We start from the raw sequence: 57,671 nt of genomic DNA, 5'->3' as shown, positions 1-57,671 counted from the left end.
GCCAGTACAGGATTGCTGTTTCGCGATCGTTGGTTTGTAGCGCTTTATCAGCCCAGCCGCGCCCATCTTGAATCCGTCTCATAAAAGTTTCAAAGTGGGATCGATTCCAATTCCAAGAAACGTTGTGCCCCAACATGGGATCGGGAAGATTCGGAGTTGCAGTTTTACTCGTCCAAATCAGATGATCGTACTGGCGATAAATAGCATCTAGCAAATCGTGAAACAGAACTCCTAACGATTGCGTCATGTCCAGACTACCTTCCTGAATGTGGTAAATCAACAGAGCACCTAACCAATAACTCTTAGGTTTGCGTGTTGTCATCTGGTAATCGCGGAAATGTTTCAGCAGTTTTCCCAATGGTTTAACTTTTTCATCAAATTTTTCATTTAACTCATTGAGCAAATTAATGTAACCAATTGGATGAGATGGTATCCATTTATTAAAGCCCCGATCTGGAACATACAACATTTCCTCAAACCCATCCGGCGCAATGCAAGGAACGAAATCTAGATGAAAATCCTTGTCCTTAAAATACACATGGATCGAGCGACGTGCTCGCTCAATGTCTAGAGCAGCATAACCTTCATATCCCAATGATTCGGGTAACTTATCCAACAACTTCTTTAAATCCAGGATTAGTTTCTTGGCTTCTGGTTCATTAGCCTCCGGGTCTCCGGGAACTCGCACCAGGGTATCAACATCTTTAACATCGCCTACTGCCATGTGTTGAGCATAGGAACCTGCTAGTCGAGTATGCGGATAGACAGTTGAAAAATCTTTACTGGCTTTGATGTAGTCGCGAATTTTCCAGGGCAACTCTTGGGCTTCTTCGAGCCGTTCTTTGGGTGGCTGAATATTTTTAAGCAGTTCTTCAAAGTAGATGGTAAGAGGAAACATTTATGATTATTACTTGAGTCAATTTATTTCATTAATCTATGATAGCGTACTTTTTTTATATGCCACTGGAAGGACTAAAATACGGTTTTGTTAACCGGGCTCTTGTCACGGACAATTTTATCGATAGCGGTACGTAGGTATGCGTTATTTGAGCGGTTTCAAGATTCCAAACGCTGACAGTTCTATCGAAGCTGCCGCTAAATAAAACTGAATTCTTTTTTGGGTGAAAAGCCACGCAAGTTATAGGATTTGAATGCCCTCTTAGGGCTTTAATTTCTTGCCCGGTTTTTAGGTTCCACAATCTAATGGTTTGATCGGTACTAGCACTCGCCAAAGTTTCGCCGTCTGGGCTAATAGCTACAGAAATTACGCTTGTTGAGTGACCTTTAAGTGTATAAAGTTCTTCTTCCTCGATCGGGTTGCAAAATTGCCTGAGTATCCGCAAAGCGATTCTGAAGGGGCCGCGCCATGAGTTGGTCGATAAAATCTGCAAACACGGGTGAAACGTGGGGTGCTTCATCGCGCCAAGTTTCTATTTCGTCAGTGTAAAGGTCATGTTCGTAGGAATTGTTGAATTCATTAGGATGCTTTCCGGTTAGCAAATAAACAAAAGTACGACCCAAGGCAAAAAAATCGGATTGTGGGGAAGCTTGACCATTAAATTGCTCCAAGGGAGCGTAGCCAGGGGTATGAATAGTCGTGATTTGCTTGGCTGCGTGTTTTCCTTCGTAAGTGTGGGTGATTTCCCGCACGGTTCCAAAATCTACTAATACCAACAATCCGTTCTGAGAAAGCATGATGTTGGACGGCTTAATATCCCGGTGAAACAACTGATTCTGGTGGAGGTCGCTGAGGATATAAACTAACTCCTCCAACCAAAGACGGGCTTTCTTTTCGCCGATCGGTCGATCGTCCCGCTGGGACATCCAATCTTGCAAATTTTCGCCTTCAATTTTTTGCATTACGAAGCAATGCACTTGTTCCTGACTGTTACCAGGAGTAAATATAAAATACTCTTCACCTTTGGGAATTCCTAAAATCTTGAGGCGGCATAGAACTTCGGCTTCTCGCTTGAATAGTTCTACAGCCTTGGGAGTGTTTTTAATCAAAACTTTTAGAACTTTCGGAGGTCGCCCGCGATCGCTAACCTCGTAAGTTTTGCCAAAGCCGCCTTCTCCTAGCAAGCGGGTGGCGCGATAGCGCCCTTCTAGCAACAAATTAGAACTACAGCTAGAGCAGCGCAATACATTATCGGCATTTTTTGGATTGGGGCAATGAGGATTAACGCACAAGCTCATCTTTGTAATCGGTTGGAAATAGAATCTAGTCAAGTGGAGAGGACACTAAGAGCGAGTCGCCTCGCGTACTGGGCTAATCACTCTCATCAGACCTCAATGCTTTCTGTCTTTCGCAGGGCAGGGGTCATTGCCGTAGCTGTCCTTGTCCCGAATCGTCCCGTCTCGCCGATGAATCACCACCTCCGATCGTTGGTTTTGAGCAATCTCTCGTGCTCTTTCAATCGCTTTCTGCTGGGTGGTGAATACCTGCGTGGCTTTGCTAGCGCCTTCTCCCTCCACTGCCCATCCGGTCTTATGGGGGACAACGTGCTGATTTTTCCCTTCAGCCATATAGTTCACCAGGGTTAATTACCTTTACAATTTAACATAACGTTTTAGAAGGTGTACGTTGAGAACCATAAGAAATGTTAAATTTTTCTTAAGACGTTGAAGGAATGGGTGTATGTTACGGGTAAAGGCAATTCCGTCGCAGTGGAGTTGCAGGAGGCTATCGCAGGAGAGCAAGTGCTATGGAAGGCTTTACCCGTCAAGAAACTCTAGCCCTAACTGGGACAACATCGAGTCGCCTTGCCTACTTGGACAGGACAGGGGTAGTAGTGCCTCAAAAATACGGCAATTCCAAGAAGCCGACGGTAATCTATACATGGGAGCAGGTATTAGAGATTCGAGCGATCGGGCATCTCAGGCAAAAAGTTTCCTTGCAGACAGTTAGGAAAATTATTCAGTTCCTTAACGAGACTGGCTTTGATGACAGCCTCAGAAATAAACACTTGGTCGTTGTTAATGATGAAGTGTATTGGGTAAAGCATGACTGGACTGATATGCCCCAGGTTATGAAAGTAGCTGACAAAAAAAATAAAGGCATCGGTCAATTTGTAATGATTGTTATTCCCCAGCTAGCTAACATTATTAAGGATGTGTGGGAAGCGGCTGTTAAGTCTAAAGTTGTAGACTTTGAAAGCTTTAAACAGAGAGCTAAAGCCAAGCCAGATAAAGCAGCTTAGGATAGGGAAGGAGGGTGGAAACCACAATCCAGAAACTTTGCTATCTCATTGAAATTACGCATTCTCAATTCCCTCAAATAGAGAGCGAATCGGTTTTTGTCATAAATATTTATATAAATCATGAATAATAACTCTCAAACAAGTACCTCTCAAGAATCGCTAAGAGCTGCGGTTTTTCAACTTGTTAATGCTGCATATAAAGTGGCTCCTGGTTTAGTAATAGTTGGGATTTTATTAGCAGTATTAATTATCTCAATTACTTTGCTATTTTCTCCTTTAAGACTAGCCTCTTTAATTCTTCTAGTTGTCTTCACCGCCCTATTAATTTTTATCCAAAGAGAGAGCTTTGGAGATGCTACACTATCTTTAGTTGGTGGTCTATTGACTGTTTTAAGAACAGAATGGACAATCAATCTCTACATTACCTTTTGTGTTGCATGGCTTGGCTTTGCCTTGATGGTTTTTCTAATCAGTAGTATTAAACTAGCTACACGGCAAGAAGATATCCTTAAAAGTTCAGCAATTGCACTATCTGAATCGAGTAACAGCGATATTGATACTCTTGAAAAAGAGTTAAATACCTTGGTTAAGTCAAGTGAGAATAAAATACTGAGTCCTATTCAACGTGCTGAGGTAATTCAATTATTAGTTTTTCGGAAAGCTCCCAAAAAAATGTTACCTCAATTGCTTAAGTCTGTAGAAAAAATATTCACAATAACTAAAGTCGATCTGAATTTAATAACTACTTCTTTAGTCGATCTATTTAAAATGAAAAAAGTTGAATCGGAACAAGAATCGATATTTTTATTAGATCGATTATACAAAATCATTAAAGATACTCCAGTAGCACCACAGGATTTTTTTGAAGTTTTTGTTGCTTCACGCCGTCTTTTATTACAGAAGACAGTCTCTCCTATAGAATTTCTCAATAAGCTGAGTGAATACCTAGAGATTGGTGTTGCTCCTAAAGATATGTACAATGAAATTTTGAATTCATCTAATATCAAGTGAAATATTTATAAGCTGAGGCGCTATACTCTTGATTACTACAGTTCCCCCTTAAATGCTTTGTCGAGTATAGATGGCAGCAGGGCATCCAGTTCGACGGCGGTTTCGGCTTGCAGGCGCTTGAGTGCGTCTACTTTGGCTTGAAGGTTATCGAGGTAGGCGACGATGTGGCGCTGTTCGGGAAGAGGAGGAACCGGAATGTTGAGCTTTTCTATGTTCTTAAGATTGATGTTAGGTTGTGTGGTTTGAGTTGCTTCTGAAAGGGCAATTTTCTTTACATACTCTACTGACCAGTAGATAAATTCGGAAATAGTAATATTTGGGTGAGGAGTAATTCCAACAATACTATCTGGAAAACAAGAATCAAAACCTAAAATTCCAGTCACACCTATGGTAGCACCTGTAATGGCTAGCACGACAGTTCCTTTGGGAAACATTCGGCTAATCTTTAGTCCATCTTGATTTAATGTTTGTGAATAGTCTTGAATATATCTATTTGATTTAGATATATCACCAATTTGAATAAACGGGATGTTTCCTCCATAAAATTTTGGCTCATTTCGAGGACGATAGGCAAATTTACCTCTAGATATTTCTGCGCCTTCTCTTAAAGGCTGAAGGTTCCATCCTTGTTTAATAATTTGCTTTTCAAAAATCAAAATTAGAGCAGAATTAATGAGTGCCTCAGCTTCCTCAGCACTCTGCCGGCGCAGCCCCCGCGCCTCTTGCACCTTAGCAGCCAGTTCCTCTATCCGCGCTACAATACGCCGCTGCCCCTCTAGGAGGGGTGGGAGTTCTGGAAGCTGCTTAATGCTTCCATCTTGCCTCTGTCTAACAATTTCTAGAAATTGGCTAATAGCCGATTGAATTTCATTATCAACAATTGGCACTTCGATATTCATTAACTTTTGACCATTAACATTGGGCTGTGCAGACCCTTCTTTTTCTTCAATGATTTGTCTCCAATAAACATCAGATTGAAAAAAATAGTATAAGTAGTCAGAGCGAACCTCTTTCTGGGGACGCACGCGAATTAAGTAAGATGCAAAAACAGCAGCAGGCGCTTCTTTTACCAAATGAGTTTTGCCAGTTGTGGCTCCCGTTCTAGCAAATAAAATGTCATTGGGTTGAAGCAAATATTTCTCCAGTTGTTCGCACTGGCAATAGGGAACTGTATCCCAATTAATTTTTCCATCTTGCAAATCTGTAATCCGAACCAGTTTAATACCTGAATTCTCTTGTGAAGCACTTGCGCCAAAACCATATTGGGGATGTTCGGTAATGCTAGATAATCGACCATTGGGAAATTCTGCTCTTAAAAGTCCATTAAATATAACAGTTGCAGCAGCCCGAACCATCATTTCTGATTGAGTTTGCTTGAAAGTCAGCTCTATCATCAATCTTCCCTTTTTAATATAGTCTTAATTTCACCCAAAATCTCTAAAATCCGCTGTTCTTTCGCCCAGATATCGGCAACTAACTGCTCTGGCGGCAGATGTTCAAAATCATCCCGAGCATTGGGGTTCTTCTTGTCAAGGTTAAAAATGGGCCAGTAAATTGCATCACCCTTAGCCTGAGACTCCTTAGCAATCTGGCGCTGTTGTCGCTCCTCTTCCCGCGCTTCGGCTTGCTCGTTCTTGAGCGTCCGAATCTGGTCTTGAATGACCTTATTTTGTTTAGCCGGCGCGAAGTCCAGAATTGAAGCATTGAGTGTCTGGATTTGCCCGTCTAACTCCTTGACTTTCCTGGTGCACTGGTTAGCGATCGCCTCAGCTTCTCTTGCAGCATCCCAACAGGGCTGCGCTTCAGCTTTAGCTTTGTCGTAAGTTTCTCTAAAACGGTACTTCCAAGTGCTTTGGTTTTCCTCCCGATTGTTCCACCAGGCTAAACACTCATTAAACTCATTATCTTGAATCGGCTTCGTTTTGCTGTAATTCTTGCGACCGTCAGATAACGTTAACTCATAATACCAAATTTCCTCAGTCGGGCCAGAAGCATCAAAAAATAACAGGTTAGTTGGAATGCCCGTATAAGGTGCAAAGACTCCATTCGGCAATCTAACAATAGTATGTAAGTTAAATTCAATCAGTAACTTTTCCTTAACTTTGGCGCAAAGACCATCACCGAACAATGTGCCATTTGGTACGACAATTCCCGCCCGCCCAGGTTTAGGCTGGCGTTTGAGCAAGCGCATAATTAGCTGGATGAAAAGCAGAGTCGTTTCCGATGTTTGCATTTCTGGGGGAAAATTATCCTTGATTTTTGCTTCTTCCTCACCTCCAAACGGCGGGTTAGTCAGAATAATATCAACTTGGTCTTTTACCCCAATCTGGTTAATCGCTCTAGCTAAACTGTTTCTCCGCTCAACATCTGGGTATTCAACGCCGTGCAGTAACAAATTCATTTGAGCCAGCATAAACGGCAAAGGCTTGGCTTCAATTCCAGATAAACTTGATTGCAAAATCTCCCAGTCTTTCGGCTGGCATTGTGTTTTGAGATGTTCGTAAGTTTCCACCAAAAACCCAGCCGTGCCGCAAGCGGGGTCATGGATAGTTTCACCTAATTTCGGGTCAAGCACCTTCACGATGAATCGCACCACCGGCCGTGGCGTGTAGAACTCCCCAGAATCCCCCGCAGCGTCCCGCATCTCCTTGAGCATCGACTCGTAGAGGTTGCTGAGGATGTTCACTTCCTCTGAGTTATCGAAGTGAATGTCATTAACCTTGTTCACCACATCTCGCAGCAGTGCACCGCTAATCATGCGGTTGGTGACATCGTTGAACACTTGGCGGATGACATCTTTGCGATCGCGCCCCGTCGCACTTTGAAGACTCCGCAAATAAGCAAACAAACCGGGGCTTTTTATGCCGTCCCGCAGCGTCACCTCATCATTGTTAATGAATTTCAGCAAGTCATCGCCGCTCATTCCTTCATCATCAGCAGCCCAATCGCGCCAGCGGTAGGGCGATTCAATCAGCGGCTTGTACTTGTCAAGCGTTCCCTCTAAAAAAGCTTCTTCTTCTCTGACTTTCTCCACATCATCTAAAAGCTTGAGGAAAAGAATCCAAGTGAATTGGGGCAAACGGTCTAATTCCCCATTCATCCCCTTATCTTTTCGCATGATGTCACGCGCAGACTTGATCGCGCTACCGAGACGTTGAGCGGTGGCAATGGGTTTATCAGTTTTGGAAGTGGTGCGTTTTGGCATTTCAATAAAAAGTCAACTAATGTTAGTTATATAAGGAGTTCTTGCGTTTCAGCTTACACTGAGTACAACAACTTTTGAAGCTGCCTAACTATATTTGTTAAATTTCGCTCATCTCCAAATAGTTCCAAAATTTTAAATATATCACCATACTGCTCAAATTCACTGTACTTCATTATTGAACTAGGAATTTCCAACGCTGCAACTCCTTCTTCTGCATATTTATCTAACAAGGTTTCTAAAACTGCTCTTGCTTCTTTACTATAATCCTTAAAAAAGTCTTGCTGATCTTTGCGTACTTTCTTGACTCGCTCCTTCCAGTCCAAGTTTGGAAAACGGATAAAATCAACGGGTTCTCTAAAGGTATAGTTAACTTGCTCAATACCTCCCATAGTACCAGAAGCATATACAATGCCTCGTCTACCTGCTTCTCCGCTTGGCTCTACCCAGTAGATTCTTTCAAAATCCATTTTTATATCAGAAATCATTTGATTATCCAATTCATATAAGCAATCTCCTTTAGTTCTCAAAATAGCATCTTTCCTTTCATTAACCCCATTATGTTGTACATCATTGCAATGGTAGTAAAGCTCAAAGCTTAATGCTAATTTTCCCTTCATTTCTGTGAAAAAAGCTGAAACAGATGATACTTTCATTGCAAGCCCAGCTATTTCAAATCCAATTTCGCTAACTAATTCTGGTTTTAATCGTAGATTAATAACGCTATCAATTTTTAGAATAATATCAGAGTAGTTAAGGGGTGGAACATTCTTTTGAAGAACTTTAAGACACGATGCCATATTATTATAAATAGATACCATTCCACCAATTTTTATACAATCATTTAACAAGTTGTCAGCTAGTTCATTAGTTTTACATTCTTTGCCTTTAAAGAAGGCTTTATCACCACTAATAAAATATATAATATATGAGTTTGAAAGTGTTAATATTGCTTCCCAAATAGCAGAATCTTTAAATTGCTGATTACTTTCTCCATTAGGCTGAGATTTTTCATTGATTCTCCTCAGTGCTGATTTGGCGTGTTCAAATGTAAAAGGAATCCTAATAATTAAGTCATTTAAGTCAGTTAATCTTTCTGTAACAGTAGCTTGCAATTGAGCTTCGTCCGGGACTTCATAAAAACACCTACAACCCATAATCACTTCAATAACTTTAAAGCCTTTGTTAATTTTTTCAACCGCCTCAAGTCCTTGTTCGACTGTATTTCTCGTCAGTTCCTCTTCTATAATTTCTGGCAGACCTATTTTTCCACTACTTTGTTTGAGGATGTAACGTAATGCCGAACCCATAGGAGTTCTCAGCAAAAGATTAGAGTCTTGTCTCCATATACTTGTGTCAATTACTACGCAAATCGGTTTTTGTTCTACTGACATTACAACCTCCTTCAGTTTTATTAAGCCGAATACAACAAAGTTTGTAACTGCTCGACTGCCTGTTTCAATTTATCCGCCCCGCCAAATTTAGCAGCAATTTCCCGCACGTTGCCATACTTTTCAACTGGTTTCACCTTCAGAGATGCTGGCATTACCAACTGCTGTGGCCCACCTTGAGCGTAACCGTCAACTAGAATTTCAAGGATTGCCTTAGCATCCGCGCTGTACCGATCGAAAAAGTCTTTATTATGCCGTTTTAGCCGTTCGGCCCGCTGCTTGCAAGTCATCACTGGCGCATTAAACGCAATGTGACACAGTAAATCAAAGGGGTCTGCGTCTGGTTGATTGGTGGCGGCTTTCAAGTCCTCAAAGTCAATTCCTCTGTCTGCTAACTGGTCGATAAGGAGCGATCGCTCTTCTGGATTTACCCACCGCTGCTGAATTTCTAGCACCGAGCGGTAGAGGGTGCGGACTTGCTCTTTGGTATAGTCTACCAGCTTGAAGGAACGAAGCCGGTTGCCATTGGGGTCGAGTTCATAGACCACTTCGCCGATGACTTCGCACTGGCCGCCATCAAAGTAATATTTGCGGGGTGGTGTGTCGTCATCATCAGGTACACCAGTAAAGCCGCGAGGGGCATCACCTTCGGCAGGTTCAACTTCATCCGCTTCTGGCTGTTCTGGTTCTATGACTTGCTGGCTGCCTTCAATTGTTTGCCCTTCATCGTTCATCGCCTCGGTTTCAATCAAAGCCGGTTTGCCGTCAAAGGCTGGATCGGCAAATAAGCGAGTGCTCTGGGTATAGTCGAGGATGTTGAAGAACAGCTTGCCGTTATCTTCATCGACACGGGTGCCACGCCCAACAATTTGTTTGAAGTCAGTCATCGATCGAATGACCCGCACCAGGACAACGTTTTTGCAGGTGGGAATGTCTACACCAGTTGTCAGCAGCCGGGAAGTCACTGCGATCGCCGGGGTCTGGGTGAGTACGTCTTTGAATTTATAAAGCTGCGATTTCCCTGTATCGCCGGCTGCTGCGGTCACGCGGCATACATAATCGGGGTGTTGCCTTGTCAAATCAGCGTTCAGGTTGTTGAGCGCTGCCACCATTTCCAAAACGTGTTCTTCATCCAAACAAAAGACGATCGTTTTGCCAAAGCGGTCAGTTTTTTTGAGGAAGTCGGTAATGTGGCGGGCGATCGCTTGCGTTCTGACTTTGAGAGCCACAGCCCGCTCAAAATCTCCTGTCTGGTATTCTTCATCAGGAATGGCGCGCCCGTAGCGATCGAGGTCATCATAGTTAGGCCGCCACCCCAAAGCATCGAAACTGGTGGTGACGCGATGCACCCGATAAGGCGCTAAAAACCCGTCTTCAATGCCTTGGGCTAAGGAGTAGGTATAAAGCGGATTGCCGAAATATAGGTAAGTATCAATGTTGTCATCGCGCAAGGGTGTAGCAGTTAGCCCTAACTGGTAAGCCGGTTGGAAATATTCAAGAATTTCTCGCCAGTTGCTATCATCCCGCGCACTTCCTCGATGACACTCATCAACCACAATCAAATCAAAGAAACCAGGGCTATATTCTCGATATAAACCAGGATTATTTTTATCTTTAGCAATTGCTTGATAAATCGCAAAATATATCTCGCGACTCTTGACAGCTTCCCCTTGGATTTTGTGAATGATATCTTCTGGAAAAGCTGAGAAATCTTTGAGCATCGGGTCATCAACTAAGATGTTCCGGTCTGCTAAAAATAGAATCCTGGGTTTGCGGTGTTCGCCAGTTGCATTCCATCCCAAATTCCACAACATTTGACAGATTTGAAATGCAACAGTAGTTTTGCCCGTCCCAGTGGCGAGGGTTAGCAGCAAGCGTTTTTGATTGCTGAGGATAGCTTTGATGGCTCGGTGAATGGCGATGCGCTGGTAATAGCGAGGGATTTTCCCGCCCGTCAAATCAAAGGGTGTCAGCAGTTCCCCTGCTACTTCATCGCTCAATCCCTCAGATTGCCTCAACCTTGCCCAAAGCTCATTAGGACTGGGAAACGAGTCCATTTGAGTCATTAATCCAGTCGTGTAATCAAATTCATAAATGCTTTGACCGTTCGTAGAGTAAGCAAACTTTAAACCCAAAACTTCAGCATATTTTTTAGCTTGCTGCAACCCATCCTGAGCGTGTTTGTATTTTCGCTTTGCTTCAACAACAGCTAAAGGAAAATCGCGAGTGTAACAGAGCAGATAATCAGCAAATAGGCGCTTGCGACGGCGAATTTTGCCTCCCGCTATTAAAATTCGACCCGCATCAATGTAATATTGCTCTGTTAGGAAATGAGGTTCTTTATCCCATTCTTGAAGTTTGGGCAGAACGTATTTGCGACAAGTATCAGCTTCATTAAGACCCATAGCCTGCTTACAGTCAAGTTGAATTAGGATAAGGTAGCCCGTTTGCGTTGCTGCTGAGCAGTATCCTAACTCTACTGCATTACTGCATTGCTTTTCAACATTAGTTGCCAGCGGGAGTGCGGTGTGTTTCCCCAACGTACAGCAGCTATCTACTAGCTCAACTTTTCTCCCGTACATCACAGATTTATACGTTAACTGTCAAGGCTGGCATAACGGCTGCGGTACTGCCAATTTCCTTACACTTCTTTTTTAACTTGATTTTTAATTCAATTCAGAGATGGTAACTTGACTATTAAATCAATTCGGATTTTGTTAAAAACGCTCTTAATCGCGCTTTTGTTTTGGAGGGTAAAAGTCTGGCAAATGCCGTATAAAATCAGGCAATAGCTGTACAAAAACAGGTAGAATCCAGGCAAGAGCCAGGACTGCATTATACCTGTTTTTATCCGAAAATGTCCGGCAATAGCCTGAGTTTTTCTGTCCCTTTGCTGCTTTTTTGTGCTGTTCGTGCCACCTGCTTGTTGAGCCAGGTTATGGCTGTTCTCGATTAGTAGCAAGCAATGGTTTTGTCCGTACAAAACCTTATTTATTACTTTTAAATAAAAATAATGCACCCTCCTTTTGCGGAATCCTAACCGCAACGTAGGGTTTAAGACTTTCTTAAGCTTTAATGACAAATGTAGCTAACTGTAATACAAATTAAGCTGAATATTATACAGCTCTAATAAATTAGAGAGGAGAAGGAGTTGACAACGCCGAGCGTGTCGAGCAAACACTTTAAAAAACAAATGGTAGGCTCATCAGTTATTGAGTAGCGATCGCAACCAGTTATCCTCAGATGGCGGGGGTCACTTTACACTCCAATTTTCCTCTTTTGGGTGAAGTTGGAAGTAGTTATATATTTATAAAATGAGATAAACTTAACTATTATCATGGCTATGAAGCTCAAAAAATTGCCTCAAAGTCAGCCAAATCAGTCAAATCAGTCAAATCACAGACTTTCAAGTCGGCTGGAAATAAGATTGTCTGACTCGGATTACAGCCAAATTAAAGCAAGAGCAGAGCAAGTAAATTTAAGCATGAGCGACTTCATGCGCCGTGCAGCATTGAAGAGAGCCATACCACGTCCTATAGCTGCATTTGACTTAAAAGCCTATCAAGTTTTGTGCAAGATTGATGCCCAATTTAGAATTGCAGGAAACAACCTCAATCAGATTGCTAAAGCTTGCAATAGTGCTGTGGCATTGGGAGAACCCGTTGTTGTCAATACAGGACTCTTAGAAAAAGTACAGCAACTCATTCGAGAAAACCAAGATGCAATTAAAGCAATAGTTGCAAACCTCGCCAAATCCACAGTACGCTAATTATTAACAAGCCTGGGCTTTACCGCCTGAGCAATCGATGCTGTGAAACTGACGGTTTTTCGATTATGATCGGCAAACAAATCAAAGGTACAGGCTTTAGGGGCTGTCTGAACTACGTGCTGGGCAAAAAAGACGCTTACCTGATTGGCGGCACTATGTGCGGACAGACTCCTGAAGAACTCGCTGCTGAATTTGCGATCGCCCGACAACTAAGACCTAACCTGAAAGTAGCAGTTTTTCACGCCACTTTATCTGTCGATCGCACCCAAAAACTACAAGACTCTGAAGAAAATGACCAGCGCTGGCTGGCGATCGCAGCCGACTACATGAAAACGATGGGATTTGATAACAACCAGTATACAGTTGTCAAGCACAGCGATACAGAACACGACCACATTCACATCGTCGCCAGTCGCATTCGCCTAGATGGAAGTGTCGTTGACGATAGCTGGGATTATTACAAAAGCCAAGAAACTATTCGCCAGCTCGAACAGGACTACAATCTAGAAATTGTCGCGTCGAGTTGGGAAAAAGACAAGCGAGCTCCGACTACAGGAGAACACAGGCACTTACAAAGCAAGGGAAACAAGAGCGTCAGGGTGCAATTGCAAGACCTAATTGATGAAGTTACCCTAGACAACCCAAGTATGCCAGAATTCGTTGAGCGGTTGCAGCAACAAGGTGTAGAGGTGCAAGTCAGACTAACTCGAACTGGGTTCAGTAAAGGCATTTCTTACAACTTAAATGGAGTCGCTTTCAGTGGCACTCAGTTGGGTAAAGCTTACACTTTTTCTGGATTGCAGAAGCATCGAAGCGTTAGCTATGACAAAGGGCGAGATAACGCCCTAATTGAACCTTTAATGCAGCCACAACACTTAGCTATCGCCCCCAGTGAGGCAGAGGAAAATGAGTTAGAGTCGTCACAATTTGAGCTAGTAGCAGGCGCGGCTGCAACTCCTGCAACAGCAAATGAGTTAGAGTTGTCACAATTTGAGCTAGCAGCAAGCGCACCTGCAACTCTTGCAACAACAGCAAATAAATTAGAGTTGTCACAATCTGAGCTAGAAACAACCGCACCTGCTACTCCTGCAACAGCAAATGAGTTAGAGTTACAACTATCAATCCTGCCTGAAAGGAATGAAACTCAGTGGCAAAAAGTGCGATCGTATCTAGCAGTCGAGTACAGTTTACCTTTAGAATTGCTTGAATTATTGCACTCTCATTCTTGGTTGTATGCCGCCTCCGAAAAGGCTGTCTTTACGGCACGGACGCTTGAGGGGGAAGCCCGGTTTGCTTTTGTTCTCGATGAAAGAGGCAACTTTACTACAACCCATCCCCTGTCATCTGAAGCTGCTTTCTGGGTAGCTACTACCGGAGAAATTGAGCGAGCTGTGATTGCTTGTAACCCAATCGAAGCCCTTTCAATTTTGCTTATTGAACAGGAAAATAACCCGGATAACTCTGCAACTGCACCACCCACCATTTACTTAGGAATTGAACGAGCTTCACAACTGCCTATACAATTCTTACAAGAACTCGATAGCGTTATTATAGCGATCGCAGAAGATTATATGCTCGCTCGAAATGCAAGCGAGCTGCTACCGAATGCAGAACTTGTTAATCCACAGTCAAGTTGGAATGATATCTGGATACAATTAATTGAGCAAGAACAACAAGATATTCAACAAAATAACCAACCTTATAAACAGCGCATCCAAGACATCCAACTGGATTAGTTATTGCCACTTAAAAGTTTTACTTTTATTAAATAAAAGCGCTAGCTAACAAATTTCATGGTTGCGACATAAATTCCTGGGTAGTTCTGCCATATCAGGGTTTTGATAACGGTGGGTCAACCGTTTTATCCCCCCAAGTATCCTTACCAGGTAGGAGTACCAATTACTGATTACTGCCACTAATTATGACAGCTTTCTTAACGTATTTATCAACTATTTTGGCGTAACTATTAAGTAAATTGAGACGGTGCTTGCTCAAATAATTTGTGAGTCAACATGGGTAAAAATAAATTATTTATACATTTTATCGTACTGACTAACATTTACGAAAAAACAAATTTATGAGCGCTGTCGCGCCCAAAAATAAAGCAATAAAGCATCGGACAAAAAAATGGAACTATCACAAACCTACACCTATTACTTCAATAATTTAACCTGCGTCCACCAAACAGAAAACGAACTGTACATCATGGGCAGGGAAACAACACTTGTACTAAATTTTCAACAAACAAGCTATCAAACGCTTGACCAAATAATCCACGCTCTGCGACTTGTGAGGGACAAAAAAATCCAAGACAGAAAGTCAATTATTGAGCAAGAACTGCTGGCATTAAACTTCCAATTCACTGAAGAAAGCAGCAACCGTAGCAACAACGGCAGCAGCAACGGCAGCAGCAACGGCAGCAACAAAAACTGCGAGCTAAAAATCGACTGGTAATTCAATTATGCCGGAGAGACAAGTTTGTTTCTCCGGCAGCCGCAAACATCTTTCACCACATTCAAAAATGGCAAACAAAATGGCAGGATACGTGTATCTTCTGCACTTTGAAAAGCCGATATGTTCAACTCATCCAGCCCAACACTACGTCGGCTGGACAAAAGATTTGGACGAAAGGCTTTGGAAACATAAAAAAGGCAGAGGTGCTAAATTTTGCGCCGCTGCCCGAGAACGCGGAATAAACTTTGTCTTGGCAGAATGCTGGGTTGCAGACAAAAGTTTTGAGAGGAAAATCAAAAGGCAAAAAAACCACAAACGTTTTTGCCCTCTGTGCAAAAATTGAAAGGAAAAATCAGCTTTTTTGTAGGAAATGCAATCCCACTAGGATGAAACATAACAGTTTTCAAACATTGTGAGATACAGTTGACCGATTACCTTTTTCCCATTACCAAGAAGCCAATTTTCCGATATACACCGCTTTCATTAGCTTGCATAAATAGTTGTAACTGGGTGTTAAATTTCGTACTTAAACTCAACACCAAGTTGTTTGTGCGTAATTCCTGTATCTATTAGACATCTCCCATAATGATTGTGGAACAGGCCCAACAGCCTGTTTTGAACTGTCTTTTTGGGAGATATCTATTGCTTTCGCCAACGCGCCTCAACTCCTCGTCCCCGACATTGCAAACGCCCCGCATCCCTTTCCCGGCGCAATAAACGGCGAATCAAATCAATTCCCACTGTTGGACACCGTTCCTGCAATTCCCTAATCGAGAATTCTTGAGGCAAATTGTTAATCGCATCCAATACGATCGCCGTTTTAGTTCCTTTCGCAGAAGTAACATACCCTACCCGCTGCTCAAACTCCCGATAAGCTGACAGCAGCATGACTCCTAAAAAATACTCCCACCAAGGTAATAAGTTATGCTGCCCTTCATGCCATCCTTGGGAAGATTGGTAAAGCGTATCATAATAGCTTTCCTTAGTTCTCTCCACAATCCGTTCCAAACTAATAAATCGCCCCACCTCATAACCGGCTTTGTATAGCAGCAACAAAGTCAGCAACCTTGCCATCCGCCCGTTTCCATCTAAAAATGGATGAATGCACAAGAAATCCAAAATGTAAGTTGGAATCAGCAATAAAGGTTCTATCTCGCCCGATTCCCAGAGACGATTAAACCGTTCTTGCAGGCGTTCCATTGCCGCAGGAGTAGCATAAGCGGGAGTAGGTTGAAACCTCACCACTTTAGTCCCGTCAGGATAAGTAGCGCTAATTTCATTATCCACTGTTTTCCAGCGCCCGCCTGTATTAACAGCAAATTGGTAAAGGTCGCGGTGCAGTTGTAAAATGACACCTGTACTAAAAGGAATGTGGGTATAATTGGTGTGAATTGTAGTTAGCACGTCCCGATAACCCGCAATTTCTTGTTCTGAACGATCGCGCGGCGTTGTTTTTTCTGTTACTAATTTCTTAATCCGTTCTAGTGGCACAGTAATGCCTTCAATGCGGTTAGAAGATTCGGTACTCTGAATAACCGCAGCTTGGCGCAAAGTGCCTAAAACTTGTGGGGCTTGTTGCTTGAATAACTCCTGCTTTCCCTTGTATTCTCCAATCAAGCGAATCGTTTGCAGGAGTCTTTGGTTGAGCTGTTGACTTTCAATGAACCCCTCTTCAAATGACAGCATATCTATTTTATCTCCTTTGTATTAAAAATAAACATTTATTGCCGGCAATAACTCGGATATTGCGTGCAATAAATCAAAACTTTGAAAGCCGATCGCAAGCAGAAGCGACACCAAATCCAGGTAAATAAGTAAGGCGATAGTTGCTTTTAGCCATAGCCCTTGCCTCTCTTGTTGTCCAAGGTTTGACGCTCAGCAAATCGGGTTGAGTTTCCAGTTGCCTTAAATAAGAGCGATCGCCCGTTACAAAGGCGATCGCCTGAGCCAGGAACTTGCAACAGCTCAAAGGAGCCTGAACCACCTGCTTTTCAGTAAACCTAACCACAATCCAATTCCACTCTAAGAATAATTGATTGCGGCGCATATCGCTGTCAGCATCGCAGCAGTGAGTGGGCTTCTTAGATTTGCCAGCATAAGGTTCATCAATCTCGACATCAATTCCGAGTCCAGATGGAGTGTGAATTACAGTAAAATCTGCTGAATAGCTCCTCTGAGATGACGGAATTTTAAACTCTGCTGCTTGGACAACTTCCTCGAAATATCGCTGCAAATATTGCAAAAAGCGCTCTTCGCTCACTCCTTGCTGAGCTTGAGATATGCCATTAGAATTAACCCGAAGTGACATCAAATCCTTGAGCGATCGATTTCTGGAATCTAACTCAATTTTTGCGGTTTTTAAAACAGTCTGCACCCCTTCTTTTTCTAGCTTAAAACTAGAAAATTCCTGCTGTTTGTTGGATAACGTCTCTTGTTGGAATAATCTTTTTTGTTGGGATAATATCTCTTGTTGGGATAATATCTCTTGTTGGGATAATATCTCTTGTTGTTTGTACTCAAGAACTTGGTGCTTATACCTAGATAGCAGTTTTTGACGGCAGCCAAACACATAACTATAAGCAGCCGCAATTAAACATGAATAAGCAGCTACTACCAACAGCATTTCCCACCACAGCCAACCCCAAGAAATAGCTAATAGCGGAAGTGCGATCGCACCATAGAGCCAAAACACCCAAATTAACCACAGCAACTTGACAGGTAACACCACAGGTGGTTGAGGCGGAGTCAGCAAAACAACAGGTTGCTCGCATTGTTGAGTTTCTTGAAGTTGGGATGAGGTGGCACAACTAGAAGTTGCCTCTGGCAAAGGATATTGATGGCAGAACTGCATTACCACTTTTGGGTAAAAAACTATAGGATAATTCATATCTTTAAATACTCCTTTTTTTAAGAGCGCGGTCGCGCTATTTTTAAGAAATTTTTTTGAATTGTATGCAAAAAATTACCCAGTCAAACTCACAAAATTTAACTCATTCTCAACCAGGTAGCAAGATTCAAAAGGACAAACAAATCTCTCTTAAATCCGACGCAGCAACAATGGCTGCGCTTACTCAACTCGAAGAACGCCGCGATTATTATCACACCTGCATCAACGGAGGATACTAAGCATGAATTTAGCCACAGCAACGCTTGCTCAAAGTTCAATAACTGCGGCTCAACTTTGGCATCAACTAGAGTCAGCAGAAAGCTCAGAAGAAATTGACCAACTGCTGCAATCCCTTTGGCAAACCCAAGAAACCCAGGAACTTGCTGTTGATGCCCATGCCGACTTAGCCGACCAAATTGATGCCGAAATTGCAGGAATTACAGCCAGGATGCAGTATTTGATAGAACTGCATTCAAAAGCTCTCAACAAACTCCAGGGGTGGAGAGAGCGCTTAGACAAAACCGTGCTCTACTTCAACGAGTGCGGCGTGTTAACTTCCGAAATTATTGGCAAACACCGTCGCATTACTGTTAAGGAAAATCCGCCTACCTGTGAAGTTTTGATTGACCCATCTCAACTACCAGAACCCTATCGTCGAGTCGAAACCAAAACCGTAATTTCTGCCGACAAAAAGGCGATTTCAGACGCTTGGAAACAAGGAATGCCTGTAGATGGCACTAGGGTTTTCCGCAAGCGTAAAGTGGTCTACAGCTTGCTTCCAGGTAACAATTTGCACTCTCTTCAAGCCAACCAGACGCTTGAGAGTCGTTCTTCGGATAAAACGCAGTCCAAAAAACGGCGTTAGCCATCTTTTCAGGTGTCAGGAATGCCTTGATTTGCCACCTAAATTATTAGACATATCCGAATTAGATACCTCCGAATTATACCATTTCTGAAAAGTCATGCAATAGTAGCAACAGTAAGTTGATTTCGTGAAATAAACCCAACGATGCAGATTTGAGCAAGATTTTTTAGAAATGGTATTAGAATGTAAATCGCTTGTTTTGTAAGAGCGACAACTTAATTTGGGTCGGTATTTCTTACAAATCAATCCAGTATTGAGGGTTTTCAACTTGTTCTTCGGTGACGTTGAATAAGTTTGACGCTCTACCTTTAATAACCTCGTTAGCATCGAGGTTCAAACCTCCGAATTGCTGAGTGTTTTCACCTTCTCCTAAAGCAACGCGAGCAAGTGCATCGCTATCGCTATCAGAGAAATAATCCCGTTGGCTTTCCATAGCCGTAGTTGTGCGAACTACTTTCACTTTTTTTCTCCACATTGGGATTGTCATTCTGATTGTAACACGCTACTTCTTTCTTCTAAACCCCTCCAATTGGAGGGGGTGAATATCACTCAGTAGCAGGAATTTGTGAAGGAACAACCTTGTCAAAATCTGGACTATTACTGTGCGTAAGTCCTAAAAATGTAAAAACTAGGATTCAGGAGCTAATCAATGAGCAGAAGAAAACTTACTCCAGAATATCGCTCCACAGAATGGGTAGCTGGGGAAGGACTAAAAATCCCAGTCTTTGATATGTCCTTGGCTGACGGTAGAGCAAAAGGGCGGTACCAAGCTGAATCAGAAGTGCTGCGTAACTCCCTGCTTGAACTGCTTTTTGAACCTGAAGAATTAGCATCCCTAACCATCGTTAAACCTGACCAAAATGATAGCAGATTCGACCCTCTCAAAAACATCGACTTCGGAGATGGCATGGGCAGAAGAGTTGCTTTCAGCTCAGGCAAAAATGTGTATTTTGCAGACAAAGAACTCTCAACCAAACTGTTGAGCGTATTCAAAACTCAACCCGACCACGCCTGTCGCTACGGCTCACTGCTAGTTAGCAGTTGCAACCAAGGAGCCAAATTGTTAGATAGCTCCCAAGAAGGCGAAACCTTGCGACTCAAAATTGTGGATTCTCAAAGCGATGACCAGAGTGAAAAAGCGAAAGCTCATAAGTGGCAAACCGGAGACTGTCACGGTAAAATTTCACCGGCACTAGCCCAACAATTAGGAGGAAATTATAACCGACCTTTTCAATTCAGATTTGCCTGGATGCAGGAATGGGGACAAGAAGACTACCACACTCCAGAAATTAGCTTTCTTGCCAAAGGAACGCTGTTGCCTGATGCTAATTTAACCTCGGACTTGGGTTATGATATCATTATGGATCGCTCCTCTATCAAAGGAGTTGCTAAAGAGCAATTAGCTGAACTTATCCCCTGTGGTGACTACGAATTTCCCAAAGCTATACTGGGAAATCGAGGCAACGCCAAAGTAACTGAATACGAAAATTCCTGGCAATTTTCGATTTGGTATTCCGAAGCAGCTATTGGGGCTGACATCGCCACACCGACTAAAGTTGAAGCCCAAAAGCTAGCTGACTTGCAAAATAACCGGCTGCAACTTGCCAAATACTTAGTAGAGCAACACGACAAAAAAGCTGCTTTTCAATCTAGCCTTCACGAAGACAGCAGCGGATTAGAAGACGAAACCGATGAAAAAGCCCAACGCAACGAATCCCGGCTAATTTCAATTTTGAGGAACGACAAACTCGGTCAACTCCTCGACTTTCCCAAAGTCGTCGATTTCATGCAAGAACAACTGGCTAAAAAGTGGAAAGACTTAGCAATTAAGGGAGCAATTCATCACGGTTCAGCAATGGCTCAACCTTGTGAAAACCTCCAACCCGGTACAATTGTTGCGCCTCACTTGCGACACGGCACAGAAGTTATCGTTACCCGATACCCAATTGTCAGTAAAGATAACATCCGTCGCTACACAGTAGACAACAAAAGCCATCCTGAATTAACGCAGTACAAAGGGTGCGTTTTCATTCGCTCTGACCAAGCCATGCAGCACCACCAGTGCGATTTTGACGGCGACCAACTGGTAGTTACGCCTGCTTCTCGGATGCCGAATATTGCCTCTGAAACCAGGCACGCTAATCAAGAGAATGAGTACGATGCAGTTGAGAAGCGAGAGAAAGTTGACTACACTAAAGCTACCGATAGTGATGGCGATCGCAAGTATACCAAATTGCGGCAAATTGCCGTAGCGATCGCCCAAAATAAAATCGGCTGGGTGGCTACCTTAATCGGGAGAGTGCAATCATCAGCAGCAGAACCGGGACAGCCAGAAAGTTTATTCAATCAACAGAAGCGGCAGCTTCTTGGAAAGCTATTTGATGCCCTGCAAATTGAAGTGGACAGTCCCAAAAGTGCTACTCGCACCGAAGACCACCACCCCACCCTGCTGTCCAAGGCTAAGCAGTGGTCAGAACAGCACCCAAGCTACTTATTTGACTACAAAGACGACCCCAGGCTTTACAAAACGGTGCCATTACCTATAGGAGACGGCACCGCTATCAATTGCATCGCTAAGGAGGCTGTTAATCCAGAGTGGGAACCGACTCGTCTAAAAAGCCGCCACCGCGACGAGTTTCGCTACCTGTTCGAGTCTCCTTCTGACTTAGATGAGCGAGAAAAATGGGAGAAACATTATGTCAGGTGGGCGCAAGATATTAAGGAACGCTATCGAGAAAGGATGGGTGAAATTCACTTGGAGTGCGGCGGCGATTCTAAGGCAATTAAAGAAGCAGTCAGCAAGTTATACGAGAGCTTAAGAGCCGATGTGACCGAAGCTTGGACTGACCCTGAAGAACGGTTTTTAGCTGCTAGTGCGATGTGGCACGTCGAAACCGCAAATCCCAACTTAGAAGTTCCTCGCAAAGCTTGTAAGGAACTTTCTCGCCAACTGCTGATTGAATTCAACCTTGAACCTGAGTACGAGCGACTGCACGAAGCAATGCCAAAAGACACTTACGTTCTGAGCGTCCCTTTCGAGGAATTTGAACTCGACGGCAGCAATAAGACTGTCAGGGATAAGAAGCGACAGCCAGTTGGCAAAGACTTAGCTGGACATTGGAAAGAATTGTTAGACAGCAAAGGCATTAAATATGAAGCAACTTTGCATCCGAGCCTGCCAATGGTCAATTTTGCCTTAATTGAACCCAGCGACAAACTGGTGGGAATTCTTGAGAAGAAGTTTTGCGAAAATGTCAACGACATCGACAGTTTAGACTTAACTTACCGCGATGGTCTTGGTCGCACCAAAGATGTCAGTTCACGTATTGTAGCTCCTGCTGATTATACTTGGCTTGAGTCCCAAAACCAAACACCTAAAGCAGCATTGGTTCTCAATTTGTTTACGGATGAAATTTGCCAGCAATTGCAAACCTTTCAGTTTGACAGAGCTGAACTGATTGGGCAGAAGTACAATGACTTGAAAGATGTTGACTTTAGCAGTCCCAAATGGAGGCAGAAAACATTGACTTTTGAGGTGGGTTCTGTTAGCGGTAGCGGTTCGAGGCGCGACGGCAGCCCTATTGTCCTTCTTGACGGACAAGAGCTAGCCATGTTCTCTGCTAATTCACCTAAATTGCCGATCGGCACTACCTTTGAGGCCACTATTGAACCCTCGCCTAAAGGCAGCGCTCTGATCTTAAACATCAACCCTAGCTCTGTGCAACTAATTGAATCAGTTGAGGAACTTTCAGAAGTCGCGCCAACTCCTTGTCAAGGGCGATCGCTATCCGTACCGGCAACTCCTTGTCAAGAGCGATCGCCATCCGTATCGCCAACTCCTTGTCAAGAGAGATCGCCATCCGTATCGCCAACCCCTACTCAAAAGCGATCGCCGTCTCAACCCCAAGACATTGCTGCCAGCCCCGCCCACCTCTCACAATTGCTGAAAGATGCCATTTGTGAAGCATATAACCAAACTGGAGAAACTACAATTCCTGTGGGAAATTGGACAGCTTTTATTAGCAAATCTCGCAACAATGTTAGGTGTTTAGTCAGAGATGAAGCTGATAATCCAGTCTTAGCTGCTGACTTGAAAACAGGTCAAGTTATTAAGAAGCTTTCGGAAAATAGCAGCGCTCACTTTCTCAAATATCTCTTAAAAGTCGATGCTGAATTAGCTTCGGAATCTTCAAAGTTTAGAGTTGCCGACGCACAACTTTAACGTAATTCCGGAAGTTATATTATGTCCGCTAACTAGACCGTAATTGCAATTCTATTACTTTGCTGTGGCGAATTTACAAATACCTGCTCATGCAAATCATAGAAAAAGCGCAAACCTTTTCAATGCGTGTTGCCTAAATGTGTTTTGCTTGTCGAAGGTGAAAGTCGAATGACGCAAGAAAAGACACATTCGACTTTCACCTCCCTTGAGGACATTTGTACAACACACATTGAAGCCTGTGGTTTTATAGGTGTTTTGACGGACATGATATGACACTTCTTTTGCTCCCGCTTAACCTTCCCCCTCCGATTGGAGGGGGTCACTTTAATTCCCCAAAACCGCTCTTTCGAGTGAAGTCACTAGCCACACTGCTCGAATTTCATGGGAAATATCCACTCACCCCGCCACAAAGATTATGCCCACAAAAACAGCATCCCGAAGCCGAAGCCAGGGAAATTACATCACCCCTAACACAGCCGAGGGCAAGAAAATCCTCAACTACCTAAGAAATCGCTGCGAGAAAGCTTTAGATTACTGCCTGGAAAATGGACTCACCAGCGTAGAAGATTTTGCCGATGCAATTGAAGAACTAACAGAAGCAGACGGCAAACCTGGCATTAGCGTGGAGGTCAAGCACAACGGACTCGTCCTCAGTTTGAGCGATCGACCTGAGTACGGCTCTACCACAGGAAAATACATGATGGAACACTTGGGAGAGCCAGACGACAACCGATTTACTAAAACAGGAATTGAAGCATTACTCGATTCGCCTCGAACTAAAACAAGGTCTAAAAAAGACGATTTACTAGATGAATTGGATGATGAGCAACCCTCCCTCAAGTCTAAATCTAAAGTTGCAACTAAGTCTAAAAAAGACGATGTACTAGATGAATTAGAGGATGAGCAACCCTCGCGTCGATCGAAATTTCAAACGGCAAACAAGTCTAAAAAAAACGATTTGCTAGATGACTTAGAAGATGATGAACCATCGCACAGATCGAAATCTAAAGCCAATATCAAATCGAAAAAAGATGAAATAGAAAATTCGGATGACGACGAGCCATCACCCAACTCTCAAACCAAAAGAAGACCCCGAAAAGATGACGTAGAGGAGTTGGAGTCGGAAGAACCACTGCTTAAATCTAAAGCCTTAAGCCGCTCTCCGAGAGATGAGCTAAGTGAGTTAGATGAGTTTGAAGTCAAAAAACCTCAACCTAAAGCTAAGCCTCAAACTAAAAGCCACCTTCAAAACTCTGAGCGAGAAGATTTGGAAGAAGAAGAATTATCAGCTAAATCCCAAGCCAAAAGAAAACTTCAGACAGATGAAGCGGTAGAAGTTGCTGAATCCTTAGCAGTCACACCTTCCAAAACCAGAACTAGCCAACAGCGACCTCAAGGCAAAAAATCAAACGACCAGAACATCGATAGTATCCTCGATGCTGCTGTACAAGTCAGTGGTAGAACAGCCATTTCTGGAAGTGAGGTAGAAGGTACAACTGTCAGCGGCATGAGTGCTCAAGTTGCGGTTCTCGCTACTCTGATTGGCAAAAAAGCAGCTTCTCAAATTATAGAAGCTGCTCTTGGAGCTGGAAAAGAGCGCCAAGTTGCCGATATTGTCAAAAGGCTCAAAGCTCAAAGCCAGCGAGCTGACTTGCTCTCCCAGCGGGTTACCAACTTGGTTGAAACGGATTCAGTTGCAGATGCAATGGTCGAATCCGAAGCTTTACCCATAGCTGAACCGGAGCCAGAACCGGAACAAAACATCTTACCTGAACCGGATGCCGAATTTGTCTCAACACCCGCTATGCTCTTAGCTAAAGCTGTTAGCAAAGTCCACGGAAAAGTTGATAAAATTTCCGGTCGTGTGACAGACAACAATTCTGAAAAGACGGCTTCTATTAAAATTGACACAGAGGCGAGTTTTGAAGAACAACTCGTACAAATAAATGAAGCACTCAACCGACTTGAAAAGCGACTCGATACCCTAGAAGAGCGAATAGAAGCTTTAGAGAACAAACTTTCTCTTCAAAGCGAGACAGGCGTTCAAGCTGCGGATACAAAAGTAGAACCGCCCGACAGCTCGACTCCATCTCTCAGCGACCAATTCGTACAAAACGCAACAGAAATAGATGAAAAAATTTCATTAGAATCAACAATCCCAGCTAGCAACAGCGCTAGCGCTACTGCTAAAAAAATCACTGTGACAGCCCAAAATCTTACTCAGGATGCCCAACTTGCAGCAACACTGGCAAAAATTTACAGCCTAGCTGAAGAAGAAGCAAATGCGGAAGGCATTGCATTAGAAGACGGCGTAGATTTTGGACAAGCCAAACTTTATGTAACAAATTTTGACTTCTCTACCGCTGTCAGCTTAAAAACTAAGGAAGGCGAGGAACTGTTTTCAGCAGTACAGGATAAAACTGGAGAATGGGAAGTTACAAACGACTTCCTGAAACCTGAAGAAAAAGAAGAACTCGACCGCTTAAAGATTTTTCAACAAGCTCTCAACCAAGAGCGGCTAGCTGAAATGGTAAAGAGAAGCAATCAAGATGAAGTCAGCTTTACCGATTCCCAAGGCTCGCGCCTCGACTTTGAAGTCGAATTCAGCGATAAATCCAAGTCGAAGGGTACTGTCAAAGGCTTTAACTCTCACAGCGAGATAGTTTTTGAGGCTAGCCTCCAAAAAGGTAATCTTGAGGTACTTCTGTGCGACATTCCACCAGAAGTAGTTGAAAATCTCCTCTCCCAACAGCAACTTGCTCCAAACCAGAACTCCAACAAGCAGGAAGCGAGAAAAACTGAGGTGGAAATGGAAATTTGAAATAATTTTTTTCACTTGTACCCTCCATTTGGAGGGGGTCACTCTCACTGTATAGAATCACCTTTTTTGGCGATTTTGCAGGGATTAGATGCAACTTAAATTAGCATTAAAGCACTAAATTAATCGAGATAGTGACATGGCTACTTACTTAGACCAAACAAGAAATGAACGAAACCGCAACTCATTATCACGCTGGTTAAAACAACAGAAAATCAAACTGGGCGACCTTCCATTCCTCGGCATTTGCCTAGCCTCGCTCATCTACTTCAGCATTCACGACCCGCTCTTAATTGCGACTTTAGGCTGCTCCAGCATTGTGTTTTTGAGTTTATGGCACACCGCTAAAGCAATCCCAATTGTAGAGCGATATATCGGCTGCAAAATTCGCTTTTGGCACATTACCACTGCCATCATCACCTCTACTGCACTCTGCTCCGTACTCGATTCCCCCGCCAACGCCATCTTCCTCTCCGGCTTAGAAGAATTTATGAAAGAGCTAGCAGAAGGAGCCTCTTCAGCGGGAGGCGAAGCCATTGATGCCGAGGTCATCGAACTGATTTTTAACCTCATTCGCGGAGCATTTCTTTTATTAGTAGCATCCGCGTCTCTTTTTGCTTACAACCAAGCGCAACAAGGCAATGACTGGCGACCAATTGTCACCCAAGTCGCCTTAGCTTTTGCCATTGTAATTGCCATTGATGTAATAACTTTCCTCTTCGTTGGCAATGGCGGTGGCGGAGGTGGAGCTTAGGGAAGAGGGAGAGAGGGGGAGAGTGGGAGAGGGGGAGAAGTTTGAAAACTTGCAACAACCCGATAAAAACTAGAGGGCTTCAACATCTAACATATACTCACCCAGTTGAACAGAACGCGAAGACCGACGAATTTGATCGGTCAATGAATATCGTTCCTCAACAGGAAACTTTTTAGAGAGTTCAAAAATCTGCATAGCCACATCTAATGCAAGTTGATACACTTCTAAATTTCGGTGGGATTGAATTGGTTTTCTGTTCATTTCAAACTCTAATTTCTTAACTCCACTTTCTATTATCCCCTCTCCCAATCACCCCCTCTCCCAATCACCCCCTCTCCCTCTCCCCCACTCTCCCCCTCCCCTATTACCATGCTTAAAGACCCAGATAAAGACTTTATTTCCGTCAATAAAATTCTTGGCAAACAAGCCAGCATCGGCATTATTCCAGCGGAACAGCTAATTCCGTGGATGCTAATCACCGTAATTTCCTACATCCTCACCAACGGCTTATTCAGTTTAGGAATGCCTTGGTTTTTCACCACTACTTTCTGGCTAATTGTAAGCTGGTGGCTCCTGACAGGTAACAAACCTCACCTTTTTGTAGACAGGTTTAGACCTCCGCCGGGGAATGAGTGGTACAACGGCAATCTTTTATACCTTTCTCCCCTTCCCCAACACCGACCAAACCCGATTCGCCACCGAATCAGCGATTCACAAGTCCGAGTCAAACTTAAACCCAAACTTGCTCCCAATCAACAAGGAGGTAACAGCCGACTTATGCCCTTCCAAAACTACCAAAACCTCCTGTGTTTAGTCACTATTAAAAAGGATGGTCGAGAAGTTTCTGGTTACTTACTGAATGAAGGCAGTCAATACCAAATTGTATTCGGATTCGAGACGGCTGGCTTTCACAACATTCTGTACCGCCAGGAAGTAAACAACGCAGCTACCGCCTTAGAAGAGGGGCTAAAAGACATTCCCCCAGGCGAAAAAATGACCTTTCACACCGGCTGCTACAGCAGCGATTGCGTTCGCCAGCAACAGTTAACTGAATTGGCTGACAACTGTCACCTCAAACCCATTTCTGTACTCGTTCGTAACGAACAGAAACGCATTCAAGAACTCAACTTAGCAGGCACCAGACAACTGTGGAACCAAACTATTTTCTGCACTTGGACATTCAACGCTCAATCTGGCTCCAAATCCAACGACCCTCTGAGTAAATTCATCAATGGAATTGTCAACACAGCCAACAGCGTTGCTGCACAATTTACAGGCAACCAACGCATCTACTCTGAACGCTTTTACAAACAACTGCTGCTCGACGCTTTCGAGCAAGGCTATATCCGGTGGGAACTCTTGCTAAACACCAAAATCGGACTGGAAATTCAACCCATGAATGCCCAAGCATTGTGGGGATGGCTGTGGCAAAAATTTAACAGCGCACCCGTACCCCCTATTCCCCAACTTCTCACCTTAAAAGAAACCGCGTCGGACTACAAACTAACCGAAACCATCAACAGTCACAAACACGCCTGCACCATTTTAATTGAAGGTATGAGCGGCCGTTCGAGCTGCCCGGAACACAGAAAAGCTAGCTCACGCATTTTGCTTCCCGGCAGAAACGCAGAATGCGGCGTGCTAACAATGGAAGAGGGCCCCGGCGGCTGGCTCAATACTAGAGAGCAACTGCAATGGCTCTGGAAAATTATGAGTAACAGCTACGTCCGCGACACTGAAGCCGTTGTCGAAATTAGCGCCGCTCCCAACTTTATTATTCAAGACAACTTAGCAAGGCAAGCTAAACAATCTAAAACTGCCAAAAAACGCGCTTTAGAAAAAGGTCAAGGTCGCGATGTAGGAGCAGAAGTCAAACAGGAAGAATCCTTTGAAGCCCAGAAAAAAATGTACAAAGGTGCAAGAGCAATTCACGCTGCTGTCACCTTCTTAGTCTACCGACCAACCCCGGAGCAACTAACACACGCTTGCCAAATGCTCTCCCACAGCTTCGGCTCTGCCAAGGTATTAAGAGAGCGCAACATTGCTTGGCAACTGTGGCTAGAAACTTTGCCCATTACTGTAAGCTGGCTGTTGCACAGCAGTTCGCTAATTAACGAACGCCGCCTCACCTTAGACACCGAAACTGTCCCCGGTATTTTGCCCTTAACTGCTGTTAGAGATATCGACTCAAAAGGAGTTGAATTCATCACCAAAAGCGGCAAACCCGTGTACGTTGACCTCATGCACAACCAAACCAGCCGCGCCGTTATAACAGGTGAATCCGGTTGCGGTAAAAGCGTTGTAGGATGGCGATTTGCGGTCGATGCTTTAGCCGCTAATATTCCAGTAGTCGGTATGGACATCTCAGCAGGAAGCGGCAGCACCTTTGAGACAGCAGTGAAACTGTTAGGCGACGACGGTGCGTACTACGACATCACCTCTGGTAGCTCAAATCTACTCGAAATACCCGATTTGAGGCGTTTTGACAGAGAAGAGCGATCGCGCCGACTAGACCAATGGAGAGAGTTTATCAGAAAAGCGCTAACTATTATCAGCATGGGCAAAGTTCACGACCCAAAACTAGCGCAGCGAGTCGATGCCATTTTGCTGCTAACTCTGAAAAAATTTCTGGAAGATCCAGAAATTATCGAGCGCTACAATACGGCTTTTGAAAAAGGCTGGAAATCGACCGCTTGGCAAGAAATGCCAACCCTCACAAACCTCCTGAAATTCTGCACAAAAGAGCAACTAAACCTACAAAACTTTACCGACTTCGACCGCATTGCCATCAACCAAATTATCACTCAATGCAACGCATTACTAGCCTCACCTTTAGGGAAAGCAATTGGCAGACCGAGTACATTTTCACCCGAACCCGCTGTTAAGTTTTTTGCCCTTAGCGGTCTGGGCAACGAACAAGACCAGTATTTAATGGCCATTAACGCCCACGCTGCTTGCATCCGTAACGCACTTTCTCACCCTAAAAGCCTATTTATCGGAGACGAACTTTCGATTTTGTTTAAGAAAGACGGATTTGCTGAAGTAGTAGGCGAACTCTGTGCAGTGGGTAGAAAAAATGGCATTTCAGTGCTCTTGCTAGCCCAAGATATCGACAGTATTTGCGATTGTAGTGCGGGAACTATGATTATGCAAAACATGGTGTATCGAATTACCGGAAGATTGACATCAAACGGAGCCACTTCTTGGATCAAAAATTTGGGATATCCGGGTGAAATTATTAGCCAGAATGCCACAGAAGCTTTCCTTCCCAGAGCTGCCGACCTTTATTCCAATTGGCTAATTGAAAAAGGAGGTCGTTTCTGGCAAAGCCGATACTATCCAGGCGAAATGATATTAGCCAGTGTGGCTAACAATCAAGCTGAATTGATGGCTCGTGCGCGAGTTATGGCTCAATATCCCAATACGTTAAAAGGGCAATTGCTAGCACTCAAACAATTTGCCTCTGAATATGTACAAGCCGTTAAAGAAGGGCGTTCATTAACCAATATTGGCAAGAATGCAGTCACTGATATCAATGGACACAAATCCCCTCAAGACCTTATTGCTAGCTAGACGGAGAAAAGCCGATGAAATCACCGAAATTTCTTGTCAAACTTGCCCTCAGTATTCCTGCAATTTGGCTGAGCTTAATACTAAATTCTGTTGAAGCAAAAGCTCAAACCTATGACAGCAATCCGACTGCAACACAGCTTCCCAGTTTAAACAATCCATCGGGCAGCACTTTCAACCGCTCCAGCTTCACAGTTCCCAATCAACAAATAGAAAGCCAAATCCAACAATCAGCTAATAACTTCTTGAGTAACCCGAAAGAAATAGGAGGTATAGAAAACACAATTAACGGCATAACAGGCGAAATTTCCGATACCATCTCCACCATCTCCGACAGCATCTCAGGCATCTGGGACAATTTGTTAAATAAAGTCGAAAAATTCAGCAGTGAAATAGAGTCAACCCTCTCTTCATTCCTGGGAGAACTGAAAGTTCCAGACCTAAAAGAAGCAGTTAAAAGCATAATGGACGGCAACACCTCCGAAAGTGAAGGGACAAAACTATCCGCTGCTTTAGAGAAGAGACCGCAAGATTCTTACAGCCTCAAAGAGAACATCGCAGAACTCGCAGAAAGAGAAAGTGCTGTTAGTGAAGCCAATAAAGCCACTCTCAGTAAAGAAGCTCAACAAAAGCAAGCTCAGATGAAAGAAATTGTCCAACAAAACGTAGAGAAAACTAATCGCGAAAGCCAAAATTCAATGGAATTGGGTGCTGATTCAGAAGGTCAAGATGTCACACAGAACATTATGAGAAACATATCTCAACAAAGTGCGATCGCAGCTAAGCAAGCAGCCTTATTAGCAGAAAATCAAAGTGCCTTAGTCATGCAGGGCCAGCAAGCTCAAATCGATCGCAGTTTTGCCAACATTCTCAATGCTCAACAAGCTGAAGAACTCAACGAAATTAACACAGCCCAGAGACGGCAGGATGCTGCGGCGGCTACCGCTTCTTCTACTCAAGCCGGACTCTTTCAAATGCCGGGAGGCATCACCCTGGGGGCAAGCGAAGACTAAAATCACAACAAGGAGACACCGCGATGCTAATACAATTTATTGCCCAAACTAGCACAGCAGGACAAGCCCTGGACACTCTTTCTGATGCCATAGAAGTCTCTCAAAAAACCATCGAATCCTGGAATTTAGTTTGGTTTAACACCTTCAACACTCAAGAATCCTCTCTCTGGATTGCTTTAGTTAAGCTCGGACTAATTCTGGCGGGAATATCTGTTACTTACCTCGCTGTCACCAGTGGCAAAGAAATCATCGAAAAACAGTCTTGGTCAGAGCTAGTAGCCATGTTTATCTGGCCGCTTGTGATTGTAGTATTTCTCAGTAACAACGGTAAAGTCTTAGCTGAGAGCATCAAATTCATCAAAGCTGTAGGCAGCACTCAAGTGCAAGAAATTATGAAGATTCAAGTCGGAGAAATGACCTTCAGAACTGCCCTGAGCGACGTTAACCTTACCAGTGCTGGCAAAGAAGAGATTGAAAAACTCTACAGCGAATGTCAGGGCAAAGTTGGATCAGCTTTAGTGGAATGTTGGAACAGCAAAAAACAGCCAGCTCAACAAATCCTTCAGGCAGCCGAACAGCAAAATGGAGGGCCTCTCAAAAGCTTGCAGCGATTTGTCGAAAACTTAGGCAATGTTGCCAATCTTCAGGATATAGGAAATGGCGATTTTGCAGGACAAGTTTTTAGGTCTACTGTCTTGCCCATCATTCGCTTAATTCTTAGATCGGTACAGTGGGCATTTGTCAACATTTTAGAAGCAGCATTGTTGCTAACAGCTCTATTCGGACCTCTGGCAATGGGCTTGTCACTATTGCCACTGCAAGGAAAACCAATCTGGGCTTGGCTAATAGGATTTATGTCCTTATTTGGAGTCCAATTAGGCTACAACATCGTCGTTGGCTTAGTCGCTGTAGTGATTGTCAAATCCGATGCAGAGTTAGTTACAGATATTGCCTTTTTATTCTTTTTAGCTGTGTTTTCTCCCATTCTTGCTGTATTAATTGCCAAGGGTGGAGGAACCGCTTTGTATAGTGCGATCGCTAATAGCACTAAACAGCTTACAGACATTGCCAGTAACGCGATTGGTCTTGTTGCCGGAAAACTCCTTTAGGACTGAATTCGTCCACCAAAATTTGTTCAAATTCACCACTACTCAACATTAGAATTTATGAATGTCAAACTTAAGCAATCTCAACCCTTACTTCCCGAATCTAAAAACACCTTAGCCTTGTGTTTTATCCTGCTAACCAGCTTTGTTTTTTTACTAACAATTGCTGTTTTAGTTAACACAGTTAGTTTGAGAGCTTTATCTCAAAAAAAAGTTACATTTGTTCAGCTCAAAGACGGAACCGCAGCCCGAATTGCAGAACAAGATGAGTTTTACAGAGAGCCTAAAACTATCCAAACTTTCGTGTCAAGTTGGGTGAATTTAACCTGGGCTTGGTCAGGCAAAATACCCGGCACAAATGACCCCGACCCCGGCATTAAAGTTAAAGGCAGTACGAAAGTTCCTACAACTGCTTGGATGGGTTCATTGATGATGGAGTCAGAGTTTGGCAAAGCTTCCCTTGTCGAACTTGCCCAACTCGTTCCTAACACCATCTATTCAGGAAAAACCCGCTCTGGAGTCTATATCTCTCACATTTCAGAACCCAGAGAAATAAAAAGAGGAGTTTGGGAAATAGATGTAATTGCTACTCGCGTAGTGCTAGAGCAAGGCATTGGAGAAAGCCGAGAACAGTTTAATCGAACCTTCACCATCAAAGCCGTAGAAATTCCCAAATCCCCTCTCCAAGAAAACGCTAATGAATTAGAGAAAACTATTCACTCTTTGAGAGCAGCCGGATTAGAAATTTCCCGAATTGTTGAATTTAAACCTTAGAGGGGGAAGGGGAAGGAGTACCGCCCCTACAGAAACCGATTTGTTTGTATTTCACTTACCTGACAAGTGCTGTATATGAACTTCAAGCGGTTGTATTTAACAACAAAGAAGTCGTGATTTTCTGCTCTTTCCCACTCACAGAAAAGCCAATCATTTGTTAATTAACCATCGTAATAAGCAACAACCGAGGTAGCCATGAGTAATAGACAAGAATCTTCAAACAATTCTCATCCAACAAAGTTGACAGCAGCAGAATTTGAGCAAAAGAATTCACTCCCTCTTGATAGCGAAAGTATCCTTAATAACGATAGTAGCAAGATGTCAGAAGATAACTTTTCCCCTTCCCCTTCCCCCTCGCAAGATGATATTGACGAGAACTTCATTGCTAACTTTGACCCCAATGCACCCCTAACATTGGAAACTCAATATCAACTTGCTCAAGATGAGGAAAGACCACTGCCGCCGCCTGTTTCCGAAAGAGGCGTTCCTAGAGCAGTGACAATGCTGCTATTGACTGGTGGAATACTATTGCTAGGACTGCTGATTTGGCAATTTATCAAGCCTAAATCACCTCGCGAACCTATCGCACAATCAACACCAAAAGAAAGCTCTTCTCCCACCATTAAAGATGAAAAACCGGAATTGCTGGCTAAATTAGCTTACCAAGACCAACAAAAACTGTTAGCCGAAAAACCGCAAAAAACCGCAAAACCCAAAACAGAACCGTCGCCCAAACCGTCAAGAGCCCCGCGAACTCCGCGAACTCCGCGTCTAGTCGCTACCCGGAGCTCCGCACCGCCACCTACTCCTCTACGCGAACCCCTACCCCCACCCAGAACAGTAGTGCGGACGGTAACACTACCCGCACCCATACCTCAAAGAGTACCCTCAAGAACACCTGCACCGGGCCCCATACTCAAACCGTTAATACCCCCACCTTTAATTCCAACTCCAACAGAAGAAAAAATCGATCCGTTTGAGCGGTGGAACCAACTCGCCCAACTCGGACAAACCAGGGGAAATTTTGACCCTAACCGAATAGCGAATGCCGTGAGTGCAACACCAAGCACTCCAGCGACAACAAGTGCTACCGCCCCCGCTAGTACGAACCCAACTCCAACAAGTGAATTCCTAACAGTCAATATCGGCAACCAAAAGTCGCAACCCTCATACGTTTCTTTCGAGCAAATCCCACAAGAATTTTATAACCGCCCAAATAACGCCACCGGGGAAAGGCTACACCCGGAGTTTCCCGCAGGAGAGGACAGCCTCGAAACCACCGACAACTCCCAAAACTCGACTAACCAATTAACTCCGGCTGCCCTTTCCCCCCAAACAAGTTCCGATTCTACCGATAGCCCAATCGAGACTGCGGCTCGACTGAGCGCTCGCCGAACGTCCTTGCCTGATACAGAATTTCAAACCCTTTCCCCAGAAACTGCTCCAGAGGCTTCTGCTTTAACAAATTCCCCAACTCTGGAACAAGTAAACTCCCCAGGGGCAAAAGGCATTCTCAACCGCACGCCCCAAAGTTCCTCAACCTCCCAAACAGCTCAGGTTTCCCTTGGAACCACAGCATCCGGCGTAGTTTCGGTTCCCCTGCTGTGGGATGAAGGCTCAGGCAAACAGCTTTACGACAAATTTGCCGTCACTCTCACAGCCGACGTAACGGCAACTGACGGCTCTATTGCTTTTCCTCCGGGCACGGTTGTCATTGCCAAAGCCAGCACCGTCAGCAAAACCAATCGCATGGTACAAGCTACTGCTGTGGCGCTCGTCTACTCTGATAGAAACGGTCAGATTAAACAGCAGCCCATTCCAGAAGGCGCAATTTTGATTGCAGGAGAGGGTGGAGGGCCGCTCATTGCTTCAGGCTACTTCGACCCAGGTTCCGATATTGCCGGACAAGATATCCTCACCGCAGTGCTGTCGGGAGTTGGACGAGTCGGTCAAGTGTTCGCAGAGCCTAAAGTCAGGAGCTCTAGCAGTATTAGCGGTGGGTTTGGAAGCAGTACAACCACCGTTGAAAGTCGAGAGCCCCAAATTTGGTCCGCCGTCCTCGATGGCTTCTTCAGCCCCCTGGCAAAACGGATGGAAAGCCGCTCAGATAGAGCAACTGAAGAACTTTTAAACCGCCCCAATGTAGCTGTGGTTAATAAAGGAACCCCGGTTTCTATTACTGTTAACAGCTTTCTCAACATTTACCGATAACGGAGCCGTCGGTAAACTGTTAAGTCGCCCCAACGCGACTGCGATTAGTAAAGAAAATCCCCGTTTCTACTGTCAACAATTTTCTCAGCATCAACCGATAACTGCCATGACGAATCGCATCCAATCTCCAATAATGCTTTCCCTCGGAGGGCTTTTGTTCACAGCAGTGTTCGCCGCTGCAAGCTACCGCGACTGTGCTTTTGCTCAATCCCCAGTAACAGGCTATCAAACTGTGGGTCGAGATATTGCCGTCAATAGTGCGATCGATATTTTAGTCTATCCCGGTCGCGCAAGTGCGATCGACTTCAGCTCAACCGATGAAGCTCTCGCCTACATTTTAATTGCCGACCCCTCAAAAATAGTTTTCAGCACCGATGCACAGTTGGCAAGCGGCCAAGCCAAAACTGTTTTCTTGCGTCCCATTCAAGCGCTCAATTTTCCGGGAGCTACCACAGCTACCATCACTAACCTTTCAATCAAAACTGTAGATTCAAAAGGGAAACAGCGACTTTACAACTTCAACATCGTTCCTACCAACAAAGAACCAGAACACTTAGGAATTCGCATCGCTCCCGTCACCCCAAGAATGTCGCCGACTGTGAACGTTGATAGAGGTCGCGCCCCCGCAGCATCAGATGTTGAAAAAGGATTGCTGATTGCCATTCAAAAAGGCTACACAGCAGCCAGCGACCCAGTAGTCTACAGCGTGCGACAATTTTTAGCTCTGGTAAGAAATCAGAATCTATCGGCGGCCGATGCTGCTGCACGAGCCGGAGTAGACTTGTCTGTGATTGTCGAGCTAGCCAAAATAGCTTTTGAATCAAACTACCGCTCACACATACCTACTCATATCTAACCAATATTAGACAGAGTTAGGCAAGTCCATTCGTTCCGGGGTCAACCACAGAGCGGGATAAAGGGCAATCCATCAATTTAAAATCTCAAACCTCAAATCTCAACTTGTTCCAATTACCCATTACCAGTCAAGAGCGGCTTTAAGTACGCAACTTGGGTTAGTTGAGATGCAAATCCTCTCCTCAATACTGCCAAGCTGAGTCAGGCGGGAGCCAGTGTCGCTAACCGCTCGCTCTGAGAACTTATGGCTTTTGACTGATTTTGATTGGTTTGAAGCTGCGCTATTAATAATAGCAATTAGTCAAACAGCATAATGAAAGTGAGCAGGGATAGTGAGTGAGGATGGGAGAACTTTTCTACTTCCTACTCAACGCGAAGCTGAGTTATCAGTTTTGAATAGACATCTTAAATAGATATTTTTTGAACGGTTCGGCAGTAATACTTTCTCGGAAGAACGTTTTTTTCCTCATTCCCACTCCCTTTTTTTAACCAATGTTCCGCCCAAAAAGCTCAGTTCAAAAAAAGTCTGCCCTCCCGCTGCGCGTTGTCCTTACAGTCCCCAACGCTCTTTTGATTTCAACCTTACTAGCTCTAACGGGATGGCTTTCTTTTCAAACAGGGCGGCAGACAATGAATGACTTAGTTGCACAGCTATTGTCCGAAGCAACGAGCCGCATATCTGACCGCCTTGACAGCTACTTAAAAGAAGGGGTTGGGGTTGGGAAAGGAGAAGGGACTTATAAAAAAATGCAAACTGGTTCGGTAAACCAACTTCCCCCAAGTCAAACAGCCGGAGTCACAATCAAACCAAATGGGAAAAGAAATGGGTCAGACTCTCCAAAAACAATATTCCGTCAACAAAAAACAAATCCTGCTTTTCCCACCCCAACCTCAACATTCAACTTGCACGATTTCCACATCAGCCCTAACTGTCAAGCCTTTATCTTAGACCGTTCGGGACATTTAGTTGCTCGGAACGAGGTAACTGAACCAAAACCGTCTATTTCTGTTGACGGACTGCAGCGAGAAAGCACCCAAGCTCTGCAACAAAAAGTAATCCGGCTTTCAACAGAGTATTTGCTTAAACATTATGGCAGCCTCGCTGCTATTAACAGCAGCCAAAATCTTAACTTTACTGCCAGCAACTCACTATACTTACTGCAAGTCAGACCTTTTAAAAACCCGAAAGGCTTAAATTGGCTGATTGTGGCAGTTGTACCCGAAACCGACTTCACCCAAAAAGTTCAGGCCAACACCCGCAACACTATTTGGCTCGTCCTAGTGGCTTTGGTTCTTTCTATCTGCCTTTTGCTGTCCATTTCCCTAAGAATAGAACAGCGGCTGCTGCGGTTAATAAAGGCAACAGAGGCGATAGCTGGTGGCGACTTCGACTCAACAGTTTCAGGTAGCGGCGTTGCCGAACTCGAAGCCCTAGCCTGTGCTTTCGAGCGCATGAATTGCCAGTTAAAGACATCTCGCCAGCGGTTAAAAGAATATTCTGGCGATTTAAAGCGGCAAGTTGCACAGAAAACAAAGGAACTAAAACAAGCTAAAATTGCAGCCGAAAGTGCTAATCGCGCTAAAAGTACCTTTCTGGCTAATATGAGCCACGAATTGAGAACGCCTCTCAATGCGATTATCGGCTTTGCTCACCTCCTTGTGCACTCTAAAAAAACTGCACCGGAACAGCAGTCGAGTTTAGATATTATCAATCGCAGTGGCGAGCATTTGTTGAAACTAATCAACGATATTTTGTCGCTGTCTAAGATTGAAGCTGGTCAAATTACCCTCGAATCAAATGCTTTTGACCTGTACAGTTTGCTCAATGATATAGAAGGGATGTTCCAACTCAAAACTCAATCTAAAGGATTGCAACTTGTTTTTGAACGCAGTTCAGATGTACCGCAATACGTCCGAACTGATGAAAGCAAGCTGCGTCAAGTTTTGATTAATCTGTTGGATAATGCTGTTAAATTTACTGAGGCGGGTAGGGTGAAGCTGACTGTAAAATGCCTTCAGTCTATGGCTAAAAAACCTTTACCCAAATTCTTTCTCCAATTCTCTGTGAAGGATACAGGTCCAGGCATTGCGCCTGATGAGGTTAGCCGTTTGTTTAAGCCGTTCGTGCAAACTGAAGCTGGCAGGAAATCGCAAACGGGAACCGGCTTGGGATTGCCAATCAGTAACTCTTTCGTCAAGCTGATGGGTGGCGAGATTAAGGTCAAAAGTTCTGTGGGGAAAGGAACGGTTTTTAGTTTTTACATTAAAGTCAGTCATGCAACTGAGAGCGAAATTTATGACAGACAGCCACAAAAACGAGTCAAGGGGTTGGCATCCAACCAACAAATATATCGCATTCTGGTAGCAGACGATGAGTCGGCAAATCGTTTGCTGCTAACTCAGATATTGAAGTCGGCTGGTTTTGTTGTGTGGTTTGCAAATAACGGAATTGAGGCTGTTAAGTTGTGGCGAAAGTACAAGCCGGATTTAATTTGGATGGATTTGAGGATGCCTGTTCTGGACGGCTTTCAAGCTGCTCAAAAAATTCGAGCTCTGCCTGACGGTTCTAATACTAAGATTATTGCTTTGAGCGCTAATGCTTTTGTTAAAACCCAGGAACTCGCCATGTCGAAAGGCTTCGATGACTTTGTTGCCAAACCGTTCCGAGAGGCAGTAATTTTTGAGAAGATGGCGCTTCATTTGGGTGTTCGCTATATCTATGAAGAGGAGTCGCCGAGGAAGTCCGAACAGGATGAGCCTGTTATGCAACTGACTCCTGAGTCGCTGTCTGTGTTGCCGAGGGAGTCGATTGAGAAGCTTTATAAAGCAGCCGCTTGTGGAGACGAGCAAGCGGTAAGGCTATTGATTGAGCGAATTCCGCTGTCGCAGAAGCAAATTGCTGCGGCTCTGACTAAATTAGTTGACAATATGAGCTTAGATATTATCAGCGATTTGAGTCAACACTACCTTTGAATGAATCCCACCCAAATCCAAGTTATGGCTATGGGCTACGCTCAACATCGGGAGCATCCCGATTTTGCAAAAACACCGCTGATATCCCTCGAAAGCCCTATACTGCCGTTGTCTTTTGAGACAACTTGCTTGCATCGGGATGCTCCCCTCAACATCTCTGTTCAATGCTAACTGCGATCGCAGTTAGTTATCAGACGCGGTTCTCAAAGTTCTTTCAAAGATTAGCCTACAATAAGCCGCAGTCCACTAATATTGTTTAATCAACACGTTTCAGAGCGTGCTTAAAAATAAATGAGCAAAATTATTGCGCTGTTCAACCAGTCAGGCGGCGTCTCCAAAACCAGTTTGACAATGAATTTAGGCTACCATTTAGCCAAGCGGAAGCAAAAAGTCTTGTTAGTAGATATGGACCCCCAAGCCTCACTTACCGCCTTCATGGGCTTGGAGCCATCTGAGTTACAGGAGACTGTCTACGAGTCCATTATGAACGGTTCTGAAGCGGTGCTCTGCAAAAACCTTCACAACATGGACTTGCTCCCTTCCAATATTAATTTGAGCGGAGCAGAGCTGGAACTGGTAGTGGCTGATATGAGAGATAGCCGGCTCAAAGAAGTCATTGACCCCCTGAGCTCGCACTATGACTTCATATTGATAGACTGCCCTCCTTCGCTAGGCATCCTATCCTATATCAGTCTAGTTGCCTCCACTCACGTCTTAATTCCGATTCAGACTGAATATAAAGCTCTCAAAGGAACCGAATTGCTGTTGCAAACCATTGCTCGCGTCAGGAAACGCGCTAATCGGAAATTGCAGATTGCAGGAGTGATTCCGACGCTGTACGATACCCGTACTGTACAGGCCTTTCAAAGTTTGCAGTCAATTACTACTTCTTTGGAGAAGATTGGTGCGATTTACCCCGCCGTCCCTCGGACTGTGGCTTTTGCCGATGCGTCACAGCAACACGTACCTCTGGCCGTGTACAATCCAAAACATCCAGCCGTCGCCGTACTCGATACTATTGCACAAGGACTCTTAGCTCTGCGATGAATCAAAAGCGCGACAATCAGCCTTATCAAATCAAAGGGGTTGAGGCTCTATTAGGAACCAGCGACAGTGCAGATGCCGCATCCGAATTTGTCTCAATACACAAAATTGTCTTGCCCCAGCAGCAGCCACGCCGCTATTTCGAGCCGACAGCTATGCAAGAACTGGTGGAGTCAGTCAAGCAGCTAGGGATTCTGCAACCGCTCCTGGTACGCCCCATAGATGGCAACAAGTACGAATTGGTAGCGGGAGAACGGCGCTATCGAGCCGCGTCGTCGTTAGGCTTGACTGAAGTTCCTGTTGTGATTCGGGAACTGACAGACACAGAGGCTCTGCAAATTGCACTGCTGGAGAACTTGCAGCGGGAAGATTTGAATGCGATTGAGGAAACCGAGGGGATTCTGCAATTGCTGGCAATGAAATTGAACTCTACCTCCTCGTCAGTTATTGCTTTGCTCGGAGCGGCCGCGCACCCGGAACGCGGAGCTGTGGATAACGTTATCCACAGCTCGGACTGGCAAATAGTAATCGATATATTTGCACTCGTCGGGAAGTACACTCCAGAGAGTTTCCGAACCAATCGCCTCCCCTTGCTGAATCTGCCAGATGATGTGATTGGAGCGCTGCGGAAAGGACGGATTGAGTATACCAAAGCCAGAGCGATTGCCCGAGTTAAGGATAGCTCGGAGCGCTCCCAATTACTAGAGGAGGCGATCGATCTCGACCTCTCTTTGACCCAAATCAAACAGCGCATTGCCGATTTAAAAGCCCAAAATACAGGGGAGGCTACTGCACAGGATCGATCGCTTAAAAGTCGCGTAGATGCAGCTTTGCAGCGAGTGAAAAAGTCCAAGGTTTGGGATGATCCCAAAAAGCAAAAGAAACTAGAGAAGCTGTTAGCTGAACTGGAAGCATTGGTGGGTGAGGGATTGGAAAATTGAAGCTGATTTTAAAGTAAAGCTACATGAACTACCTACACTGTGCTTTGCGGGTACAATGTAGGCTTCTGTTGTTTTAGGAAAACTTCAAAAACGCTCTAAATTCCTTGGGCTGAACACGCCTTTGAGGCGGTTTTTATGGGTTTAAAGCGAACGACCTCAAAAAAGAGCTTTTGGAGGCGTAAGGTTGCTGCAATCCGATCGACCGATCCAGATCGCTACAATATGTCAAATGAGTTCTATAGCAGTCGTCATACTACTTAGCACAAGGTAGGGTTCATGAATGACCCCTACCGGACTTTGTGTTCTAACCGACGAAAGCGGTTGCTATATTTGTCAACTGCGAGTACGGCGAAAGAAATAGGTTCTCCAATTTATGTCCGATGAATTCCCCATCATTATTGTCACCCCTCAAGCTTACGAACTCTCCAATCAGGAAGCAATGGGGAGCAAGTATAAGTTTTGGTTTGAACACCCAGAACTCGGCCGCTGCCTGTACAAACAAGCAAGACTTGATTTAGGCGAAGATTGGGCAGAGAAAGTGGCCTCCGAATTGTGCAAATTACTGGGAATTCCTCATGCTAATTATGAACTGGCTGCCACGAGTGAGGGGAATCTTGGTGTAGTCTCTTCTTACTTTTTACCCAACGGTGGCACCCTCGTTCACGGTAACGAACTTCTTACTCCCATCGTGCCAAATTACCCCACCTTTGCAACCTACAACCTGTCACAACATACAATCGATCTAGTGCTGAGAGTTATCTCTGATGAATCTGTGAACTTACCCATTGGTTGGACAGTGCCGAATGGCATCCAAAAAGCTGTAGAAGTGTTTGTCGGCTATCTTCTGTTAGATGCGTGGATTGGCAATGGCGATCGCCACCACGAAAACTGGGGTGTCGTCCGAAATAAGGCAGTGCCTACTACATCCGAAACAGCACACCTAGCACCCACTGCATCTGAAACAGTAAATCTAGCGTCCCCTACATCCAAAACAGCACACCTAGCACCCAGTTACGATCATGCTTCCAGTCTGGGGCGCGACCTCTCAGATGAACAAAGGCAAAAACGCTCAGTAGACGCTTATGCTAACAAATGTTTCTCAGCGTTTTATGGCAACGTTGATGACAAAAAGCCCCTCAAAACTCTTGATGTATTTGACTGCGCTGCACGTTGTTATCCAAATGCAGCGCATATATGGATTGAGCGACTTGAAAGTATCTCAAAGGTGAATCTACTAGATATTTTTAATCGAATTCCTAACACTCGTATCTCACCGATTGCAGCCGAGTTTGCTCAAAAAATTCTTGAATTCAATCAACACAGACTGCTTAACTTGAGGAAAACGCTACCGTGAAAACACACTCAACGCTTTTTTTGGCTTGGCAAGATCCAAACAGCCGTTCCTGGTTTCCCATTGGCAGGCTAACATTTGACGGAACGAACTACCAATTTACCTACACGCAAGGCGTTTTAGAAGCTCAACAGAAGTGCGGTTTTGAACCCTTGCCCTCGTTTCCGCGCTTAGGTGAAGTATATACATCAACCTACTTATTTTCCGTATTTGTTAATCGGCTGATGCCGAAAAATCGCCCCGATTACCCAAGTTTTATTCACTGGCTAAATCTTCCTCAAGATGAAAGCGATCCAATTGCCATGCTAGCCCGCAGCGGTGGGCGACGAGAAACAGATACTCTAACTGTTTTTCTCATTCCTGAACCAGATTCAGAAGGGCGGTATCGCCTTCACTTTTTCTTGCAGGGACTGCGGTATTTGCCACCCTGTGCAATTGAGCGAATTAACCGCTTAGAGACAGGAGAAAATTTGTGGTTAGCTCACGAATTTCAAAATCATTATGATTCTAAAGCATTGACTTTAAATACAGAAGACCACCATATTGTCGGGTATTGTCCGCGATATTTGAATAGTGAGATTTTTGAAGTTCTATTGAGGAATCCCAGTTTGGTAGAGGTGCGCGTAGAGCAAGTCAATCTACCGCCGACACCACTCCAGTTTCGCCTGCTGTGTAATATAACTGCTCAATGCTATAATGACTTTCGCCCCTTTTCAAGTTATGAATATCAGCCCCTCAGCAGCTCTTGGGTTTAATAACTGCATCTAAATAACTAGACAATACTGTATATAACTCGACAAAACATAGCGAAAAGGTCAACAAGATAGCTTCACATTAGAAGGAACAATCAAGATTGACCATCGAAAGATTCAACTACCCAAAATAGGACTACTGAAAACCTATGAAGATCTACCAACCGGATTAACTCCCAAGACAGCAATAATTAGTCGAACTGCCCAGCGCTGGTTTGTATCATTAACTTGCTCTTGCTGTGGACATATTCAAGAAATGCCGCTCAAAGAACGTGTGTTTAACTGCTCGGGGTGCAGCATCAGCATCGATCGCGATCTGAATGCCGCACTGAATCTCGAACATCAAGCTTTTATACTAGCTTAAAAGTATACCGGGTGCAGCTTGCGCCTGGAAGCCTGCAAAGAGTGTTAACCGTTCCCATGCCCGCGCCCGCGCAGGAAGTAGACTTCAATCTAGCTTGTCTAGATTTGTGTAGGTTCTATCGAGCGGTTTAAAGTGTACTCTAGTGGGGACTTACGGCGTAATAATTAAAAATCTGGCTTTGGGAAAAAATCTGTGCAACCTAAAAATAGCGGCAAAAAGCTAGTCTCATTGGTATCGTTTCTAGTCTCGCTGTTCATCCCTTCTTTTATGAGTGCAGTTGGATTATTTCTCAGCCTCTGGGTCATCGTACCAGCGCCCACACTGTCCCTGTTTCCTTTGGCAGTGGGAGCCCCAGAAATTAGCCCTTGGCTTGTGGGTATTAATGTGATCGCCCTTTTGCTAACCATCTTCAGACGACAACAAGGCTGGCTCTACAACACCTCCCTGGTCTGTAGCCTGCTTGCCCTGATCCTCAGCCTAATCCCCCTGCTACAGTTCCCCGCAGCCAATGCACGGATCGCGGCCGAAGTCCAAGCTGTTTTGGGGACAAACTATTTAGCAACGGTTCCTCAAGTTGAACAGGCCGGGCGACGACAACAACCGTTTATCCTAGCAGATGCCTTCCGGGGAATTCCCCTTCGGGAAGTTCGCATTTCTGAAGGCGTTGTATTTGCCAACCCCGATGGAGTGAAACTGCAACTAAATGTTTACCGGCCGATGCAAATTGGTAGATATCCGGCGATCGTCATCCTCTACGGAGGAGCTTGGCAAAGAGGCAGTCCAAATAGCAATGAGGAATTTAGCCGCTACATGGCAGCGAGGGGCTATTGCGTAGTAGCTATTGATTACCGCCACGCTCCCCAGTATCGGTTTCCAGCTCAGTTGGAGGACGTAGAAGCCGCTCTGTCGTATATCAAAACTCATGCCGATGAGTGGGAAATTGATATAGACAGAATTGCTCTGATGGGAAGGTCAGCCGGTGCCCATTTAGCATCGCTTTATGCTTATCGTTCAACTACAGTTCCAGTTCGGGCAGTAGTGAATTACTACGGGCCAAATAACCTGCTCCGGGGATATTATGACCCACCTTTTCCCGACCCCCTAAACGTCCGAGCCATTCTGCGTGACTTTCTGGGAGGAACCCCCGACCAATTAAGAGAGCTTTACCTTGAAGCTTCTCCCATCAATTATGTTAAACCCAACCTTCCCCCTTCTCTACTGGTTTATGCAGGTCGCGACCATATAGTTGAAGCCAAGTTTGGACGCTCTCTCTACGAACAATTACGAGCGACTGGCAATCGTGCGGTAATGCTCGAAATTCCTTGGGCTGAGCACGCCTTTGATGCGGTTTTTAATGGTGTGAGCAATCAACTGGCTTTGTATTACACAGAACGCTTTTTGGCTTGGGCACTGAAATCTTCTGATTATACCACATCCGGGTCAGCTACCCCCTTTATGATGGGGAGAAAGAAACTCACTCGAGCAATCGCAGGAGAATCTGCGCGATCGTTATTTTTCCCTCAGCAGGATTGTCAGCTTCCGGCTATCAAGGCAACAAGCCTTGACTTCCGGCTCATAAAATATGCAAAAAAGTCATAATTTCAGTTGCGAGAGTGAAAATAACGATCGCAATTATGAAGTTACCCGCCTCGAAAAATTATTAGTTATACTGTGGTGACAATTTCTGACGACGACCACAAATGATAAAACGACCTCAAAAAAGAGCTTTTGGGGGCGCTCGACTGCTTGCTTGCGAGCGAGCGATCGCCCTCAAGATCTCAAAGCGGTTCTATACTGGGCTTTTTTCTTGTTGGTGCAAAGATTCGGCAAATTCACGAAGTTGGGCAAGCGCTTCTTCGGATAAGTTTTCAAGGATTGAATTTAGCTGCTTTTTATTACCATTTTTGGGGTGGCTGGTGGCGAGAGATTGTGTCGGCATCCCAGAGGATTCGCGCTGTAAAAAATTTTCAAATAGCTGAAAAAATGTATCAAGCGCTTGGGATTCATCTTCTGAATAAAAAAGGATAATTCGCGCCCAAGACCGGGTAGATTGCTGGTTAAATTGGTTTTCTATCCAGTCTTGAAATTCGGCAAATTCTTGTTCCTGTTCAGTAACAGGAATTCCGAGTTGGCGACAGGCACAAGTGTAACCATCTAAAAAAGCTTGCAGACTAAAGATAGAACGCTTGCCAAGATAAAGGGCGGGTCTACTTTTGATTTTATCTAAAAGCTGATAAAAATTGTTGTCTGCTGTAATTGAGGGTGTAGCTTGAGGATTTTTCCAGACATATTCTTTGAGGGAGGGGGGTTCTGAGGGCTTTTCTCCTTGGTTAAATTCTGCAAGTAGTTCAAAAAAGTAATTGAAGGCTTCTCTATCATTGATGCAGAAAAGTTGAATGATGTTTGCCCAAGAGTTAACGGTTTTGACTTTTAATTTTTTCTGAATCCAAGGTTGAAAGTCTCGATAAAAATCCTGTTCTTCTGAAGTGATTGAGATGCGTAAATCTCGCTTTGCTATTTTGTAGCCATTTAAAAACATGAACAGATGAGGCAGGGAAGTTTGTCTTAAATATTTCGTGGGTTGATTTTTGATTTCTGCTAGAATGTCATAGAGTTGACTCATTTGATTGACCTTCATTTTGGTTAAAAGTTGTACTATCAAATTCTGTAATAATGAATTCTTCGCTAATGAATTGAAAGTCGTTTAGCCAATCTTCGCGGGTTATTCCTACTTAAACACTTTGAACTGAGGCGAAAATTTGGTCAGCAGATTCAGCACTTCATCTTTCAATTTGGTTCCCTTCACCGCCATCCGGCTCCTCAATTAAATCTAAACTTAGCTGCTAGGCGGGAAGCCCCGCGCTCTACCTGTACAAGGAGTGAGCGTCGGGATGAAAGCCGGGTCAATCGATGGGGTTCAATACCCCGGAGATTGACAATTTTTTCAGCAACTCACGAATGACATCATTCTGCGTTCGCCCAGCTAACTAACAATATTTCTGCAATGCTCTTTTTCCCTGTCTGGCAATCTGATACTGATTTGATTCATGACAGCAATTTGGTAGCAATATGCTAGAATTATACAATGAGACTAGCATACCAATACAAGCTACTTCCAACAACTGAGCAAAAAGCCGAACTGAACCGTTGGCTAGATATGCTTCGCCATCAATATAACTGGCTGTTGCAAGATAGATTTGATTGGTGGGAACGGAATCGTTGCGATATCAATGCTTGTCCATTGATATGTCACTTACCATCCTTGCGCGCTCATCCCGATTATTACAGTCAAAAACGCAGTCTTGTACAACTGAAGAAAGATAGACCCTGGTACAAAGACATATATTCTCAGGTATTACAAAACTGCGTAGACCGAGTTAAGCTTGCTTTTGACAGATTTATTAAAGGGGATTGTAACGGCAATCGTTCTGGAAAACCTCGTTTCAAGGGCAAAGGACGTTATCGGTCGTTTACCTACACCCAAATGGATATGGATTGCCTTAAGGGTAATAGAATTACCTTGCCTAAGTTTGGCGATGTTAAGTTGATTCTGCATAGGCTAATTCCTGATGGTTTTGACGTAAAAACAGCAATAATTTCCAAGAAAGCTGATGGGTGGTACGTGACGCTGACTATACAAAGCCATGCGGTGCCAGATATAGCTATTGATATTATCCCAACCTGGGAAAACAGCATTGGCATCGATCTGGGTCTAGAAAAGTTTCTTGCAGATTCCGAGAAAGAATTTGAACCAATACCGCAGCATTTCAGGAAATCGGAAAAAAAACTTGCTTTTTTACAACGCAAGGCTGCTGCTCGAAAGAAAAAAAGCAGAGCGAAAAATAGGCAGTACCGCAAAGTTGCTCGTTTACACCAAAAGGTTGCAAGACAACGCAAACAGTTTCATTTTGAGACTGCCAAAAAGCTTCTCAACAAAGCTGATGTTGTTTTTGTTGAGGCTCTCAAAGTCAAGAATATGTCCAGACGCGCTAAACCCAAGCAAGACGAAACTGGAAAGTTTCTTCCTAATCGGCAATCAGCAAAGTCTGGACTGAATAAAAGCATTGCTGATGCAGGGTGGAGTCAATTCAATGAAATACTGAGCTTCAAGGCTGAAAGAGCTGGCTGCTTGGTGATCGAGGTTGACCCACGTGGAACTTCTCAGCATTGCTCAGAATGTTTGAACCGCGTCCCAAAAGAACTGCGCGACCGTTGGCATAGCTGCCCACACTGCGGTCTAGAATTGGATAGGGACACGAATTCGGCAATACTAATTAAAAAAGTGGGGCTGGGTGTCTCCCTCACTATAAAACGCTCTAAGAGGACTTCCTCTGAGAGAAGCCCGCGCTGTACCGCCTAGCGGTCAACGTCGGGAGTACATCACCGCACCAAACTAGCCAGCAGCACCGACGCTTCTCGCTGCAAGCTCTGCCGATTGTCATCGTAGCAATTAAGGACGTTCGAGCTGGTATGGCGGCTCAACTTCTGCGCCATTCGCGTATTGCCGTTGCTTGCATCTAACAGAGTCGTAATTGCAGCGTGGCGTATTCTGTGCGGGCTGATTCTTTTAGGAATTCCCGCAGCGGAGCAAGTTGAGAAAACAAGCTTGTAAATAGCATACCCACTCAACCTCAATCCGTATTCCCGCTTTGTCAAAGCGATAAATAAAGGCTCTTGGGGCATTGCAGCTCCCCGGACGCTCAGCCAATCAGAAATCGCATCTGCCGTCGCGTTGTGCAAGTCAATTAGCTGCGCTTGAGTTCCCCTACCTTTGCCGTAAATGTTCAGAGTTCGGGCCAGCGGGTCAAAGTCGCCTATATTGGCTCCGCCGATCTCCCCCCGGCGCAGCGCATTGTCCCACAGCAGCCGGAGAACTGCATAGTCGCGCTTTCCCTGGGGTGTACTCCGGTCAGGAATGGACAACACCGACTGCATCGCCGCCACATTCTCAGAAGCAACTCGACCAAACCCTGTAGTATCCCGGTAAGGAACCACCTTCTCTCCTTCAACATCTACCAAACTCCACTCGCACTCGCCCACCTTCCGAGCAAAATTCACCAAACTTTTGATAGCCGCCAGCCGCCGATTAATCGTCGCTTCCTTAAGTCCCTTGTCGATTAGTTTGGCTTTATATTTGAGAACCACCGCGACAGCGGCGAAGCGGTTCAGCCGTAGGAACTCGCGCACCAATGCCGGGTGCGGTTCCTGCTCCGTCATTGTCGCAAAGAAATCGTACAAGTCTTTCTCATAAGCACGCCTAGTGTTGACAGAGCGCTTGGCAGCTAACAGCTCTGCCACTAGGTCGCGCGTCGAAGCTATTTCTCCAAAGGAATTAGTAGCGTGTTCTAAGTCCATAGCCGGCCTCATAATGTGGCTTTCCAGACCAGATTACCCTCATTAGGGGTGCAAATTGACGGTGGAATTGCTTGCTCTGTCAAAGAAGAGGAGAGTCGTCAATTACAAATTTTCTTTGACGATTTGACGATTCTCCTAAACTCTTCTATTTATAAGGCTTTCAGCTTCTAACTTTCATTGACGATTATTGACATTGTTTTTGACGATTCTCCCCAAACGCTTGTTTGGCATGGATTTTGGGGATGTACTGCAAGTTTTTGACGATTTTGACGATTGCTTGACGCCCGTCACCCTATCAAGCTGGTAGGGAAGCGGATTGTCCTTGTTGTCACCGCCGCTCCGCACGTCTGCGGGCGATCGTGAATTTATTGGGATGTGGCTGGGGAATCGTCAATGACGGGGGAACTGCTTGCTGTGTAAGAGTTTCAAACTATCGTCAAATCGTCAATGCAATTTTTAAACTAGCGGTAAATTTAGATGCCGGATAGTCCGTCGCGATCGTCCACAACCAACTTGCACCCCAGCATTTTCCGCTTTTCTCCTAACACAGCTTCTACAAAGGTTGGGATTCAGTGTCAAGCTGTTAACCAGAGCGCGACTAAAAAAAGAAATTTTCTTTGACGATTTGACGATTTTCCTAAACTCTCCTATTTATAAAGCTTTCAGCTTCTAACTTTCATTGACGATTATTGACATTAATTTTGACGATTCTCGATAAACGCTTTCTCTGCAAGGGCTGTGGGAATGTACTGCGAGTTTTTGACGATTCTGACGATTGCTTGACAACTTTTTGTAAGTCCCGCGAGTAATGTCAACAATGAATCGTCAATGACGATTCAGAATCGTCAAAGCTATTACTGACGATTGAAATGCTTACGGGGCAAGAGTTTTAGGGAATCGTCAAATCGTCAACACAAAATTTGGTGTTCTGCGAGTTTTCTACGATTCTGACGATTTTGACAAGTCCGGCTTGGCGAACTAGCAGTTTGTAGGTTGCCACTGTTACCAGTACGCTCACCTGCGGGCGATCGTAAATCTCTTGGGATGTGCTGAGGAATCGTCAATGACGATTTTCAATCGTCGAAGCTGCTATTGACGAGGGAACAGCTTGTTCTGCGGGAGTTTCAAACTATCGTCAAATCGTCAACGCAATTTTTAAACTAGCGGTAATTAGGTATCCGGTGACAATTGCGATCGCCCACAACCGACTGGGCTTTATTGTCTTCCGCTCTTCTCTCAACACAGCTTCTTTCTGGAGGCAACAGACGAAGGTTTCAATGCTCAGCTTTAGCCCTGGCTGCCAACAGTTACAAATTTCGCCCAACGTGCAAGACGATTATAGTGAACTGTTCTCTCTGTAAAGGTTTTAGCTTTTAAGAATCATTGGTGATTTTTTACAAAATTTTTGACCACGACTCACTCCGCGACAAAAAATGTGGTGGTTTGATGCGTTACGCTATCACTTCGCACCTTACATATAGAGGTTTTGCGTAAGTCTGGTTGACGATTCTCGCGATCGAGTTCACGACCTATAAGGCAAGAGGGATGCGCTACCTGGTTTTGACGATTGAAGTGCAAATACCCGCTAAGGTCAGATTTCTATCATGCGGTTTGAGGAATGCCCTACCTGGTTTTGACGATTCTGACTCCGGTGCGAGCAGCCCCACCGTGTAGAGCGCTCCAGGCGGGAAGCGCGATCGTCAATGATGGTTGAGAATCGTCACAACTGTCATTATTGATAACGTAATCGCTTACTCTGGAAGACTTTGGAAGAATCGCTGCTGTCGGAGGACGGCATTTTTTGCAAGTTGCCACAAATACCCTGGACTGCACTTGCAACTCGGTTCGCGCGATCGCTCTGCGGGCTTGCAACTAATACCATTTCCGAAAAATTCTGCAACAGTAGCAACTTTTTTGTTGGCTTTGACTTGCGAATCAACCCAACGCTCGTGTTTGTAGCAGGGTTTTTATGAAATGAGATAACCGCCAAAACGTGGCCGAGCAACAATTATCTTAGAATCCGCCACTTGAAAGACTTGCCGACCTTTTTTGTTTCACCGAGGTTCATCGAAACCATTTGGTTGAAGACCGCAGCCGTAAAGTCGGTGTTCGACATCTGGCGGAGTTTAGCTCCTGCAACGAGTTCGCGACAGTTGCGGTATGCTTCGCGGGTGCTGATCCAACCTTCAGCAACCGTGTCCCGCAACTCTTCTGATTTCTGAATCAGTTTCTGGATGACCGGGACTGTATCGTCCTCATCTTGCTGCTGCCCTTTGTAAAGCACTTCAGCCTGGTTGATGTAGAAGTAGCTGGTGGCGATCGCCTTTTGAATGATGTCGGCCCCAATCAAGGTAGGGATTTCAATCTCAAAAGGCTTGTCGGAATGTTCCCTGCCTGAGAGCTTCCACTCTTCTTTCAACTGCAAGTAAGTTTTGAGGGTGCCGTCCAGGTTTTTCAACTTGCAGATTTCGTGCAAGCAATGCAGGATGAGGGCAATCCGCAGGCAGTACCCACTCCACTTGGACATGGCTAGCTGGAAGCCTTCATTCAGTTCAGCTTCTTCGCGCTCGACCATCGGGTTGAAAAAGTGCTGTTCGTAGTAGTCGGCAGCCGAGTCGCTGAGGTGGTAAGTGATCGGAAAACCCTGGTAAACAGTGCGGTTCGTTTCATCTTTGAGCACTTCGCCTGTTTCCTCATTTTGAACGGGACGATAGTGCATTTTGAGGACGGAAAGTTTGTGGTAGATGTCTTTGAGAAAGGCGTCAATGTCGGGGTAGGGCAGTCGCGTCCGCCGCCGTTTGGGCATCTGGGCCAAGCAGATTACCCACCGGGCCATCCAGCCGCTGGAAATTTTGCGGGGCGTCATCTCTTCGTCGAGCGTCTTGCGCTGGATGGTGCCGGTGATGGGGACGCACGACCTCTCCACCTCGACTCGGCGATCGCGGTCAATGAGGATGACTTTGGGACCGCCGCCGTTGTTGAGGGTGAGGTAAAAGGCTTCGTCATCCCCCTTGCCAGCCCGATATTTGTTGAGGGCTTTGAAGAAGCCGTCGATTTCATCACGATGGACGAGGAAGCCGCGCGGATTTTCGTTGATGGTGCGGATTAGGGCTTCTACGGTGATGTGTTCGACCCAATACTCGCGGGGAACGGGTGGGGGCGGGAGTTCTTCTGGCGGCCCAATGGGGTCTCGATTTTGCTGGGAGGCTTTTTGTGCTTCTTTGTAGCTTTTGAGGGCAATGCAGTATTCGCTGTTGGCGTCCTGCTGCAAGAGCCGGATGGGGTTGACCATAACTTCTTGAGTTTGACTTTTGAGCTTCCCCGACCGGGCGGTGCTGATCGTCCACAGCACGCAGGACTTTTGTCTGAATCCAGGCCAAGCAACAATTTCAGCGGCCGTGCCGATCGCGCAGCCGAAGGTTGACCAACCTACTGTCATCAGGTGTTCGGCGCTGGTGGGCATTGCAGCAGCGATTTGTGCCAGGATGCAGGCAATTTCAGGCGGTAAAATTTGGTGCAAGTCGAGACTCTGCTTGCGCTTGCTAACTAAATCTTCAATAACGGTTTTTTCGCTTTCGACTTCTGCGAACTGCCATTCTTGCAGCCGGGTTAAAACGATTTGTTCGACGTATTTGGGGTCGAGTTCCAAAGCTTGAGCGATTTGGGCACACTCGGATCTTCGTTCTGACAGGGGAATGTTGCCCCGTTCCAGGAGCCGATCGATATATTTGAGGAGCAGGTTTTCTTTCTGTTTGCTGTCAGAATCCGGCGGGTAAAAATTATCTGTAACCTCACCGTTGTTTGGCGGGATGCTCTCTGGCGCATCTGCTTGTAACTTTTGAGAATTGAGCTGCTGCTGGCTCGCGGTCGGTGATGCCTTAGGGCGCTTGTCGATACCCCATTCTCCTAAAATCCTGTCTTTAATATGAGGGGGGCATGAAGCCTGGAAGGTTTCTCGATCCAGCCGGTAAATCTTTTTCCAGCAATTTTCAGAGTCTCCGCTGTGATATTCGGCGGCGGTTTGGCAAGCGGAGGGGCTAATGGTTTTGAGTATGCGCTGCCATTTGTAGGGATCTTGGCTGCTGTCTTCCATTTGCCCCCAGGCGTACTCGGCTAAGATTTCAGTGGTGCCGGAGTAGGAGATACTGTAGCGGTGGCAGAACTCTTCCCAGCCGTAGCATTCGGAGGCGAGAGCGGTCAGGGCGTCGGAGCGATCGCCTGTTTTGGCACCACCTGTCAGAATTTCAAGGGTGCGGGGGGAGATGAGGTCTTCTAGGCGAATTGCGCCGGGGCTGTAAGTGGTTGCAGGGCGCGGGTTGGCAGGAACAGGCGGGTGCTGTTGCCGTGTCGGGTAAATACCAACATCTTCGGGTTTGGCAACTGTAGGCGGATATGCAACAAAATATTCCCAGCGGTATGGGATGCCGTTCGCGCCGACAGTAGGGGGCAGCAGGGTGTGACCGCCGTTTCGGGCAAGCAGTTCGCCCATTCGGGATCTGTCTCTATCTAGGCTGAAGGCTGTCCAATCTGGTTCTTCTGTGAAGGCGAGGATGACTCGGTATCCGCCGGAAGGGGTGCGAAATCGAGGGGCGACATTCAGGAGGGGGTAGTCGTTGAACCACTGTTCAAGGCGCGCCTCAAAAGCTTGTGGCGAGGAGAAAACTTTTTCTTTGCGATCTAGATCGACAAAGGCGATGTAGTGACCCTGTGCATTAGGTCCGCCGCCGAGAGTGCCGATGCCAGTAGTGCGGGCGAACCACTTCGCTAAGTTTGCCTGAGTTGGCAATTGGTTTTGATAGGGTTTCCAACTGACTTTGACTGCTTTTCCTTTCTGGTTTATCCAAGCAGGCGCTTTGCCTCCGGGAACGTCGCAGTCCCTTTCGCATTCCTTGGGACATTCCGGCAGGGCTGGTCGGCCCAAGCAATTGTGGAGCCAGTCGATTGTCTGGGCGATCGTCTGGGGAGCCTGATTAATGTCGCTCATCGGTGCACCTCCAAGCGATATGAGAGGAATTGGGCGATGCCTGTTTTGACATCTTCCAAGTCCCTGCGAGGGTTACCGAGAAGTTTTTGCTAAAAATTCGGCAATTTGTATTGTCAAATCTCCTAATTTTGCTAGAGTTAAGTAGCACTTACTCTTACCTCCCCAGCCAAAAAGCTTTATTTTGCTGCTGGCGCAGGTTATCTCTCATTAACAAACCTCCTTTTTTACCTCAACTATTCACCCAGAGTAAATCTAGATTCACCTAGAGTAAATTAAAGTAACAAATCTTAATGCTGATCTACGAAGCCTTCAACGATACTTTGAAACGCTATAACATCAGTGGCAAAGCTTTAGCTCAAGTTGCTGGAGTCAGCGAGAGTCTCGTGTCGCAGTTTCGATGGGGCAAAAAGGGCATAACGGACGAGATGCTCGACAACCTGCTCTTGGCGATACAGAAGATTGCGCCTGGGTCGCGCAGGTATTTTTGTTCGCTTGTAGCTGGGGAGCCAATAGAGACAGCAGGCTGGGAGAATGTGCTTTCTGAGATTTCTGCTGAGGAGATTCCTGAATTGTTGATGGCGATCGCGCGTTGCTGGAAATCAGTCGATCATCGATCGATTTATGTAACAAGTGCGTTGATGCAGATCCCTCGCTAGGATGGTACCAATCTAAGATAGATGTAGCGCCAAACTTTTAATAATTTTATACCTGCAAAATTCATATTTAATGAAAATTAATATTTAATGTGATATGGAATTAATTTAACTACTTATTTAACCCAAATATAGTAACAAAAAGTAGTCATTTATCAACTACAACTACCATTTATTTACTAGATTTGTGCCGAGTTGTACCTGCTTAATTGATATTGAACGCATTCGTAAAGATTTTCCCTACCAGCAGATAGCCGAAAGTTTTTTTTGCCTTTTGAAAACGCCGCATTGCGATCGCTCCCCGAACATCAACAACTGAAAGTTTTTTTGACCTACTGGACTCGCAAAGAAGCCTATATCAAAGCAGTAAGGAAAAGACTTTCTATTCCCCTGGATAGGTTTGATGTTACGCTAACTCCGGGAGAACCACTTGTTGGACTGCGCTCTGATAAGTGTTTCAAATGCGGGAATTGCGGAGGTCGTGGTGACGCTGATTTGAATGGAGCAAAAATTATTGCTGCTATTGGGGCTGTCGTAAACCAGCCTGGAGACTCGAACAGTTTGTGTTGCAATATCAGCACTGACAGTTCAGGGCTACTAAAAGCCCACACTGTAGCCGCTTCGGGTCAGTGTGGGTAGTTTACCACTATCCTGGTTTCTGGGGAGAAGATTTTGGTTGTGGGGGAGGGATACTCTCTCGAACTGTATTTTCGATCGCATCCTTAGCCTCTTTACCCGTCAGGGGAGTATTGCGACCACCTGCTGCTCGAAGACTGTCTAATTCTTCAACAGGTAGGTCAAAAATGGCATCTAGGATGTGAGGACGGGTGTCGCACCAAAGGGCGATCGCATTGGAAATTTCTTCCAAATCATCAGGGAGTGTTGCCACCAATTGGGCAAAATCGGCGCGGTCTTCTGCTGTGAATAATTCGGGTTGCTTTTGGGCGACATAGATAAAATCTAGGATAGTTTCTTCGTAAGGGGACTGTGCCATTTTTTCACTCCTATTAAGGTACAATATCGAGTTTTTCTGAGAACCTGAAAGTAGGGGATTCAGTTCTTGTAATAGACCGGATAAAGTTTGATAAAGAGGCTTAATCGGGTCTATCTGGTCTTTTAATAAACGTAGCAGTATTAGTAATACATTCTCTTGAGAATCGCTGCGTTTTTGATCGACTAGAAAGCCAATTACTCTTTCCGCTCGCTCTGCTCGATTATTAATAACTTCCGGTAAATCATCGCGCCACGGTTTAAGTGGCTCATTGGCATCAAAGAAATTGAATAGTCTGTCGTGACTCTGAAATTGAGCGCAATCTGACAAAGCTTGTCGCAGTCGGGGATAGATTTTAGGCAGTTGGGGATAGATTTCAGACGGAGGTTCGCTAGCAATAGGTTCAGTAGCAATACTTTCCCCGACTGTAGCTTTTAGACTTTGCAGGCGATCGCCCCCTGTCCCCAGAGACTCCCGATCGACTTGAATTTGCCGTTGCAATTTTTTGCCGAACCGCAAAAACTCTTGACAAAAGCTCAATTTAGTGAATGAGAAATTCTCTAGCTTTTCCAAGTAGGTTTTGTAATTGGTTTCGTTCATAGCGATCGTCTTTTCGTGTTCTTCCAAATCATCGAGGTAATTCGTATAATCTAGCTCCAACTGTTGTAACTTAGCGTGCAAGTTTATTAGATTCGATCGCCGATTGGGTGTTGCAGAAATTTGATGAAAATTGCTTTGATACTCATCGTAGTTGCCAGATATTTTTTGAGCTTGTTTTACACACCAGCGCGACTGTTGATAAACATAGAGAATTTTATGGCGAAACCACAGCAGATGAAGTAGGATTTCAGCTACTCTATCCATGTTGTTTGCATTCATATCTTGGCATTTAAACCAAACTAGAATATGAAGTTTATTGTCTGGATTAGCTATTCCACTTTCATACTCAAAAATTGGATTGCCCAACAAGCTTCCTGTATCGACTAAATCGATTGAATTTTCACCTGGAAATAATTGGGCGACGCAAGCATCTGCCAAAGCCTGATAGTTATCTTCTTGTATTTCTAAAGGTTGACAAAACAGCAAAAGTGTTTGTCCCAAGGAAGCATGAATATTTTGTAATATCGCGTTTTGGGGATTGAGATAATTTAATTGTGGTAGAGTCAAAGCATCTTGAGAAAATAGAGTTAGATCGATCGCATAAGTATCGTGCAAGCGAAAAGGACAGAGCAAACCCTGAAGTTCCAATCCGCCTGGTTGAGGAGGGACTTGGAAGTGTAGGCTGGGTTCGTTATTTTGTAATAAGGTTAAGTATTCGGCTCCCCAAAAATCTTCGGCTTCTGGGAAATAGCGATCGCCTTCATAACATATCAGTTTTTGTCGTAGAGTTTGTAGTTCCAGAATGTTGAGTGCATTCCCCAAATCGACTAACTGTTCCCACAACCGGGGTGCTGCTGGTACGGTTGGCTGTAGTCCCTGATTGATGCTGTTGCGGAGATGGAACGCATAGACTGTAAGACTCGAATTACCTTGTCCGAATTTAGAAAGATAAACTCGATTGAGAAGCGGTACATTGACTCCATTAATTTCGATGTATCGCTTTTGACCTGGCAACCTTCTAAATAGTTCTTCGGCACTGATTTTATCGCCACAAGTTAACCTTTCTATTCCACGAACGTAAGTAATCAATAACGGAGAAAATTTTTGCAAAGGTTCGGCAAAAGTTTCTATTAATGAGGACAAGCGAAATAGCTCTTTCCAGTTTTTTTCTTGCAACCTAAAGTTAATGGCTTCTAATAGTTCGCGGCTAAGTTGCTCTGGTTTAGTATAAGCAAGAGCTGTCCAATACTGTCCCTGTGCTAAATTTTTTGTATGAGGATTGTCCCCAGCAAACTGTTGTTTTACATAGCTTGTCAAAAAATCTGCCAATTCCTCTAATCTGGGCTTATCTTGATTAAAATCCTCATTATCCTTGAGTTCTGTTAACAGCAAATTGCGGACAGCAATATCCATCTCGTAAAGCTCATAACCTACCTCGCGACATAAACGAGATAAAAGTACACGAGCAACTGCTGTCCAAGGTGCTTTTGGTACGAAGCGCAGCCATATTTGGTAAAGTAAGTCTGGCGTGATTACCAGTGGAAATGCGGCATGACAAGCT

At 44.8% G+C, this 57,671-nt stretch carries 44 protein-coding genes (2 of these 44 cut by a window edge); 27 read left to right on the top strand and 17 right to left on the bottom strand.

The annotated features are described in order from the left end of the window. The 4 genes from AAFP14_RS08560 to AAFP14_RS08550 all read right to left on the bottom strand — a co-directional run. A protein-coding gene (locus AAFP14_RS08560; protein WP_341731861.1) for a nucleotidyltransferase domain-containing protein crosses the window boundary here: on the bottom strand, nt 1–898 show its 5' portion. Its footprint begins 185 nt before the window's first position; 898 of the gene's 1,083 nt are visible here — the first part of the coding sequence; it begins with the start codon at nt 896–898; its stop codon lies off the left edge, out of view. A 55-nt stretch (nt 899–953) separates the two neighbouring features. After that, nucleotides 954–1,343: a WD40 repeat domain-containing protein gene (locus AAFP14_RS26665; protein WP_472851034.1), complete on the bottom strand. Its 390-nt coding sequence runs from the start codon at nt 1,341–1,343 to the stop codon at nt 954–956. Beyond that, the gene (locus AAFP14_RS08555) at nt 1,285–2,196 is read right to left on the bottom strand and encodes a serine/threonine protein kinase (RefSeq protein ID WP_341731860.1); all 912 of its coding nucleotides are present in this window, start codon (nt 2,194–2,196) and stop codon (nt 1,285–1,287) included. The genes AAFP14_RS26665 and AAFP14_RS08555 overlap by 59 nt, the downstream gene beginning before the upstream one ends. A 93-nt stretch (nt 2,197–2,289) precedes the next feature. Beyond that, nucleotides 2,290–2,526 (bottom strand): DUF2188 domain-containing protein, encoded by a 237-nt coding sequence (locus AAFP14_RS08550; RefSeq protein ID WP_193976242.1) that lies wholly within the window; start codon nt 2,524–2,526, stop codon nt 2,290–2,292. Nucleotides 2,527–2,705: 179 nt separating this feature from the next. On the opposite strand from AAFP14_RS08550, the gene AAFP14_RS08545 reads away from it, so the two are divergent. Continuing rightward, nucleotides 2,706–3,200: a MerR family transcriptional regulator gene (locus tag AAFP14_RS08545; protein ID WP_193976240.1), complete on the top strand. Its 495-nt coding sequence runs from the start codon at nt 2,706–2,708 to the stop codon at nt 3,198–3,200. Nucleotides 3,201–3,320: 120 nt separating this feature from the next. Further along, nucleotides 3,321–4,211 carry a hypothetical protein gene (locus AAFP14_RS08540; protein ID WP_341731859.1) on the top strand — a complete coding sequence of 297 codons (891 nt, stop codon included), beginning with the start codon at nt 3,321–3,323 and terminating at the stop codon, nt 4,209–4,211. 35 nt (nt 4,212–4,246) lie between these two features. On the opposite strand, the gene AAFP14_RS08535 is transcribed toward AAFP14_RS08540, so the two are convergent. From AAFP14_RS08535 to hsdR, 4 genes are read right to left on the bottom strand one after another with little or no spacing between them, the layout of a single operon-like run. Further along, nucleotides 4,247–5,605: a restriction endonuclease subunit S gene (locus tag AAFP14_RS08535; RefSeq protein WP_341731858.1), complete on the bottom strand. Its 1,359-nt coding sequence runs from the start codon at nt 5,603–5,605 to the stop codon at nt 4,247–4,249. Then, nucleotides 5,605–7,416, bottom strand: a complete 1,812-nt coding sequence (locus AAFP14_RS08530) for a type I restriction-modification system subunit M (RefSeq protein ID WP_341731857.1) — start codon at nt 7,414–7,416, stop codon at nt 5,605–5,607. The genes AAFP14_RS08535 and AAFP14_RS08530 overlap by 1 nt, the downstream gene beginning before the upstream one ends. 53 nt (nt 7,417–7,469) lie before the next feature. Further along, nucleotides 7,470–8,807, bottom strand: a complete 1,338-nt coding sequence (locus AAFP14_RS08525) for a PIN domain-containing protein (protein ID WP_341731856.1) — start codon at nt 8,805–8,807, stop codon at nt 7,470–7,472. 20 nt (nt 8,808–8,827) lie between these two features. Next, nucleotides 8,828–11,209 carry an EcoAI/FtnUII family type I restriction enzme subunit R gene (gene hsdR / locus AAFP14_RS08520; protein ID WP_341731855.1) on the bottom strand — a complete coding sequence of 794 codons (2,382 nt, stop codon included), beginning with the start codon at nt 11,207–11,209 and terminating at the stop codon, nt 8,828–8,830. A gap of 932 nt (nt 11,210–12,141) precedes the next feature. On the opposite strand from hsdR, the gene AAFP14_RS08515 reads away from it, so the two are divergent. The 4 genes from AAFP14_RS08515 (at nt 12,142) to AAFP14_RS26660 (ending at nt 15,370) form a co-directional block, all read left to right on the top strand. Beyond that, nucleotides 12,142–12,573, top strand: a complete 432-nt coding sequence (locus tag AAFP14_RS08515; RefSeq protein ID WP_341731854.1) for a plasmid mobilization protein — start codon at nt 12,142–12,144, stop codon at nt 12,571–12,573. A gap of 65 nt (nt 12,574–12,638) precedes the next feature. Continuing rightward, nucleotides 12,639–14,309 (top strand): relaxase/mobilization nuclease domain-containing protein, encoded by a 1,671-nt coding sequence (locus AAFP14_RS08510; RefSeq protein WP_341731853.1) that lies wholly within the window; start codon nt 12,639–12,641, stop codon nt 14,307–14,309. A 391-nt stretch (nt 14,310–14,700) separates the two neighbouring features. After that, nucleotides 14,701–15,027 (top strand): hypothetical protein, encoded by a 327-nt coding sequence (locus AAFP14_RS08505; protein WP_341731852.1) that lies wholly within the window; start codon nt 14,701–14,703, stop codon nt 15,025–15,027. Between the two features lie 7 nt (nt 15,028–15,034). Next, nucleotides 15,035–15,370, top strand: a complete 336-nt coding sequence (locus tag AAFP14_RS26660) for a GIY-YIG nuclease family protein (protein WP_472851033.1) — start codon at nt 15,035–15,037, stop codon at nt 15,368–15,370. 296 nt (nt 15,371–15,666) lie between these two features. Here AAFP14_RS26660 and AAFP14_RS08500 read toward each other — a convergent pair whose 3' ends face one another. Together AAFP14_RS08500 and AAFP14_RS08495 are read right to left on the bottom strand one after the other, a co-directional pair. Beyond that, nucleotides 15,667–16,713, bottom strand: coding sequence for a Fic family protein (locus AAFP14_RS08500; RefSeq protein WP_341731851.1), 1,047 nt, complete (start codon nt 16,711–16,713; stop codon nt 15,667–15,669). Nucleotides 16,714–16,786: 73 nt separating this feature from the next. After that, the gene (locus AAFP14_RS08495) at nt 16,787–17,914 is read right to left on the bottom strand and encodes a hypothetical protein (RefSeq protein ID WP_341731850.1); all 1,128 of its coding nucleotides are present in this window, start codon (nt 17,912–17,914) and stop codon (nt 16,787–16,789) included. Nucleotides 17,915–17,979: 65 nt separating this feature from the next. Here AAFP14_RS08495 and AAFP14_RS08490 point away from each other — a divergent pair, with 65 nt between their 5' ends. Together AAFP14_RS08490 and AAFP14_RS08485 are read left to right on the top strand one after the other, a co-directional pair. Continuing rightward, a complete protein-coding gene (locus AAFP14_RS08490; protein WP_341731849.1) occupies nt 17,980–18,153 on the top strand; it encodes a hypothetical protein in 174 nt (57 codons plus the stop codon). 2 nt (nt 18,154–18,155) lie between these two features. Then, a complete protein-coding gene (locus tag AAFP14_RS08485) occupies nt 18,156–18,779 on the top strand; it encodes a siphovirus Gp157 family protein (protein ID WP_333449847.1) in 624 nt (207 codons plus the stop codon). Between the two features lie 235 nt (nt 18,780–19,014). Here AAFP14_RS08485 and AAFP14_RS08480 read toward each other — a convergent pair whose 3' ends face one another. Next, on the bottom strand, nt 19,015–19,239 hold the full coding sequence (locus AAFP14_RS08480) for a hypothetical protein (RefSeq protein ID WP_341731848.1): 225 nt from the start codon (nt 19,237–19,239) through the stop codon (nt 19,015–19,017). Nucleotides 19,240–19,428: 189 nt separating this feature from the next. Here AAFP14_RS08480 and AAFP14_RS08475 point away from each other — a divergent pair, with 189 nt between their 5' ends. The 3 genes from AAFP14_RS08475 (at nt 19,429) to AAFP14_RS08465 (ending at nt 26,573) form a co-directional block, all read left to right on the top strand. Continuing rightward, on the top strand, nt 19,429–23,001 hold the full coding sequence (locus tag AAFP14_RS08475; protein WP_341731847.1) for a hypothetical protein: 3,573 nt from the start codon (nt 19,429–19,431) through the stop codon (nt 22,999–23,001). Nucleotides 23,002–23,416: 415 nt separating this feature from the next. Next, a complete protein-coding gene (locus AAFP14_RS08470; RefSeq protein ID WP_341731846.1) occupies nt 23,417–25,822 on the top strand; it encodes a hypothetical protein in 2,406 nt (801 codons plus the stop codon). A 136-nt stretch (nt 25,823–25,958) separates the two neighbouring features. Continuing rightward, nucleotides 25,959–26,573: a hypothetical protein gene (locus tag AAFP14_RS08465; protein WP_341731845.1), complete on the top strand. Its 615-nt coding sequence runs from the start codon at nt 25,959–25,961 to the stop codon at nt 26,571–26,573. 69 nt (nt 26,574–26,642) lie between these two features. Here AAFP14_RS08465 and AAFP14_RS08460 read toward each other — a convergent pair whose 3' ends face one another. Next, on the bottom strand, nt 26,643–26,834 hold the full coding sequence (locus AAFP14_RS08460; RefSeq protein ID WP_341731844.1) for a four helix bundle protein: 192 nt from the start codon (nt 26,832–26,834) through the stop codon (nt 26,643–26,645). Between the two features lie 108 nt (nt 26,835–26,942). Between AAFP14_RS08460 and AAFP14_RS08455 the strand changes: the two genes are divergently transcribed. The 13 genes from AAFP14_RS08455 (at nt 26,943) to AAFP14_RS08395 (ending at nt 45,126) form a co-directional block, all read left to right on the top strand. Continuing rightward, complete coding sequence (locus AAFP14_RS08455; RefSeq protein WP_341731843.1) at nt 26,943–30,146, top strand: hypothetical protein; 3,204 nt, start codon at nt 26,943–26,945, stop codon at nt 30,144–30,146. Nucleotides 30,147–30,160: 14 nt separating this feature from the next. Then, nucleotides 30,161–31,156, top strand: a complete 996-nt coding sequence (locus AAFP14_RS08450; protein ID WP_341731842.1) for a hypothetical protein — start codon at nt 30,161–30,163, stop codon at nt 31,154–31,156. Nucleotides 31,157–31,179: 23 nt separating this feature from the next. Then, the gene (locus tag AAFP14_RS08445; protein ID WP_341731841.1) at nt 31,180–32,265 is read left to right on the top strand and encodes a hypothetical protein; all 1,086 of its coding nucleotides are present in this window, start codon (nt 31,180–31,182) and stop codon (nt 32,263–32,265) included. Nucleotides 32,266–32,322: 57 nt separating this feature from the next. Further along, entirely contained in the window at nt 32,323–33,036 is a 714-nt protein-coding gene (locus AAFP14_RS08440; protein WP_333417971.1) for a hypothetical protein, read from the top strand. A gap of 195 nt (nt 33,037–33,231) precedes the next feature. Then, complete coding sequence (locus AAFP14_RS08435; protein ID WP_341731840.1) at nt 33,232–35,247, top strand: hypothetical protein; 2,016 nt, start codon at nt 33,232–33,234, stop codon at nt 35,245–35,247. Nucleotides 35,248–35,353: 106 nt separating this feature from the next. After that, nucleotides 35,354–36,103, top strand: a complete 750-nt coding sequence (locus tag AAFP14_RS08430; RefSeq protein ID WP_341731839.1) for a hypothetical protein — start codon at nt 35,354–35,356, stop codon at nt 36,101–36,103. A gap of 629 nt (nt 36,104–36,732) precedes the next feature. After that, nucleotides 36,733–39,075, top strand: a complete 2,343-nt coding sequence (locus AAFP14_RS08425) for an ATP-binding protein (RefSeq protein WP_341731838.1) — start codon at nt 36,733–36,735, stop codon at nt 39,073–39,075. A gap of 291 nt (nt 39,076–39,366) precedes the next feature. Then, on the top strand, nt 39,367–40,122 hold the full coding sequence (locus AAFP14_RS08420; protein ID WP_341731837.1) for a ParA family protein: 756 nt from the start codon (nt 39,367–39,369) through the stop codon (nt 40,120–40,122). Beyond that, nucleotides 40,119–41,060 (top strand): ParB/RepB/Spo0J family partition protein, encoded by a 942-nt coding sequence (locus AAFP14_RS08415; RefSeq protein WP_341731836.1) that lies wholly within the window; start codon nt 40,119–40,121, stop codon nt 41,058–41,060. Before AAFP14_RS08420 ends, AAFP14_RS08415 begins: the two co-directional genes overlap by 4 nt. 373 nt (nt 41,061–41,433) lie before the next feature. After that, nucleotides 41,434–42,414: a HipA domain-containing protein gene (locus tag AAFP14_RS08410; RefSeq protein WP_341731835.1), complete on the top strand. Its 981-nt coding sequence runs from the start codon at nt 41,434–41,436 to the stop codon at nt 42,412–42,414. After that, nucleotides 42,411–43,166, top strand: a complete 756-nt coding sequence (locus AAFP14_RS08405) for an HIRAN domain-containing protein (RefSeq protein WP_341731834.1) — start codon at nt 42,411–42,413, stop codon at nt 43,164–43,166. Before AAFP14_RS08410 ends, AAFP14_RS08405 begins: the two co-directional genes overlap by 4 nt. Nucleotides 43,167–43,257: 91 nt before the next feature. Next, nucleotides 43,258–43,527 carry a zinc ribbon domain-containing protein gene (locus AAFP14_RS08400; RefSeq protein ID WP_333147407.1) on the top strand — a complete coding sequence of 90 codons (270 nt, stop codon included), beginning with the start codon at nt 43,258–43,260 and terminating at the stop codon, nt 43,525–43,527. Nucleotides 43,528–43,794: 267 nt separating this feature from the next. Then, nucleotides 43,795–45,126 (top strand): alpha/beta hydrolase, encoded by a 1,332-nt coding sequence (locus AAFP14_RS08395; protein ID WP_341731833.1) that lies wholly within the window; start codon nt 43,795–43,797, stop codon nt 45,124–45,126. Nucleotides 45,127–45,316: 190 nt separating this feature from the next. Here AAFP14_RS08395 and AAFP14_RS08390 read toward each other — a convergent pair whose 3' ends face one another. Further along, nucleotides 45,317–46,150 (bottom strand): hypothetical protein, encoded by an 834-nt coding sequence (locus AAFP14_RS08390; protein ID WP_341731832.1) that lies wholly within the window; start codon nt 46,148–46,150, stop codon nt 45,317–45,319. 462 nt (nt 46,151–46,612) lie between these two features. Between AAFP14_RS08390 and AAFP14_RS08385 the strand changes: the two genes are divergently transcribed. After that, nucleotides 46,613–47,887 carry an RNA-guided endonuclease InsQ/TnpB family protein gene (locus tag AAFP14_RS08385; protein ID WP_341731831.1) on the top strand — a complete coding sequence of 425 codons (1,275 nt, stop codon included), beginning with the start codon at nt 46,613–46,615 and terminating at the stop codon, nt 47,885–47,887. A 20-nt stretch (nt 47,888–47,907) separates the two neighbouring features. Here AAFP14_RS08385 and AAFP14_RS08380 read toward each other — a convergent pair whose 3' ends face one another. The 3 genes from AAFP14_RS08380 to AAFP14_RS08370 form a co-directional block, all read right to left on the bottom strand. Further along, nucleotides 47,908–48,894, bottom strand: coding sequence for a tyrosine-type recombinase/integrase (locus AAFP14_RS08380; RefSeq protein WP_341731830.1), 987 nt, complete (start codon nt 48,892–48,894; stop codon nt 47,908–47,910). 1,611 nt (nt 48,895–50,505) lie between these two features. After that, complete coding sequence (locus AAFP14_RS08375) at nt 50,506–50,754, bottom strand: hypothetical protein (protein ID WP_341731829.1); 249 nt, start codon at nt 50,752–50,754, stop codon at nt 50,506–50,508. Between the two features lie 136 nt (nt 50,755–50,890). Continuing rightward, nucleotides 50,891–53,866 (bottom strand): DUF3987 domain-containing protein, encoded by a 2,976-nt coding sequence (locus AAFP14_RS08370; protein ID WP_341731828.1) that lies wholly within the window; start codon nt 53,864–53,866, stop codon nt 50,891–50,893. A gap of 290 nt (nt 53,867–54,156) precedes the next feature. Between AAFP14_RS08370 and AAFP14_RS08365 the strand changes: the two genes are divergently transcribed. Together AAFP14_RS08365 and AAFP14_RS08360 are read left to right on the top strand one after the other, a co-directional pair. Beyond that, nucleotides 54,157–54,522 (top strand): helix-turn-helix domain-containing protein, encoded by a 366-nt coding sequence (locus tag AAFP14_RS08365; protein ID WP_341731827.1) that lies wholly within the window; start codon nt 54,157–54,159, stop codon nt 54,520–54,522. A 264-nt stretch (nt 54,523–54,786) separates the two neighbouring features. After that, nucleotides 54,787–55,158 (top strand): 4'-phosphopantetheinyl transferase superfamily protein, encoded by a 372-nt coding sequence (locus tag AAFP14_RS08360; protein ID WP_341731826.1) that lies wholly within the window; start codon nt 54,787–54,789, stop codon nt 55,156–55,158. 7 nt (nt 55,159–55,165) lie between these two features. On the opposite strand, the gene AAFP14_RS08355 is transcribed toward AAFP14_RS08360, so the two are convergent. Further along, nucleotides 55,166–57,671 carry the 3' portion of a hypothetical protein gene (locus tag AAFP14_RS08355; protein WP_341731825.1) on the bottom strand. The gene runs 92 nt beyond the window's last position, so 2,506 of the gene's 2,598 nt are visible here — the last part of the coding sequence; the start codon falls outside the window, past its right edge; the stop codon is at nt 55,166–55,168.

It is taken from the genome of Microcoleus sp. EPA2 (assembly GCA_020882975.1).
GTDB lineage: Bacteria > Cyanobacteriota > Cyanobacteriia > Cyanobacteriales > Microcoleaceae > Microcoleus.
Note: the sequence above shows the minus strand (reverse complement) of the source record. Positions and strands in the feature narration are given on the sequence as shown.

Coding starts and splice junctions, on each gene's coding strand:
- AAFP14_RS08525 (WP_341731856.1), bottom strand. CDS start 8,807: ATGTCAGTAGAACAAAAACCGATTTGCGTAGTAATTGACACAAGTATA.
- AAFP14_RS08530 (WP_341731857.1), bottom strand. CDS start 7,416: ATGCCAAAACGCACCACTTCCAAAACTGATAAACCCATTGCCACCGCT.
- AAFP14_RS08450 (WP_341731842.1), top strand. CDS start 30,161: ATGAAATCACCGAAATTTCTTGTCAAACTTGCCCTCAGTATTCCTGCA.
- AAFP14_RS08515 (WP_341731854.1), top strand. CDS start 12,142: ATGGCTATGAAGCTCAAAAAATTGCCTCAAAGTCAGCCAAATCAGTCA.
- AAFP14_RS08410 (WP_341731835.1), top strand. CDS start 41,434: ATGTCCGATGAATTCCCCATCATTATTGTCACCCCTCAAGCTTACGAA.
- AAFP14_RS08505 (WP_341731852.1), top strand. CDS start 14,701: ATGGAACTATCACAAACCTACACCTATTACTTCAATAATTTAACCTGC.
- AAFP14_RS08445 (WP_341731841.1), top strand. CDS start 31,180: ATGCTAATACAATTTATTGCCCAAACTAGCACAGCAGGACAAGCCCTG.
- hsdR (WP_341731855.1), bottom strand. CDS start 11,209: ATGGGTCTTAATGAAGCTGATACTTGTCGCAAATACGTTCTGCCCAAA.
- AAFP14_RS08500 (WP_341731851.1), bottom strand. CDS start 16,713: ATGCTGTCATTTGAAGAGGGGTTCATTGAAAGTCAACAGCTCAACCAA.
- AAFP14_RS08455 (WP_341731843.1), top strand. CDS start 26,943: ATGCTTAAAGACCCAGATAAAGACTTTATTTCCGTCAATAAAATTCTT.
- AAFP14_RS08380 (WP_341731830.1), bottom strand. CDS start 48,894: ATGAGGCCGGCTATGGACTTAGAACACGCTACTAATTCCTTTGGAGAA.
- AAFP14_RS08490 (WP_341731849.1), top strand. CDS start 17,980: ATGCAAAAAATTACCCAGTCAAACTCACAAAATTTAACTCATTCTCAA.
- AAFP14_RS08460 (WP_341731844.1), bottom strand. CDS start 26,834: ATGAACAGAAAACCAATTCAATCCCACCGAAATTTAGAAGTGTATCAA.
- AAFP14_RS08420 (WP_341731837.1), top strand. CDS start 39,367: ATGAGCAAAATTATTGCGCTGTTCAACCAGTCAGGCGGCGTCTCCAAA.
- AAFP14_RS08365 (WP_341731827.1), top strand. CDS start 54,157: ATGCTGATCTACGAAGCCTTCAACGATACTTTGAAACGCTATAACATC.
- AAFP14_RS08370 (WP_341731828.1), bottom strand. CDS start 53,866: ATGAGCGACATTAATCAGGCTCCCCAGACGATCGCCCAGACAATCGAC.
- AAFP14_RS08430 (WP_341731839.1), top strand. CDS start 35,354: ATGACGAATCGCATCCAATCTCCAATAATGCTTTCCCTCGGAGGGCTT.
- AAFP14_RS08465 (WP_341731845.1), top strand. CDS start 25,959: ATGGCTACTTACTTAGACCAAACAAGAAATGAACGAAACCGCAACTCA.
- AAFP14_RS08535 (WP_341731858.1), bottom strand. CDS start 5,605: ATGATAGAGCTGACTTTCAAGCAAACTCAATCAGAAATGATGGTTCGG.
- AAFP14_RS08510 (WP_341731853.1), top strand. CDS start 12,639: ATGATCGGCAAACAAATCAAAGGTACAGGCTTTAGGGGCTGTCTGAAC.
- AAFP14_RS08425 (WP_341731838.1), top strand. CDS start 36,733: ATGAATGACTTAGTTGCACAGCTATTGTCCGAAGCAACGAGCCGCATA.
- AAFP14_RS08475 (WP_341731847.1), top strand. CDS start 19,429: ATGAGCAGAAGAAAACTTACTCCAGAATATCGCTCCACAGAATGGGTA.
- AAFP14_RS08540 (WP_341731859.1), top strand. CDS start 3,321: ATGAATAATAACTCTCAAACAAGTACCTCTCAAGAATCGCTAAGAGCT.
- AAFP14_RS08440 (WP_333417971.1), top strand. CDS start 32,323: ATGAATGTCAAACTTAAGCAATCTCAACCCTTACTTCCCGAATCTAAA.
- AAFP14_RS08485 (WP_333449847.1), top strand. CDS start 18,156: ATGAATTTAGCCACAGCAACGCTTGCTCAAAGTTCAATAACTGCGGCT.
- AAFP14_RS08550 (WP_193976242.1), bottom strand. CDS start 2,526: ATGGCTGAAGGGAAAAATCAGCACGTTGTCCCCCATAAGACCGGATGG.
- AAFP14_RS26660 (WP_472851033.1), top strand. CDS start 15,035: ATGCCGGAGAGACAAGTTTGTTTCTCCGGCAGCCGCAAACATCTTTCA.
- AAFP14_RS08555 (WP_341731860.1), bottom strand. CDS start 2,196: ATGAGCTTGTGCGTTAATCCTCATTGCCCCAATCCAAAAAATGCCGAT.
- AAFP14_RS08435 (WP_341731840.1), top strand. CDS start 33,232: ATGAGTAATAGACAAGAATCTTCAAACAATTCTCATCCAACAAAGTTG.
- AAFP14_RS08470 (WP_341731846.1), top strand. CDS start 23,417: ATGCCCACAAAAACAGCATCCCGAAGCCGAAGCCAGGGAAATTACATC.
- AAFP14_RS08495 (WP_341731850.1), bottom strand. CDS start 17,914: ATGAATTATCCTATAGTTTTTTACCCAAAAGTGGTAATGCAGTTCTGC.
- AAFP14_RS08415 (WP_341731836.1), top strand. CDS start 40,119: ATGAATCAAAAGCGCGACAATCAGCCTTATCAAATCAAAGGGGTTGAG.
- AAFP14_RS08385 (WP_341731831.1), top strand. CDS start 46,613: ATGAGACTAGCATACCAATACAAGCTACTTCCAACAACTGAGCAAAAA.
- AAFP14_RS08545 (WP_193976240.1), top strand. CDS start 2,706: ATGGAAGGCTTTACCCGTCAAGAAACTCTAGCCCTAACTGGGACAACA.
- AAFP14_RS08390 (WP_341731832.1), bottom strand. CDS start 46,150: ATGAGTCAACTCTATGACATTCTAGCAGAAATCAAAAATCAACCCACG.
- AAFP14_RS08395 (WP_341731833.1), top strand. CDS start 43,795: ATGAGTGCAGTTGGATTATTTCTCAGCCTCTGGGTCATCGTACCAGCG.